At 69.6% G+C, this 56,313-nt stretch carries 55 protein-coding genes and 2 riboswitches (1 of these 57 running past the window's edge); of the genes, 40 read left to right on the forward strand and 15 right to left on the reverse strand.

Features of this window, described 5'->3' with window-relative positions:
- Window positions 1-45: 45 nt before the first annotated feature.
- Complete coding sequence (locus tag AB0I15_RS40545) at window positions 46-192, reverse strand: hypothetical protein (RefSeq protein WP_358108229.1); 147 nt, start codon at window positions 190-192, stop codon at window positions 46-48.
- Window positions 193-239: 47 nt separating this feature from the next.
- Here AB0I15_RS40545 and AB0I15_RS40550 point away from each other — a divergent pair, with 47 nt between their 5' ends.
- On the forward strand, window positions 240-1,103 hold the full coding sequence (locus AB0I15_RS40550; RefSeq protein WP_358108233.1) for an alpha/beta hydrolase: 864 nt from the start codon (window positions 240-242) through the stop codon (window positions 1,101-1,103).
- Between the two features lie 387 nt (window positions 1,104-1,490).
- The gene (locus AB0I15_RS40555) at window positions 1,491-3,047 is read left to right on the forward strand and encodes a sulfatase (protein ID WP_358108236.1); all 1,557 of its coding nucleotides are present in this window, start codon (window positions 1,491-1,493) and stop codon (window positions 3,045-3,047) included.
- Between the two features lie 12 nt (window positions 3,048-3,059).
- Here the strand turns inward: AB0I15_RS40555 and AB0I15_RS40560 are convergent, their stop codons facing one another.
- Complete coding sequence (locus tag AB0I15_RS40560; RefSeq protein WP_358108239.1) at window positions 3,060-3,947, reverse strand: LLM class flavin-dependent oxidoreductase; 888 nt, start codon at window positions 3,945-3,947, stop codon at window positions 3,060-3,062.
- An 83-nt stretch (window positions 3,948-4,030) separates the two neighbouring features.
- Between AB0I15_RS40560 and AB0I15_RS40565 the strand changes: the two genes are divergently transcribed.
- The 10 genes from AB0I15_RS40565 (at window position 4,031) to AB0I15_RS40610 (ending at window position 15,655) form a co-directional block, all read left to right on the forward strand.
- Window positions 4,031-4,996: a phosphotransferase gene (locus AB0I15_RS40565; RefSeq protein WP_358108242.1), complete on the forward strand. Its 966-nt coding sequence runs from the start codon at window positions 4,031-4,033 to the stop codon at window positions 4,994-4,996.
- 30 nt (window positions 4,997-5,026) lie between these two features.
- The gene (locus AB0I15_RS40570; RefSeq protein WP_358108245.1) at window positions 5,027-5,593 is read left to right on the forward strand and encodes a dihydrofolate reductase family protein; all 567 of its coding nucleotides are present in this window, start codon (window positions 5,027-5,029) and stop codon (window positions 5,591-5,593) included.
- Between the two features lie 143 nt (window positions 5,594-5,736).
- Window positions 5,737-6,267, forward strand: a complete 531-nt coding sequence (locus AB0I15_RS40575) for a DUF305 domain-containing protein (protein WP_358108248.1) — start codon at window positions 5,737-5,739, stop codon at window positions 6,265-6,267.
- 124 nt (window positions 6,268-6,391) lie between these two features.
- Window positions 6,392-7,090, forward strand: a complete 699-nt coding sequence (locus AB0I15_RS40580; protein ID WP_358108251.1) for a FadR/GntR family transcriptional regulator — start codon at window positions 6,392-6,394, stop codon at window positions 7,088-7,090.
- A gap of 19 nt (window positions 7,091-7,109) precedes the next feature.
- Window positions 7,110-8,360, forward strand: coding sequence for an ABC transporter substrate-binding protein (locus tag AB0I15_RS40585; protein ID WP_358108254.1), 1,251 nt, complete (start codon window positions 7,110-7,112; stop codon window positions 8,358-8,360).
- Window positions 8,357-9,205: a sugar ABC transporter permease gene (locus AB0I15_RS40590; RefSeq protein ID WP_358108258.1), complete on the forward strand. Its 849-nt coding sequence runs from the start codon at window positions 8,357-8,359 to the stop codon at window positions 9,203-9,205. The genes AB0I15_RS40585 and AB0I15_RS40590 overlap by 4 nt, the downstream gene beginning before the upstream one ends.
- Window positions 9,202-10,011 (forward strand): carbohydrate ABC transporter permease, encoded by an 810-nt coding sequence (locus AB0I15_RS40595; protein WP_358108261.1) that lies wholly within the window; start codon window positions 9,202-9,204, stop codon window positions 10,009-10,011. Before AB0I15_RS40590 ends, AB0I15_RS40595 begins: the two co-directional genes overlap by 4 nt.
- The gene (locus tag AB0I15_RS40600; RefSeq protein WP_358108264.1) at window positions 10,011-12,986 is read left to right on the forward strand and encodes a glycoside hydrolase family 38 C-terminal domain-containing protein; all 2,976 of its coding nucleotides are present in this window, start codon (window positions 10,011-10,013) and stop codon (window positions 12,984-12,986) included. The genes AB0I15_RS40595 and AB0I15_RS40600 overlap by 1 nt, the downstream gene beginning before the upstream one ends.
- The gene (locus AB0I15_RS40605; protein WP_358108267.1) at window positions 12,983-14,209 is read left to right on the forward strand and encodes an enolase C-terminal domain-like protein; all 1,227 of its coding nucleotides are present in this window, start codon (window positions 12,983-12,985) and stop codon (window positions 14,207-14,209) included. Before AB0I15_RS40600 ends, AB0I15_RS40605 begins: the two co-directional genes overlap by 4 nt.
- A gap of 9 nt (window positions 14,210-14,218) precedes the next feature.
- Window positions 14,219-15,655, forward strand: coding sequence for a peptidase S10 (locus AB0I15_RS40610; RefSeq protein ID WP_358108270.1), 1,437 nt, complete (start codon window positions 14,219-14,221; stop codon window positions 15,653-15,655).
- Here AB0I15_RS40610 and AB0I15_RS40615 read toward each other — a convergent pair.
- The 5 genes from AB0I15_RS40615 to AB0I15_RS40635 all read right to left on the reverse strand — a co-directional run bounded on the left by AB0I15_RS40615 (window position 15,614) and on the right by AB0I15_RS40635 (window position 20,109).
- Window positions 15,614-16,462, reverse strand: coding sequence for a hypothetical protein (locus AB0I15_RS40615; RefSeq protein ID WP_358108273.1), 849 nt, complete (start codon window positions 16,460-16,462; stop codon window positions 15,614-15,616). The genes AB0I15_RS40610 and AB0I15_RS40615 overlap by 42 nt on opposite strands.
- A gap of 62 nt (window positions 16,463-16,524) precedes the next feature.
- Window positions 16,525-16,944 (reverse strand): peptidase inhibitor family I36 protein, encoded by a 420-nt coding sequence (locus tag AB0I15_RS40620; RefSeq protein ID WP_358108276.1) that lies wholly within the window; start codon window positions 16,942-16,944, stop codon window positions 16,525-16,527.
- A gap of 221 nt (window positions 16,945-17,165) precedes the next feature.
- Window positions 17,166-17,936, reverse strand: coding sequence for an SDR family oxidoreductase (locus AB0I15_RS40625; protein WP_358108279.1), 771 nt, complete (start codon window positions 17,934-17,936; stop codon window positions 17,166-17,168).
- Window positions 17,933-18,943 carry a DUF4432 family protein gene (locus AB0I15_RS40630; protein WP_358108282.1) on the reverse strand — a complete coding sequence of 337 codons (1,011 nt, stop codon included), beginning with the start codon at window positions 18,941-18,943 and terminating at the stop codon, window positions 17,933-17,935. Before AB0I15_RS40630 ends, AB0I15_RS40625 begins: the two co-directional genes overlap by 4 nt.
- The gene (locus AB0I15_RS40635; protein ID WP_358108284.1) at window positions 18,940-20,109 is read right to left on the reverse strand and encodes a DUF4185 domain-containing protein; all 1,170 of its coding nucleotides are present in this window, start codon (window positions 20,107-20,109) and stop codon (window positions 18,940-18,942) included. The genes AB0I15_RS40630 and AB0I15_RS40635 overlap by 4 nt, the downstream gene beginning before the upstream one ends.
- Before the next feature lie 123 nt (window positions 20,110-20,232).
- Here AB0I15_RS40635 and AB0I15_RS40640 point away from each other — a divergent pair, with 123 nt between their 5' ends.
- The 4 genes from AB0I15_RS40640 (at window position 20,233) to AB0I15_RS40655 (ending at window position 25,390) form a co-directional block, all read left to right on the forward strand.
- Window positions 20,233-21,843, forward strand: a complete 1,611-nt coding sequence (locus AB0I15_RS40640) for an ATP-binding cassette domain-containing protein (protein WP_358108287.1) — start codon at window positions 20,233-20,235, stop codon at window positions 21,841-21,843.
- Window positions 21,844-21,907: 64 nt separating this feature from the next.
- On the forward strand, window positions 21,908-22,708 hold the full coding sequence (locus tag AB0I15_RS40645; protein ID WP_358108290.1) for a hypothetical protein: 801 nt from the start codon (window positions 21,908-21,910) through the stop codon (window positions 22,706-22,708).
- A 106-nt stretch (window positions 22,709-22,814) separates the two neighbouring features.
- A complete protein-coding gene (locus AB0I15_RS40650; protein WP_358108293.1) occupies window positions 22,815-24,212 on the forward strand; it encodes a sigma-70 family RNA polymerase sigma factor in 1,398 nt (465 codons plus the stop codon).
- Window positions 24,213-24,286: 74 nt separating this feature from the next.
- Window positions 24,287-25,390, forward strand: coding sequence for a C40 family peptidase (locus tag AB0I15_RS40655; RefSeq protein WP_358108295.1), 1,104 nt, complete (start codon window positions 24,287-24,289; stop codon window positions 25,388-25,390).
- Window positions 25,391-25,400: 10 nt separating this feature from the next.
- Here the strand turns inward: AB0I15_RS40655 and AB0I15_RS40660 are convergent, their stop codons facing one another.
- The gene (locus AB0I15_RS40660; RefSeq protein ID WP_103957278.1) at window positions 25,401-25,892 is read right to left on the reverse strand and encodes an inorganic diphosphatase; all 492 of its coding nucleotides are present in this window, start codon (window positions 25,890-25,892) and stop codon (window positions 25,401-25,403) included.
- Window positions 25,893-26,225: 333 nt separating this feature from the next.
- Between AB0I15_RS40660 and dacB the strand changes: the two genes are divergently transcribed.
- From dacB to AB0I15_RS40715, 11 genes are all read left to right on the forward strand, one after another.
- Window positions 26,226-27,398, forward strand: a complete 1,173-nt coding sequence (dacB, locus tag AB0I15_RS40665; protein ID WP_358108298.1) for a D-alanyl-D-alanine carboxypeptidase/D-alanyl-D-alanine-endopeptidase — start codon at window positions 26,226-26,228, stop codon at window positions 27,396-27,398.
- Window positions 27,399-27,480: 82 nt separating this feature from the next.
- Entirely contained in the window at window positions 27,481-28,557 is a 1,077-nt protein-coding gene (locus AB0I15_RS40670; RefSeq protein WP_358108301.1) for a zinc-dependent metalloprotease, read from the forward strand.
- 529 nt (window positions 28,558-29,086) lie between these two features.
- Complete coding sequence (gene tilS, locus AB0I15_RS40675) at window positions 29,087-30,091, forward strand: tRNA lysidine(34) synthetase TilS (protein ID WP_358108304.1); 1,005 nt, start codon at window positions 29,087-29,089, stop codon at window positions 30,089-30,091.
- A gap of 10 nt (window positions 30,092-30,101) precedes the next feature.
- Window positions 30,102-30,653, forward strand: a complete 552-nt coding sequence (gene hpt, locus AB0I15_RS40680) for a hypoxanthine phosphoribosyltransferase (RefSeq protein ID WP_358108307.1) — start codon at window positions 30,102-30,104, stop codon at window positions 30,651-30,653.
- Between the two features lie 226 nt (window positions 30,654-30,879).
- On the forward strand, window positions 30,880-32,874 hold the full coding sequence (ftsH, locus tag AB0I15_RS40685) for an ATP-dependent zinc metalloprotease FtsH (RefSeq protein WP_358108310.1): 1,995 nt from the start codon (window positions 30,880-30,882) through the stop codon (window positions 32,872-32,874).
- Window positions 32,871-33,449, forward strand: coding sequence for a GTP cyclohydrolase I FolE (gene folE, locus AB0I15_RS40690; protein ID WP_358108314.1), 579 nt, complete (start codon window positions 32,871-32,873; stop codon window positions 33,447-33,449). Before ftsH ends, folE begins: the two co-directional genes overlap by 4 nt.
- A gap of 109 nt (window positions 33,450-33,558) precedes the next feature.
- Window positions 33,559-34,365 carry a dihydropteroate synthase gene (gene folP, locus AB0I15_RS40695; RefSeq protein ID WP_358108396.1) on the forward strand — a complete coding sequence of 269 codons (807 nt, stop codon included), beginning with the start codon at window positions 33,559-33,561 and terminating at the stop codon, window positions 34,363-34,365.
- Entirely contained in the window at window positions 34,362-34,808 is a 447-nt protein-coding gene (locus AB0I15_RS40700) for a nuclear transport factor 2 family protein (RefSeq protein ID WP_358108317.1), read from the forward strand. Before folP ends, AB0I15_RS40700 begins: the two co-directional genes overlap by 4 nt.
- Window positions 34,798-35,163, forward strand: a complete 366-nt coding sequence (gene folB, locus AB0I15_RS40705) for a dihydroneopterin aldolase (RefSeq protein ID WP_358108320.1) — start codon at window positions 34,798-34,800, stop codon at window positions 35,161-35,163. Before AB0I15_RS40700 ends, folB begins: the two co-directional genes overlap by 11 nt.
- Window positions 35,160-35,663 (forward strand): 2-amino-4-hydroxy-6-hydroxymethyldihydropteridine diphosphokinase, encoded by a 504-nt coding sequence (gene folK, locus AB0I15_RS40710; RefSeq protein ID WP_358108324.1) that lies wholly within the window; start codon window positions 35,160-35,162, stop codon window positions 35,661-35,663. Before folB ends, folK begins: the two co-directional genes overlap by 4 nt.
- A complete protein-coding gene (locus tag AB0I15_RS40715) occupies window positions 35,660-36,115 on the forward strand; it encodes a DUF3180 domain-containing protein (RefSeq protein WP_358108327.1) in 456 nt (151 codons plus the stop codon). The genes folK and AB0I15_RS40715 overlap by 4 nt, the downstream gene beginning before the upstream one ends.
- 4 nt (window positions 36,116-36,119) lie before the next feature.
- Here the strand turns inward: AB0I15_RS40715 and AB0I15_RS40720 are convergent, their stop codons facing one another.
- Window positions 36,120-37,247, reverse strand: a complete 1,128-nt coding sequence (locus AB0I15_RS40720) for an acyltransferase (RefSeq protein WP_358108330.1) — start codon at window positions 37,245-37,247, stop codon at window positions 36,120-36,122.
- On the reverse strand, window positions 37,244-38,389 hold the full coding sequence (locus AB0I15_RS40725; RefSeq protein WP_358108334.1) for an NADH-quinone oxidoreductase subunit D: 1,146 nt from the start codon (window positions 38,387-38,389) through the stop codon (window positions 37,244-37,246). Before AB0I15_RS40725 ends, AB0I15_RS40720 begins: the two co-directional genes overlap by 4 nt.
- 122 nt (window positions 38,390-38,511) lie before the next feature.
- Here AB0I15_RS40725 and AB0I15_RS40730 point away from each other — a divergent pair, with 122 nt between their 5' ends.
- Window positions 38,512-39,144, forward strand: a complete 633-nt coding sequence (locus AB0I15_RS40730; protein WP_358108337.1) for a DoxX family protein — start codon at window positions 38,512-38,514, stop codon at window positions 39,142-39,144.
- Between the two features lie 26 nt (window positions 39,145-39,170).
- Here AB0I15_RS40730 and AB0I15_RS40735 read toward each other — a convergent pair whose 3' ends face one another.
- The gene (locus tag AB0I15_RS40735) at window positions 39,171-40,463 is read right to left on the reverse strand and encodes an aminotransferase class V-fold PLP-dependent enzyme (RefSeq protein WP_358108340.1); all 1,293 of its coding nucleotides are present in this window, start codon (window positions 40,461-40,463) and stop codon (window positions 39,171-39,173) included.
- Between the two features lie 42 nt (window positions 40,464-40,505).
- A riboswitch (SAM riboswitch) is annotated at window positions 40,506-40,621 on the reverse strand.
- A 113-nt stretch (window positions 40,622-40,734) separates the two neighbouring features.
- On the opposite strand from AB0I15_RS40735, the gene AB0I15_RS40740 reads away from it, so the two are divergent.
- Window positions 40,735-41,496: a TerC family protein gene (locus AB0I15_RS40740; protein WP_358108343.1), complete on the forward strand. Its 762-nt coding sequence runs from the start codon at window positions 40,735-40,737 to the stop codon at window positions 41,494-41,496.
- Window positions 41,496-42,689: a cytochrome P450 gene (locus AB0I15_RS40745; RefSeq protein ID WP_358108346.1), complete on the forward strand. Its 1,194-nt coding sequence runs from the start codon at window positions 41,496-41,498 to the stop codon at window positions 42,687-42,689. Before AB0I15_RS40740 ends, AB0I15_RS40745 begins: the two co-directional genes overlap by 1 nt.
- Here AB0I15_RS40745 and AB0I15_RS40750 read toward each other — a convergent pair.
- Window positions 42,673-43,635, reverse strand: a complete 963-nt coding sequence (locus AB0I15_RS40750; RefSeq protein ID WP_358108349.1) for an SAM-dependent methyltransferase — start codon at window positions 43,633-43,635, stop codon at window positions 42,673-42,675. The two genes, AB0I15_RS40745 and AB0I15_RS40750, sit on opposite strands and share 17 nt — an antisense overlap.
- A 188-nt stretch (window positions 43,636-43,823) precedes the next feature.
- Between AB0I15_RS40750 and AB0I15_RS40755 the strand changes: the two genes are divergently transcribed.
- The 6 genes from AB0I15_RS40755 (at window position 43,824) to AB0I15_RS40780 (ending at window position 50,087) form a co-directional block, all read left to right on the forward strand.
- Window positions 43,824-44,057 carry a chaplin gene (locus AB0I15_RS40755; protein ID WP_358108352.1) on the forward strand — a complete coding sequence of 78 codons (234 nt, stop codon included), beginning with the start codon at window positions 43,824-43,826 and terminating at the stop codon, window positions 44,055-44,057.
- A gap of 366 nt (window positions 44,058-44,423) precedes the next feature.
- The gene (locus AB0I15_RS40760; RefSeq protein ID WP_358108355.1) at window positions 44,424-45,314 is read left to right on the forward strand and encodes a DUF2520 domain-containing protein; all 891 of its coding nucleotides are present in this window, start codon (window positions 44,424-44,426) and stop codon (window positions 45,312-45,314) included.
- A gap of 21 nt (window positions 45,315-45,335) precedes the next feature.
- On the forward strand, window positions 45,336-46,172 hold the full coding sequence (gene panC, locus AB0I15_RS40765) for a pantoate--beta-alanine ligase (protein WP_358108358.1): 837 nt from the start codon (window positions 45,336-45,338) through the stop codon (window positions 46,170-46,172).
- Window positions 46,173-46,192: 20 nt separating this feature from the next.
- A complete protein-coding gene (locus AB0I15_RS40770; protein ID WP_358108360.1) occupies window positions 46,193-46,699 on the forward strand; it encodes a DUF6624 domain-containing protein in 507 nt (168 codons plus the stop codon).
- Between the two features lie 76 nt (window positions 46,700-46,775).
- A complete protein-coding gene (locus AB0I15_RS40775) occupies window positions 46,776-49,301 on the forward strand; it encodes an L-aspartate oxidase (protein WP_358108363.1) in 2,526 nt (841 codons plus the stop codon).
- 3 nt (window positions 49,302-49,304) lie between these two features.
- The gene (locus AB0I15_RS40780) at window positions 49,305-50,087 is read left to right on the forward strand and encodes a type III pantothenate kinase (protein ID WP_358108365.1); all 783 of its coding nucleotides are present in this window, start codon (window positions 49,305-49,307) and stop codon (window positions 50,085-50,087) included.
- Between the two features lie 72 nt (window positions 50,088-50,159).
- Here the strand turns inward: AB0I15_RS40780 and AB0I15_RS40785 are convergent, their stop codons facing one another.
- Window positions 50,160-50,639 (reverse strand): hypothetical protein, encoded by a 480-nt coding sequence (locus tag AB0I15_RS40785; RefSeq protein ID WP_358108367.1) that lies wholly within the window; start codon window positions 50,637-50,639, stop codon window positions 50,160-50,162.
- A gap of 146 nt (window positions 50,640-50,785) precedes the next feature.
- Here AB0I15_RS40785 and lysX point away from each other — a divergent pair, with 146 nt between their 5' ends.
- Entirely contained in the window at window positions 50,786-52,267 is a 1,482-nt protein-coding gene (gene lysX, locus AB0I15_RS40790; protein WP_358108369.1) for a bifunctional lysylphosphatidylglycerol synthetase/lysine--tRNA ligase LysX, read from the forward strand.
- 16 nt (window positions 52,268-52,283) lie between these two features.
- On the opposite strand, the gene AB0I15_RS40795 is transcribed toward lysX, so the two are convergent.
- On the reverse strand, window positions 52,284-53,366 hold the full coding sequence (locus tag AB0I15_RS40795) for a cytochrome P450 (RefSeq protein ID WP_358108371.1): 1,083 nt from the start codon (window positions 53,364-53,366) through the stop codon (window positions 52,284-52,286).
- A gap of 307 nt (window positions 53,367-53,673) precedes the next feature.
- Between AB0I15_RS40795 and AB0I15_RS40800 the strand changes: the two genes are divergently transcribed.
- Window positions 53,674-53,886 carry a LuxR C-terminal-related transcriptional regulator gene (locus tag AB0I15_RS40800; protein ID WP_358108373.1) on the forward strand — a complete coding sequence of 71 codons (213 nt, stop codon included), beginning with the start codon at window positions 53,674-53,676 and terminating at the stop codon, window positions 53,884-53,886.
- A gap of 27 nt (window positions 53,887-53,913) precedes the next feature.
- Here the strand turns inward: AB0I15_RS40800 and AB0I15_RS40805 are convergent, their stop codons facing one another.
- Window positions 53,914-54,843: an NlpC/P60 family protein gene (locus AB0I15_RS40805; RefSeq protein ID WP_358108375.1), complete on the reverse strand. Its 930-nt coding sequence runs from the start codon at window positions 54,841-54,843 to the stop codon at window positions 53,914-53,916.
- 119 nt (window positions 54,844-54,962) lie between these two features.
- A riboswitch (cyclic di-AMP (ydaO/yuaA leader) is annotated at window positions 54,963-55,113 on the reverse strand.
- A 275-nt stretch (window positions 55,114-55,388) separates the two neighbouring features.
- On the opposite strand from AB0I15_RS40805, the gene AB0I15_RS40810 reads away from it, so the two are divergent.
- Complete coding sequence (locus tag AB0I15_RS40810) at window positions 55,389-55,958, forward strand: amino-acid N-acetyltransferase (protein ID WP_358108377.1); 570 nt, start codon at window positions 55,389-55,391, stop codon at window positions 55,956-55,958.
- 85 nt (window positions 55,959-56,043) lie between these two features.
- Window positions 56,044-56,313: the start of an RDD family protein gene (locus AB0I15_RS40815; protein WP_358108379.1), read on the forward strand. The gene runs 1,125 nt beyond the window's last position; the window shows 270 of its 1,395 coding nt (coding positions 1-270); it begins with the start codon at window positions 56,044-56,046; its stop codon lies beyond the right edge, outside the window.

The following is a 56,313-nucleotide window of genomic DNA, read 5'->3' on the forward strand; positions in this document are numbered from 1 at the left end:
ACCCAAGGGGATGATGGCCGTGAACTCACACGTCACAGGTATCGCCTAAGCGCTCAGCGCCCGCGCGCCATCCCCGGCGACCGTCTCGTCAACGTCGTTCTGGCTGACGAATCCTTCTGCTTGCGGCATTCCGCTGTCCGGGCGATGACGCGCGCCGATTTGCCGTCTTCGATCAATCGTCGCCGCGTCCATTCGCGGTTTCTTTTCGCATGCCCGATCATGCACGAAGGGATCTCTTCATGAACGTCACCAGCATTCCCGCCTCCCAGGAAGAAGCGGACTCAGTTCGTACGCAGATGGGCAAGGTGTTCTCCGAGCCGCCCGCGCTCGACGGAGACGCCGGCCTCGAACCGGTGTTGCCGGACACCGGGGGCGTCCCCGGCACCTGGGTCACCGCCGGGCACCTCTCCCTCGACGCGGGCGTCACCGTCTACGTGCACGGCGGCGGCTTCTCCTTCAGCAACCCGCCGATGGAACGCATCATGGCCCACCGCCTGTCCCAGGCCACCGGGCGGCCGGTGTTCGCCGTGGACTACCGCCTGGCGCCCGCCCACCCCTACCCGGCCGCGATCGAGGACGTGGTGGCCGTGTACCGGAGTCTGCTCCGGCAAGGGGTGCCGGCCGGGCGGATCCTGTTCGGTGGGGAGTCGGCCGGTGGCACGCTGATTCTGTCGGCGCTGCTGGTGCTCGCCGCGGCCGGCGATCCCATGCCCGCCGGTGCCATGGCGGTCTCGCCGGTCACCGACTTCGCCGCCGACCCGGGTACGGGCGGTGGGCGGGACTCGATCGATCCGTCCATCATGGGGTCGATCGGGACCCAGTACCTCGCCGGAGCGCGTCCTGACCAGGCGCCCCAATCGCCCATCTACGGCGATCTGGGCGGCCTGCCGCCGATCCTGCTTCCGGTGGGTGGTGACGAGGTGCTGCTTGGAGACGTGCGCCGGTTCGCCGAAGCCGCCTCGGCCGCGGGGACTTCGGTGGATCTCGACGTTTATGAGGGGATGCCGCATGCCTTTCACGCGGCGGTGTTGTTCGCCGAGGAGGATCACCTGCCCACGGCTACGACCTTTCTGAGGCGGCTCGGTAAGTGGGTCGCGGGCTGACACGTCGTGCACGAGGTGCCGTCCGCCGACCCGGGTACGGGCGTCGGGCGGCGCCGCTCAGGTCAGGGGGCGGCCAACCCACGGTGCACCCGCGCCTACGGGCCGGCGGATCAGGCCGGTGCGGTCCTGGTGTTGGCGGCTGGCGGTGGTGGTTCCGCTGGGGGTGCCGTCGATGGTTCGGCTGTGGAAGAGGGGTTTTCGGGTGATCGGCCGTGCTATCGCTCGCCTCCTTGGCCGGGAGCCGGAACATGCCAGGAAGTCCGGAGGTGGGACCGGTTGATCGGCCGCCGCGTCGGACATTAGCGTCGTTCAGCGCAACCCTGATCTCTCATCATTGTCAAAGGGGCAGTCATGTCCGTGACCGGCAACATCCGAAGAGGCTTGGCGGTGGCGTTAGCCGTCGTCCTGGCGCTGACCATGACGTCGCAGGCCGGCGCCGGTACGGTGACCGCCCAGCCCAAGCGGCCGAACATCATCTTCTTCCTCGTCGACGACATGTCAGCCGACCTGCTCCCCTATATGGACACGGTCAGCGCCCTGGCCAAGGACGGCACCACCTTCAGCGACTACTACGTCTCCAACTCGCTCTGCTGCCCCTCGCGGGCCTCCATGTTCACCGGCCAGTTCCCGCACAACACCGGCGTGGCCACGAACAAGGGCTCCGACGGCGGCGGCTACCAGGCGTTCCAGCCGCACGAGGGACGTACGTACGCCGTCTCCCTCGACCGGGCCGGCTACCGCACGGGCTACCTGGGCAAGTACATCAACGAATATCCGGTGGGCACCGACTACCAGGTGCCGGTCGGGTGGGACGAGTGGCACGTGGCGGCCGGGGGCGGATACAGCGAGTTCAAGTATCAGCTCACCCGCTACATCAAGGAGGAGGGCACGAAGCCGCTCGACCCCGGCGGCGGCACGTACCTGGTGGACGAGCTCGGGCGGCGGGCCGCGGACTTCATCGGGCGCTCCCGGCAGTACGCTCCCGGTCAGCCGTTCTTCCTTCAGGTCTCTCCGTTCGCGCCGCACGCGCGGGTGGGCGTGAAGCCGGGCGAGAAGGAGCCGCGGTTCCCGCCCGCACGCCGTGACCGGCCGAAGAACCAGTGGCCGGCCGGAGAGTTCCCGCACGGCGACTGCGGCGGGACCGACTGCACCACCATTGACGTGGCCAAGCTGCCCGCCTTCAACGAGGACACGGCCGACAAACCCTCCTGGGTACGCCGGGCGCCGATCGGTCCCGCGCTCGTCAAGGAGCTGCGCAAGGACTTCCGCGACCGGATCCGCATGGTGCAGTCGGTCGACGACATGGTCGAGCGGGTCATGGGCACGCTGACGGAGGAGGAACGGCGTAACACGTACGTGGTGTTCACCAGCGACAACGGCTTCCACCTCGGCCAGCACCGCCTCCTGCGCGGCAAGTCCACCGCCTACGACCACGACGTCCGCGTACCGCTGCTGGTCAAGCGCCCGGCGGCCGGGCGGCACGGTGACCTCGTCTCCGACGCCATCGCGCAGAACGTGGACCTGTTCGCGACGTTCCTCGACATGGCCGGCATCGAGCACCCGGCCCGCGACAAGCGCGACGGGCGCAGCCTGCTGCCGCTCATCGAGGGGCACAAGGTCCCGGACTGGCGGGACGCGGCGCTGATCGAGCACGTCAAGCCGGACCCCGCCGCGCCGGGCGCCCCCGACCCCGACGCCGACGACGTGCAGGCGGGCAACCCGGGGCCGCCCACCTACGCGGCCGTCCGGACGGCGGGCGAGCTGTACGTCGAGTATCAGGGCGATCCGAAGCCCGAGTACTACAACACGGTCAGCGACCCCGGCCAGGAGTCCAACGACCCCGGCAACGCCAGGACGGCGGAGCTGAAGTCGGTGCTCGAACGGCTGGCAGGTTGCGGCCGTCCGGGCGCGGTGGACTGCTGGAGCGCCGCCCGGCTCGACTGAAACCGCTACTGATCAGGGCATCAGGCCGCGGGCCTCGGCCAGCAGATCCACCTGAGCCCGCCAGTCACCCCCCGCGATCCCGATGACCGCGTGCCGGGCCCCGGCCTCCCGGTACGCGGTCAGCCGCTCCGCCGCCTCCTTCGGATGACCGGTGAGCGGGATCTCGAGGACGTCCTCCAGCGGCCGTCCGTAGGCCCCGCTGATGCCGGCGGCGATCTCCGAGCGCGACGGCAGGCCCGGCCCACCGCCCAGCGCGGCGGTGCCGCCGATCGCGATCACGTGCTCGGGCCGGCCCTGCCCGGCGAGCTCGGCCCGGCCGGCGGCCACCTCGGCGGGCGTGATCAGTGAGGGGAACCAGCCGTCGCCCAGCCGGGCGGCCCGCCTGATCGCCGCCGCCGAGGCGTTGCCCACCCACACCGGCGGCATCGCCACGGCCGGCGCCAGTTCCACCTCCCCGGACCCGTTCGGCAACGGGGTCCGCTCGCCCGCCAGGAGCCTGGGCAGCAGCTCCAGCGCGGTGTCCGTACGCCGGCCGCGCTCGCCGTACGGGACCCCGGCCGCCGCCCACTGCGCGGCCCCGCCCCCGGACCCCACCCCGAGCACGAGCCGCTCACCCGACACGTACTGCAACGTCGCCACCTGCTTGGCGGCCCACACGAGCGGCCGGATCGCCGGGACGAACACGCTCACGCCGATCCTGATCCGGCTGGTGGCCGCGGCGGCGACGGCCAGCGCGATCGGCGCGTCCAGCGTCGGCCCGCCGACGGCCAGGTGGTCGCCGTGCCAGATCCCGTCCAGCCCGGCCTCCTCGGCGTGCTCGGCGGCCTGCCCCAGCGTGAGGCCGTCCCGGCGCTGTACGGCGATCCCGGGCAGGATGACGCCGATCTCGAAGGTTCCCATGGCTCCACGGTGCAACCTCAAGGTTGGTTGATGTCAAGAAAACCCGTGGTGCGCGAGAGCCGGAGAGGACCACCATGTCCACGGTGACACGCGAACGGATGGCAACGCGGCGGTTCGCCGGCCGGGAGCAGTTGACCGGCCTGGTACGAGAGGTGTTCGGGGACAGGCGGGACATCGTCCACCTGGAGCGGCTCAGGGGAGGCAGCAAGAAGGGCGTCTACCGGCTCGAGTTCGACCGCGGGGCGAGCGTGGTCGTCTACTCGTGGGCCGACGACGAGAACTTCTGGGACGACCCCTCGCACAACTCCGGTCTGCGCCTCTTCCAAGCCGCCCACGAACAACTCCAGGAGATCGGCGTACGCGTCCCGCGCCTCTACCACGCCGACACGAGCGGCACCCACTACCCGGCCGACGTCGCGGTGATCGAGGACGTGCGGGGCGGGACGCTGGAGGCGCGGCTGGCCGAAGACCCCGAAGGCGGTCGCCGGGTGCTGGACCGGCTGGCGGCGGGCCTGGGGGCGATGGCGGGGTGCCGGTCCCGGAAACTCGGCGAGATAGCGGTGGCCGAAACCGGGCAGAGCGCCGTCGACGTCGTGCTCAGGCACGCGCTGAAGGACCTCGCCGAGGCCGCCTCCCGGGTCGAGCGGATAGCCCAGGTCAGGGAGGAGCTCGGCGAGCGCGTCCACGAGCTGTTCGCCGCGATAACCGAACGGGCGGATCACGCGCTCATCCACGGCGAGCTCGGCCCCGATCACGTGCTCGTGGACGAGCGCGACGAGCCGGTGCTCATCGACATCGAGGGCACGAGGTTCTTCGACGTCGAGTGGGAGCACGTCTTCCTGGGCATCCGCTTCGGCGCCGACTACGAGCACCTGCGCATCGACGGGCTCGACGAGCGGCGGCTGACGTTCTACCGGCTCGCCCACCATCTGTCGCTCGTCGCGGGGCCGCTGCGCCTGCTGGACGGGGACTTCCCCGATCGGGAGTTCATGACGGGGATCGCCAGGCACCATACGGAAGAAGCGCTTGCTTTCGTACGGCGGCGATGAGTTTCACCGGTGACGGAGGTCCCTACAGGTATGCGCAAACTCCTCTACTGCATGATGGTCACCCTCGACGGCTACGTGGAGTCCCCCAGCGGTGACATCGGCTGGTCAGGGCCCGACGACGAGGTGCACGCCTTCATCAACGACATGGCCCGCGACATCGGCGGCGCCCTGTACGGCCGGCACCTCTACGAGAACATGTCGGCCTACTGGCCCACGGCCGACGAACAGCCCGGCGCGTCGGCGATCGAGGTGGACTTCGCCCGGATCTGGCGGGAAACACCGAAATACGTCTTCTCCAAGACGCTCACCGAGGTCGGCTGGAACAGCACGCTCATGACCGGCGACCTCAAGGAGGAGGTCACCAGGCTCAAGGAGCAGGACGGCGGCATCCTCGAAGTGGGCGGGGCCACGCTGGCGCACAGCGTGGTGCGGCTCGGCCTGGTGGACGAGTTCCGGATCTTCATCCATCCGTTCGTGCTCGGCCGCGGCAAGCCGTTCTTCCCCGAGCTCGACTCCTCGTTCCGGACGGAGCTGCTGGAGAGCAGGGCGTTCGACTCGGGCATCGTCTATCTGCGGTACGAGGTCAAGCACGCCTGACGGGCGGCGTGATCCCCCGTATCGTGGAGGCCCGCACGTATTCGGAGGATTCACGACTCATGGATGGGTTTGATCGGGCCCTTGCGCGACCGGCCGGAATCGTCAACTCTTAGGAAGGTTTCCTATTAGTTAGGGAGTGGCCGGTGCGCGCAAGGCATGTGGTGGTGGTCGTGGGCCTCCTGCTGGCCACGGCCTGCGGTCAGGGCGCGAAGCAGGAGCCCCCGGTCAACGCCGAAGACGTGATGTTCGTGCAGATGATGGTGCAGCACCATCGGCAGGGCATCGAGATCGCCAAGGTGGGCACGTCCCAGGCCGCCGACTCCGAGGTCAAGACCCTGTCTGCGGCCATCGAGAGCACGCAGCAGGACGAGGTCGAGATGATGCTGCGCTGGCTGCACTCCTGGGACCAGCCGCTCACCGCCCCCACCGGCGCGCACGACCACCACGGCGGCCTGCCGGAGACCGACGCCAAACGCGTCCAGGAGCTGAAGCGGTCGAAGAACTTCGACTACGACCTGCTCAACCTGCTCATCGCGCACCAGGACGACGCCGTGCAGATGGCCGCCGCCGAGGTGTCGGGCGGGGCCAATCCGGCCGTGCAGCAGTGGGCGGCCCAGGTGCAGACCTCGCGCAGGGCCCAGATCGACATGATGATGGACCTCATCAAAAGGTGAGATCACGCCGCTCCCGCCCGTAGGGGGTTCCAGGGCGTCGCGACCCACGTCATCACTCGTCTCGTGCCGCGAAAACCGGTCTTCTCATAGACGCCAATGGCATTAAGTGATTAGATCACTTGATATGTCCGAGGTAACGCGGCCCACGCTGTCCGACGCTCTGACCGAGCGCATGCTGGAGCTCATCCGTACGGGGGGCCACCGGCCGGGCGACAGGCTGCCCTCGACCAGGGAGCTCTCCCAGCGTTTCGCCGTCACGACCCCGACGCTGCGCGAAGCGCTACGCAGGCTCGAGGCCACCGGGGCCATCGAGATGCGGCACGGCTCCGGCATCTACGTCGGCGCCGACATCGAGCGGCTGGTCCTGCCCAACCCGAACATGCGCGAGATGCACGGCGCCCAGCTCCTCGAACTGCTGGGCGCGCGCATCGTCATCGAGCCCCCGCTGGCCGCCATGGCCGCCGAGCACGCCGGCCGTGAAGAGCTGGCGGCGCTCAAGCGGGTGCTCGACGAGGCGGGCAGGCATCTGCGCGGCGAGGACGCCGAGCTGCACGACGCGAACATGTCCTTCCACCGGGCGACCGCCCGGATGGCGGGCAACAGCGTGCTGCACGAGGTCGTCGACTCGCTGCTCACCGTCCACGGTCCCGAGCAGCGCGAGATCCTGCAGATCTTCGACGACCGGCGCCGCGACTACGACGAGCACCTGGCGATCCTGGAGGCCATCGAAGCACGCGACGCGGCGCAGGCCGAGGAGCGGATGCGGGCCCACCTGGTGGACGTCAAGACGGTAATAGAGCACAGGTTGCAATCCCCCCGATGAGAACCAAGGAGGCCGGCCCATGTTCCGGTCACGTGTTGTCACGCTCGGCGTGGCGGCGCTCGTCCTGACCGCCTGCGGTGGCAATGGCGCCGAAACGCCGCAGAAGAAGACCGAGCTGACGCTTTACAACGACAAAGGCGCCTGGACCAAATATTTCGACGAGATGGGCGCCCTGTCCAAGCAGGGCATCGGCCTGGGCATGAAGCCGACGGGTTATACGGACTCGGCGCAGTATCAGGCGTTCATCAAGGCGTCGTTCCGCACGAACGTCAAGCCCGACCTGTTCACCTGGCAGACCGGGGGGATGCTGGCGGAGATCGTCAAGCAGAAGCAGGTGGCCGAGACCACGGCCATCTGGCAGGAGGCGATCAAGGCCGGTGACCTGTCGCAGGACCTGCTGCCCTACTACACGATCGGCGGCAAGCAGTACTGCGTGCCGATGAACGTCGCGTACTGGGGCATGTTCTACAACAAGAAGGTCTTCGACAAGTACGGGCTCAAGCCGCCGGAGACGTGGGAAGACCTCGTCTCGATCGCCGACACCCTGAAGAAGAACGGCGTCAAGGCCTTCTACCACACCAGCGTGCTGTTCTCCTTCGTCTGGTTCGAGCAGCTCATGGCCGGCATGGACCCCGACCTGTACGACCGCCTGTCCACCGGCAAGGCCAAGTACACCGACCCGGGTGTGGTCCAGGTGATGGAGAAGTGGAAGTCCCTCATCGACGCCGGATATTTCATTAATCCGGGTGACAAGACGGACCCGGGGGACGTGCTGAAGAACGGCAAGGCGGCCATGGTCTCCTTCGGCACCTGGTTCAACACCAGCATGACCACCCGCAGTATGAAGGCGGGCACCGACTACGACTTCTTCGTCATCCCCAACGTCAACGCCGCGCTCCCCAAGACCTCGATGATCTTCGAGAGCGGCCCGCTGTGCTCGCTCACCAAGGCGGCCGACCCCGACGCCAGCATGAAGTACCTCAAGTGGTGGACCACCTCGCAGGCCCAGGAGAAGTGGGCGACGAGCCGGGGCGACGTCAGCGCCAACCCCAAGGTCACGATCGACGACAAGGCCCTCGGCACCGTCACCAAGGACGCGGGCAGCGGCACGTACCGGCTGGTCAACCGCTACTTCGAGGCCACGCCGCCGCCCATCCTGACGGCCGCGCTCGACGGGTTCAGCAAGTTCGTCACCGAGCCGGACACCTACCAGGAGGTCCTGGAGACGATCCAGAAGGCGGCCGACGAGTACTGGAGTACGCATCAGTGACCCCGGCTCCGATACTCGGCCGGTTCCGGCACGGCTACGTGGCGCCCGCGGCCCTGCTGGTGGCCGGGCTGCTCTACGCGCCCTTCGTCTGGACGGCCTACCTCAGCCTCACGCGGTACGACGGCTTGGAGCCGCCGGCCTTCATCGGCCTGGCCAACTTCGCCAAGCTCTTCGACGACACGGCGCTGCTCACCTCCACTCGCAACACGCTCATCTGGGTGATCGGCACCATGGTGCTGCCGGTCGGGCTCGGGCTGCTGGTGGCGGTGCTGTCCTACGACCTCAAGGGCGGCGCGTGGTACCGCGTCCCGTTCATGCTGCCGTACGCGCTGAGCGGGGCCGGTCTGGCCATGGTGTGGAGCCCGATCCTGTCGCATGACGGGATCGCCAACCTGCTGCTCGGCGTGGACACCGCGTTCCTTCAGGAGGCGCCGGAGAACACGCTGGCGATGCTGGCCGTCTGGACGTGGCAGCAGCTCGGCGTGAACACGCTGCTGTTCGTGGTGGGGCTGCAGTCCATCCCCAAGGAGCCGATCGAGGCCGCGCGCCTCGACGGGGCCTCGGGATGGCGGCTGTTCCGGCACGTGATCTGGCCGTTGATGCGGCCGCTGACCGCGGTCGTGGTCGGGCTCGCCCTGGTGGCCAGCCTCAAGACGTTCGACATCGTGTGGGTGCTGACGCAGGGCGGCCCGGGGCGCAACTCCGAGACGCTGGCGGTGACCATGTACAAGGAGACGTTCGTGGCCAGCGACTACGGCTACGGCTCCACGGTCGCGGTGATGCTGACCGTGGTCACGGGGCTGGCCTCCTACCTCTACCTCAAGAGGCAGGTGACGGTCACGTGATCAGGCGCGCCGTGCTCATCGTGCTCGGGCTGATCTGGCTCGGGCCCACGTACCTGCTGCTCGTCAACGCCGCGCGGCCGGCCGACGCCTACGATCCGGGCCGCGCGTGGGTGCCGTCCGGGGACTTCGCGCTGCTGGAGAACTTCGGCCGCGCGCTGGAGAGCGCGAACCTCTCGCAGAGCCTGGCCAGCACCGCGCTGTACAGCATCGTGTCCCCGCTGCTCGGAGTGATCATCGGGGCGCTGGCCGGGTACACGATCGTGGTGCTGCGGCTGCGGCACGGCTTCTGGTGGTTCCTGCTGATCTTCGGCGGCACGATCTTCCCCTCGCAGATGCTGCTCGTGCCGCTGTTCGTGGGCTACAGCGACGCCGGCCTGTACGACAGCCGCCTCGGCATGATCCTCGTCTACACGGCGATCAACGTGCCGCTGGCCGCGTTCGTCCTGCGGAACTTCTACACCGGCGTGGCCTTCTCGGTCTTCGAGGCCGCGCGGATGGACGGCGCCTCCACCTGGCGCATCTTCTGGGGGATCTACCTGCCGATCTCCTTCAGCGCGCTGGCCGCCGTGTTCATCCTCGAGTTCACCTTCATCTGGAACGACCTCATCTTCGGCCTGACCCTGACCCAGACCGAGGAGGTACGGCCCGTGATGACCGCCATCGCGGGCCTGATGACCGACGTGTACGCCGGGACCCCGGTCCCCGTCGGCCTGGCCGCGGGCCTCGTGGTCTCGCTGCCGACCGTCGTGTTGTTCCTCGCCACCCAGCGCCTCTTCGCCAGGGGCCTGTCTCTAGGGAGTGTGTGATGACCAGCCGGTTGCTCCAGCGGAGCCTGGGAAGCCCCGATTACGACGGGATCAGGCAGGCGCTGCGCGACGACACCTCGACGCCTGTCATCCAGGCCCGCGGGCTCGAGGTGCGAGTCGCGGTGCTGCCGCTGTTCACCCACGACGGTCGCCAGGCGGTCAGGGTGTCGAGCACCGTGCCGCTGACGCACGTGCTCGTGGGCGTCGACAGCGCCTCCGGCACCGACGTGACGCTGCTGGTGCCCGAGGTGGACGCGCCGCGCGTGCTGACCCTGGAGTGCCGCGACGACGCCGGGGTGGTCGGCAGCGCGCCGGTCACGGTGACGCCGCAGCGCAAGTGGAGCGTGTTCGTGGTGCACCACTCGCACCTCGACATCGGCTACACCGACCCGCAGGGCACGGTGCTGCGCCACCACCTCGAATACCTCGACGCGGCGGTGCGGCTGGCGGAGGAGACCGCGTCCTGGCCGGACGACGCCAAGTTCCGGTGGACGGTCGAGTCCTCGATGCCGGCGCTGAAGTGGCTGGAGGCCCGGCCCAAGGAGATGGTCGAGTCGTTCGCCGCGCTGGCCAGGGCCGGCCTGATCGAGGTGACCGCGCTGCCGTTCCAGTTGCACACCGAGGCGTGCTCGACCGAGGAGCTGCACCGGCAGCTCCGCTTCACCCACCAGCTCGAGCAGCGCCACGGCTTCGCCACCAAGTCGGCCATGCACACCGACGTGCCGGGGGCGGTCGTCGGGCTCGTGGACGCGCTGAGCATGGCGGGCGTGCGCTACCTGGCCGCCGCCCACAACTGGGCGGGGCGGTCCGTGCCCTACCTGCACGGCGGTGACAAGCTGACCAGGCCGTTCCGGTGGCGGGCGCCGAGCGGCAACGAGATCATCGTGTGGTTCACCGACACGCCGCACGGGATGGCGTACATGGAGGGCAACACGGTCGGGCTGACCGACTCCTTCGAGCTGGCCGACGACCTGCTGCCGCGTTACCTGTCGGCGCTGGCCACGCGGGGTTACCCGTACGGGCCGGGGACGTTCGGCTGGCAGGGGCCTGACGCGCCGAAGGAGCCGTACGAGCTGGACGTGCTGCACCTGCGTGTCCAGGGCGCGCACGCCGACAACGCCGGGCCGTCGATCGTGCCGGCGTCGATCGCGCGCAAGTGGAACGAGCAGTGGGCCTATCCGCGCCTGCGCTCGGCCGTCAACAGCGACTTCTTCGAGCACGTCGAGGAGCGCTACCACGACCGGCTGGCCGTGCACGAGGGCGACTGGACGGACTGGTGGGCCGATGGGCTCGGCTCTGGCGCGCGCCCGCTCGGCTACGTCCGCAGGGCGCAGTCGGCGCTGCGGGTGGCCGAGACGCTGCACACGATCGCCGGCGTGGACGCCACCGCGCAGATCGACGCCGCCTACGACAAGGTCGCGCTGTTCAACGAGCACACCTGGGGCGCGGCCAACCCGTGGGAGGACGCCGAGGAGGCGGGCGACTCCGGCGGGCTGCAGTGGACCCGCAAGTCCTCCGGCGCGTACGACGCCCAGGACGACGCGTCCGACCTGCTGCACGCCGCCGTCCGCAGGTTCGGCGCGGCGCTGTCCGAGACCGGTACCGAGGGCGGCGCGCTGGCCTCCTTCGCCGTCTTCAACCCCGGCACGTGGACGCGGACGGACATCGTGCGCGCGTTCCTGCCGAGAGACGTGGTGGGCGCGGACGTGCCGATCGCGCTGGTGGACTCACGAACAGGGGAGACGCTGCCGCACCACGAGGAGTTCGTGGACCCGGTGGACTGGCCGACCCGGCCGATCGGGCGGCACATCCACGCGGTCGTGCCCGACGTCCCCGGGTTCGGCTACGTGCGGCTGGACGTGGTCCCCGGGCAGAGCCAGGCCCCCGAGCCCGTCGACCTCGACCTGGGCACGGTGATCGAGAACGAGTTCTACCGGGTCGCGTACGACGTCCGCGAGGGCTACATCAGCTCGATCTTCGACAAGCGCGCGGGCCGCGAGCTGGTCAACGGCGAGGCCGCCGCCGGGTTCGGCCAGTACGTCTACGACCAGTACGCCACCGCCCCGCACTTCAACCACCTGTCGGGCCACGTCGGGGCGCACGACCGCACGCTCCTCGGCGACCGCGCCATCGGCCGCCACGCCACCGTCACCAGGACCCAGCGCACGGCCGTGGGCGAGAAGCTGGTCGTGGAGCTGCAGGGCAAGGGCGTGGACTGGATCCGCACCACGATCGAGCTGCACAACGGCGTGCCCAGGGTGGACCTCACCTACCAGCTCGCCAAGCAGGGCACCCCGGCCAAGGAGGCCGTCTTCCTGGCCTTCCCGTTCGCCGCGAGCCAGGCCGTCGCCTGGGAGCTGACCGGCGGCGTGGGCGGCCCCGGCGTGCCGCGCGTGCCGGGCTCGGCCGAGTACATGCTGCCGATCAGGCACTGGATCGCCTTCGAGGACCCCGAGCTGACCATCGCCTGGGCCACGCTGGAGGCGCCGCTGGTGCAGCTCGGCACCATCCACATGCCGTACGCGCCCTTCCCCCCGACCCTTGAGCAGGAGGACGGCACGGTCTACTCGTGGGCGCTCAACAACATCTGGGACACCAACTTCCCCGCGCAGCAGCAGGGCGAGACCACGTTCCGCTACGCCGTCACCTCTGAACCCGGCGCCCAGGGCCGGCGGCTCGGCGCGTCCGTGGCCTCGGGCCTGACCGAGCAGTTCGTCGGCGCGCTGATCACCGACAGCCCGGACGTCACCGAGACGTACGTGTCCGTCGACCATCCCGACGTGCTCGTCACGTCGATCGGCCGGGCGGGCGACGAGCGGGTGGTGCGCCTGCAGTCGCTGGCCGCCGAGCCCGTCGAGGCGACGGTGACCCTGCCGGGGCTGCGGTCGGCGCGCGAGCTGGAGGTCGTGGACGGATCGGTCAAGGTGCGGCTGCCCGCCTGTGGCGTGGCCGTCGTTTGGGGGACGTGCTCGTGAAGATCGTTGACATCAGGGCCACGACGGTCGCGGTCCCGCTGGAGGCGCCGCTGCGGCACAGCAACGGCGCCCACTGGGGGCGGTTCGTCCGCACGATCGTCGAGGTCGAGGCCGACAACGGGCTGATCGGCCTGGGGGAGATGGGAGGAGGGGGCGAGAGCGCGGAAGCGGCGTTCCGGGCGCTGATGCCGTACCTGAAGGGGCACGATCCGTTCCAGCTTGAGGCGCTGCGCTTCAAGATCGCCAACCCGACGGCCTCGCTCTACAACAACCGCACGCAACTGCTGGCCGCGATCGAGTTCGCCTGCGTCGACCTCATCGGCCGGCACCTCGGGGTGCCCGCCAGCGACCTGCTCGGCGGGCGGATCCGCGACGCCGTGCCGTTCGCGTCGTACCTGTTCTTCCGGTACGCGGCCGAAGGCCACCCCGAGATCCGCACCCCTGAGCAGCTCGTCGCGCACACCGCGCGGCTCAAGGCGGAGCACGGGTTCACCGTGCACAAGCTCAAGGGCGGCGTGTTCCCGCCGGACCACGAGCTGGAGTGCTACCGCGCGCTGGCCGAGGCGTTCCCCGGCGACCGGCTCAGGTACGACCCGAACGCCGTCCTGTCGGTGGCCGAGGGGCTGCGCTTCGGCCGGGCCATCGAGGGGCTGAACAACGACTACCTGGAGGACCCCGTCTGGGGGCTCGAAGGGCTCCGGATCGTGCGCGAGCAGGTCAGGGTGCCGCTGGCCACCAACACGGTCGTGGTCAACTTCGAGCAGCTCGCCTCCAACGTGCTGCGCAGGGCGGCCGACGTGGTGCTGCTGGACACGACCTTCTGGGGCGGCATCAGGCCGTGCGTGAAGGCGGCGGGCGTGTGCGAGACGTTCCAGCTCGGGGTGGCCGTGCACTCGTCGGGTGAGCTGGGCATCCAGCTCGCGACCATGCTGCACCTCGGCGCCGTGCTGCCGAACCTCACCTACGCCGCCGACGCCCACTATCACCAGCTCAAGGACGACGTGATCGAGGGCGGCAAGATGGCGTACTCGGAGGGCGCCATCGCCGTCCCCTCCGGTCCCGGGCTGGGGGTGAACCTGGATCGCGAGCGGGTGGCCCGCTACGCCGAGCTCTACCGGGAGCTGGGCGGCTACCCCTACGACCGCGACCCGGGGCGGCCCGGCTGGTACGCCACGGTGCCCAACGAGCGCTTCGCGGACCCCACCGTGGAAATCACACCATAATTGGGCGATATGTCTGAAGAATCGAAGCCGGCCGCGCCTGCCGACAACCTCGTCACCACCTCCCACGCGCTGCCCTCGGGCCAGAGCTACACCGCCACCACCGGGACCATGGTGCTGCGCGAGGAGGTGTTCACGGACGGCACGTTCGACGGCTTCCGCCCGAAGGCCGAGATGTTCCTGACCTCGTACACGCTGGACGGGGCCGACCCGCTGACCAGGCCGGTCACGTTCGCGTTCAACGGGGGGCCCGGCTCGTCCAGCGTGTGGCTGCACCTGGGCGTGCTCGGGCCGCGCCGGGTCGTGATGGGGGACGCGGGAGCGCTCCTGCCTCCCCCGTACGGGCTGGCCGACAACGAGGAGAGCCTGCTCAAGGTGAGCGACCTGGTCTTCATCGACCCGGTCTCCACCGGCTTCTCACGGGCGGCCGAAGGGGAGAAGCCGGAGCCGTACCACGGGTTCACCGGTGACCTGGAGTCCGTCGGCGAGCTCATCAGGCTGTGGACGACGCGGAACGGGCGGTGGATGTCGCCGAAGTTCCTGGCGGGGGAGTCGTACGGCACGGTCAGGGCGGCCGGGCTGGCCGAGCACCTGCAGTCGCGCTACGGGATGTACCTCAACGGCGTGATGCTGATCTCCTCGGTGCTCGACTTCATCACCGGTGACTTCAACGAGGGCAACGACCTGGCCTACGCCCTCTACCTGCCGACCTACGCGGCCATCGCGCACTACCACGGCCTGCACGGCGACCGCCCGCTGGCGGAGGTGCTGCGCGAGGCCGAGGAGTACGCCGCCCGCGAATACCTGTGGGCCCTGGCGCGTGGGAACCGCCTCACCGCCGAGGAGCGCACGGCCGCGGTCACCAGGGTCGCCGCGCTGTCGGGGCTGAGCGAGGACTACGTCGACCGGGTGAACCTGCGCATCGAGCACATCAGGTTCTTCACCGAGGTGCTGCGCCCGCGCCGGCTGACCGTCGGGCGCCTCGACGGCCGCTTCACCGGCTGGGACCCCGACGCCGGGCGCGAGCACTTCTCCTCCGACCCCAGCATGGACGCGATCATGGGGCCGTACAGCGCCGCCCTCAACCACTACCTGCGCTCCGAGCTCGGCTACGCCAACGACCTGCCGTACGAGGTGCTCACCTCGCGGGTGCGGCCGTGGTCGTACAAGGAGTTCGAGGGCGCGCACATCCAGGTGGTGGACAAGCTGGGGACGGCCATGCGGGCCAACCCGCACCTGCGGGTGCACGTGGCCTGCGGTTACCACGACGGCGCGACCCCGTACTACGCGGCCGAGCACGCGCTCGCCCACCTGCCCGTGCCCGCCGAGCTGGCCGGCAACATCGAGTTCAAGTACTACGAGGCCGGCCACATGATGTACGTCCACGAGCCCACCAGGCTGAGCCAGTCAGCGGACCTGGCGGCCTTCGTGCTCGGCCAGCAGGCGTGAGGCCCGGTTCAGGCGCTGCCTGAGGTTGGCGCGGAACGCGGCGAAGCGGTCGGGGTTGTCGCGGATGACGGCCCGCTGCAACTCCACGTCGGCCGCGTACCAGGCGGCGACCAGGCCCGACGACCACTTGCACGCGGTGTCGGCCATCGCCGTCTGCTTCTCCTCCTCGGTCACGGCCGGCTTGTCCAGGTCCCAGCGGCCGTCGGCGATGGCGGCCTCGGGAGCCGGATAGGAGTGCCCGGCCTGGCTCATGCACGACTGCCAGCGCTTGATCGCCGCCGTCACCGACGGGTGCTTGGCGGCCTGCTCCAGCGTGAGCGAGTCCTGCAGCGACAGCCATGGCCAGTCCGCCTTGCGGGCGCCCTTGTCCAGGATGAGTGTCGCGCGGTCCAGGCAGCCGCGTTGGGCGGCGGTGCCGTACAGGCGGTGGCGGGCGGGTTTGGGTAGTTTGCCGGCCCAGGCGCCGGTCGTGTCGGGAGAGGGCGGCCTGGCCAGATGGTAGCCGTGGAGCTTGGCGGCCTCGGTGTCGGCGACGCCGTAGCGGCGGGTGTTGCCGGGGTCCACGGCGGCGATCGTGGCAGGGTCCTCGGCGGGCGGCTTGACGGTGATGCCCTGCTTGCGCATGCACCGCTCGACGAGGTGGTTGTGGGCGTTGCCCAGGACGGCCCGCTGCTTGGGAGTGGTCTTGTAGGCGTCGAACGGCAGCACCAGCTCCGGCACCGAGGTGACGCCCCTGGCGGGCGTCTGTGGCGCGGGCGCGTCGGCGCCGCAGGCCGCGGCGGTCGTGATCAGCAGCAGCGTGCTCACGAGGAGTCCGCGGCAGCCGGTTTCCGGCGGCCAAGCCCGGAAACCGGCACTCCCGTTATTACTCAGCGGCACCAGATGTCGATCGCGCTGGTGCGGTTGTTGCCGATGGCGTTGTTGGACAGGAAGCCATCGTTGGAGTTATGCGTGAATGTGCTGTGCGCGCCCGTGTAACCCGGGTGCTGCCAGAGCGTGGCGCTGCAGCCGATGCGGTTGCGCACCGAACTGGTCTCGTTGTTCATGCTGCGCCAGGAGTTGCTGAAGTCCCAATTCAGCCAGTTGTTGTCGGCGAGGTTGGAGTCGTCCGCGACGAAGTCCCGCCAGTGGTCGACCTGGCCGCGGTTGTAGTCAAAGCCGGCGTACAGGCAGACACGTCCGCCGTAGCAGGTTGAGCGGGGGCTGGCCGCCGCGGCGGCAGCGGGGACGACCACGGTCAACATCGCGGCCGCGGCGACGAATCCGGCGGCCTTTTTGGATAGCCTCACTGAGTCTCTCCTCGATCGGTGAGTCGTTTCGACCTCGTAACTTAGCGTGCCGAATCGAATGCGAGTTGTTATGACTCGCCGATCCCCATTAGGGCTTCGCGCCCGGGAAGGGTCGCGTGCCCCGGCCCGCCGACTCACTCGTATCAGGGTTATGACCTGGCTCTTCGTCGCATTGACAGAAGCCTTGGGGCTAATGGAGGAACCCGTGGCCTGCGCTCGACCTATTCGGGAAGCGCCGCCGGATTTTGCGCGAGCAATCCGCCGTCCACGCGGTGCTCGGCCCCCGTGATGAACGACGAGCGCGGTCCCGCCAGAAATGCCACCATCTCGGCCACCTCTTCCGGACGGCCCACGCGGCCCAGCGGATGGGCCCGGCCCCACTGCGCGACCTGCTCCTCCTGCGACAGTTCGCCCCGCCACAGGTCCGCCGCCCAGCGCAGCATCGGGGTGTCCACCGAGCCGGGGCAGACCACGTTCACCCGGATGCCGTCGGCCGCGTGGTCGAGCGCCATCGCCCGGGTCAGGCCGTTGAGCGCGGCCTTGCTCGCCGTGTACGCCGCCACCTGGGCCTGCGAGGAGAACGCCTGCACCGACGACATGATCACGATCGAGCCGCCGCCGCGCGCCCGCAGCCTGGGGACGGCCGCCTTGCAGGTGAGGTAGACGCCCTTGAGGTTGATGTCGAGCACCTCGTCCCAGACGTCCTCGGGGGTGTCCTCGACGGTGCCGTAACGCTGCACGCCGGCGCAGGTCACCACGATGTCGAGCCCGCCGTACCTGGCCACGGCCAGGTCCACCAGGTCGCGCATCTCGCCGGCTCTGCGTACGTCGGCGATCCTGCCGGTGACGTGCTCGCTGTCCAGTTCGGCGTCCTTGTCGACCCCGCAGAACACCACGGACGCCCCGCCGTCGGCCAGCCGGTCCACCACCGCCCTTCCGATCCCCATCGAACCGCCGGTGACCAGGGCCACCTTGCCACTGAACTCACTCACGCCAACACCTCCGCGCGCACCTGCAACACCTTCGTCTCGTGCGGATCCAGGATGAGGGCCGTGCCGTTGGCCACGGCGGCGGCCAGACCGTCGGTCGGCATGCTGGAGAACGGTTCGAGCCCGACCGTGTAGGCCCGCCCCCACCAGGGATAGCCTGTGGACGCGCCGAGCTCCTGCCACATCCACAGGTACGGCAGCAGCGTCGCATCCCATTCCACCCGCATACCGATATCCCCTGAAATTTCGTACCAACCCTCGGTGAAGCCGGTCAGGTACACGATGTCGCTCGGCGAACCCGGCTCCTGCACCACGCTCAGGTCCGTCTCGCCGCCGCCGTCGGTCGGCACGAGGGGCCATTCCCACGGCCCGCCCGCCCTGACCCGGCGCCCCGCCGGGTTGATCGCGCTCTCGTGCGGGATCACGCGTACGCCCTCCGGCAGCCGGATCCGGGTCCCGGGGCGCAGGAACGGCAGGCCGTACACGATGTGCTGGCCCCACATGGCGTGCAGCGGCAGGCCGGACTCGTTCGTGGCCCGGCCCTCGATCTCCAGCGCCGCCGTGCCCGACCGCAGCCGGAAGACCTTCTCCAGCCGGTACGGCAACCGCCGCGTCCGCACGCTGAGCCGGACCGCGACCTCGTCGGGAGAGTCGGCCACGATCTCGCACTCCCACGGCAGCCCCGACACCTCGCCGTGCTGCGCCAGCCGCGCGCCCCGATATTCGCTGGGCGCGCCGCCGCTGGGGAAGATCTCCTGCCAGCCGCCTTCGTAATGGTCGATGAACTGGGCGACGTCGTCGGCCGCGCCCTGGAGATGATCGTGCGGGTCGCGCAGGCCCTGCGGAGAGAGCCAGACGAAGTCCATGTCGGTGGGCTTGTAGAGGAACTCCACCACGTCGCCGCCCTTGCCCGGCAGGACCGTCACCCGCAGCCGCTCGTTCTCCAGCACGACCGCCCGCAGCCCGCCGATCGTGACGTGCCGCAGACGCGCCGCCCAGTTCCGCCTCACTGGAAGGTCACATCCAGGAACCGAGGCCGGTAGATCGAGACGTCCCGGTAGTGGTCGGTGTTGACGAAGCTGTTCACGTTGTACGACACCACGAGCCCGCCGCCGGCGATCTCGGGATGGGCGTGGGCGTTGTAGGTGAAGATGTTCCCGCTGGTCTCGGGGGTCGTGTAGACGTGCTGCTTGGCGGTGAACGGCCCGAAGGGAGAGCAGGAGGTGTAGGCCACGATGTTCGCGCTCAGCACCTCGTTCGTGTCATGCGTGATCAGGACATATCCGGATCCGACCTTGCTGACGCTGTACTCGTTCGCCACCCCGGGCATCACCCGCGCCGAGTCCGCCTCGTTCGGCGACCAGGTGCCGTCCGCCTTCAGGTACTGCCAGCGGCCCAGCAGGCTCTGGCCGCTGACCCGGGCGATGTGCATGTACTTGGGCGAGCCGAGGTCCTCGACCCCGTAGATGTAGGTGTAGCCGCCGTCCTTGAGGATCCCTGAGGCCCAGGAGATGCCGTGCTGCGAGGGCAGGTCGTGCACGCTGAGCGGCCGGTTGAGCTGGTCGGGCGCGAACCTGGCCACCACGTTCCGGTGCCAGCGCCAGTCCCACGCGCCGGTGCCGAACCGCTCGTACTCCTGGTAGGTGACCTCCACGATGCCGCCGGCCAGCGTCGCGTCGCCGGCCCAGAACCAGTGGTCCTTGTCGCGCTGCGGCATCACCGACGTCGGCTTCTCGGCGGTGCCGTCGTGGATCGTGGACAGACGGCCGTCACGCTCGACGGCGAAGGAGTTGTTCAGGAAGACCGTGGTGCCGCCCTCCTCGACCACCGGGGGCCGCGACCCGTCGGGGTTGACCCGGCCGAGGAAGGTGTCGGAGAACACCCACAGCTCCTTGCCGTTCGGCAGTTTGAGCGAGTAGGTGCCGTCGGCGCCCGTCCAGTCGTCCAGGCGGCTGTTGTCGTTGCCGTAGTTGGTGAACAGCGAGGTCAACCGGGGGTCGATGGTGGTGCTCTTGACCGTCGGCCCGCACGCGGCGGTGGTCCGTCCGGTGATGACCTGCTGTTCCTGCGCTGTCGGGACGGGTCTGGGGGGAGCGGCCCAGGCCGGCTGGGGGACGGCCGTGAAGCCGAGCAATGCTATGGCGAGGGGTGCCAGGGCTGAGCGGAATCGCTTCATCACTCTTCCTTGGGGAGGGGATTCCCTACAGTTCTAGTCATTAGATCACTTACTGTCTAGGGTCTGAGTGAGCGCGCGGAAATCCACATGACCGGGTGACGGGCGGGCGGCTACCCTTCCGGGGTGGGACACGTGGAAGTGGGACATCTGACTTATGTGCTGCCTGACGGGCGGCCGCTGCTCAACGACGTGTCCTTCCGGATCGGCGAAGGCGTCAAGGCCGCGCTCGTCGGGCCCAACGGCGCGGGCAAGACCACGCTCATGCGGGTGATCGCCGGCGACGCGCAGCCCGTCGAGGGCAGCGTGGCCAGCTCGGGCGGGCTGGGCGTGATGCGGCAGTTCATCGGCAGCGTGCGCGACGGGAGCAACGTCCGCGACCTGCTGCTGGGCGTCGCTCCGCCCGCCGTGCGGCAGGCCGCCGGCCGGCTCGACGAGGCCGAGCTGGCGATGATGGAGCGCGACGACGAGAAGACGCAGATGCGCTACGCCCAGGCCATCAGCGACTACACCGACGCGGGCGGCTACGAGATCGAGGTGCTCTGGGACACCTGTACGGTCTCCGCGCTCGGCATCCCCTTCGAACGCGTGAAATATCGCGACGTGTCCACCCTGTCGGGCGGCGAGCAGAAACGGCTGGTCCTCGAGGCGCTGCTGCGCGGCCCCGACCAGACGCTGCTGCTCGACGAGCCCGACAACTACCTCGACGTGCCCGGCAAGGAGTGGCTGGAGCAGCAGCTCCAGGAGACGCCCAAGACCGTGCTGCTGGTCAGCCACGACCGCCAGCTCCTGGCGAACGCCGCGGGCCGGATCATCACCGTCGAGCAGGGCAACATCTGGATCCACGGCGGTGGGTTCACCACCTACGCCGAGGCGCGCAAGGCTCGCAACGAGCGCCTCGACGAGCTGCGCAGGCGCTGGGACGAAGAGCACGCCAAGATCAAGGCCCTGGTCAACATGCTCAAGAACAAGGCCAGATACAACGACGGCATGGCCGCCGCCTACCACGCCGCCCAGACGCGGCTGCGCAAGTTCGAGGAGGCCGGGCCGCCGGAGGTGGCGCCGAGCGACCAGAACATCAAGATGCGCCTGCGCGGCGGCCGCACGGGCAAGCGCGCGGTCATCTGCGAGAGCCTGGAGCTGACCGGCCTGATGCGTCCGTTCGACCTCGAGGTCTGGTACGGCGAACGCGTCGCGGTGCTCGGCTCCAACGGCTCGGGCAAGTCCCACTTCCTGCGCCTGCTGGCCGGGGAGAAGGTGGCCCACGGGGGCGTGGCCAGGCTGGGCGCCCGCGTTGTGCCGGGCCACTTCGCCCAGACGCACGCCCGCCCCGACCTGCTCGGCCGCACGCCGGTCGAGATCGTGATGACCGAGCACGCCAAGCTCAAGAACGAAGCCATGAAGACGCTGGCCCGCTACGAACTGGCCGGGCTGATCGCCGAGCAGCGCTTCGACACGCTCTCGGGCGGGCAGCAGGCGCGGCTGCAGATCCTGCTGCTGGAGCTCTCGGGAGCCACGCTGCTGCTGCTCGACGAGCCGACCGACAACCTCGACCTGGCCAGCGCGGAGGCGCTGCAGGTGGGCCTGGAGGCGTTCGACGGCACCGTGCTGGCGGTCACCCACGACCGCTGGTTCGCCGCCGACTTCGACCGCTACCTGGTCTTCGGCTCCGACGGCACGGTCTACGAGTCGCCGGAGCCGGTCTGGGACGAGACCAGGGTCGTGCGGCCGCGTTAAAGACTTGGTAGGGCTGGCGCGTGTCCCGCGCCAGCCGTGCCCATGTTCGGGTTATCACGGCAAAGTGATCTCGCGTAGCCGAACCGTCAGCCTCCTCGCACTAGGGGCGATCTGCCTCTCCGGGTGTGCGAGTGAGCCACCGCCCGTACAGAAGCTCAAGCCGCTCGCCCTGAAGGAACAGGCCTCGAACATCGTCAAGTCCGCCGACGGATACGCCGTCAACTGGGCGGGCGTGCTCAGCAACGCCAACCCGTGGCACTTCGGCGAGCACGTGGTGGCCACGATCGTCGGGCACGACGCCAAGGGCGCCGAGGTGGTCAGGATGGACCAGCCGCTCGACGCCGTGCCGCCGGGCGGGTCGCTGGCCTTCACCGGCCAGGCCAGCGCCGCGGTGAAGCCGGCGAAGGTGACGATCCAGTACCGCCCCGCCCAGTGGCGGCCCGCGGCGCGGATCGCCTCGGCGTTCCAGCGCTTTCCCATCTCTCGTGTGCAGACATTGCGCCAGAAGGATGGCTCTTACCTCATTACCGGTTATGTCGGAAATCCTTATCAACTATCGGCGAGCAGCCTTGTGGTGAATGCGCTGTTGCGCGACAAAGCGGGCAAACTCCTTGGCGGCGGCAGCACATTCGTGGACGACGTGAAAGCGGGCAGGCCACCGCGATTCATCCTCACGGTGAGCGGACTGCCGGCCGGCGCCAAGGTCGACAGGACCGAGATCACGGCCAGGACCTGGGGTTCCACCGGGCGGCCCTTCGAGGACCTGGCACTCGCCGGCGCCGTGCCGATTCACACGGTCAAGCCCACGACGGAGCCGTTCGTGGTGGACCGGAGCACGGCGATCGTGTCCGAGCATAAGGAATAAATTCCGCCTATTATGCGAACGAAAGAGCGGCCTGTCGCCCGACAAGCGATGCCATCGGCGCGGAAACGGTAGAACTACTAGTTACCGATCCATTACCCTCGGTCACATGAATGACCGCGTCCTGGTCGATGCACTCCGCGCCCGTGATCCAGGTGCTCTCGCCGCGCTCTACGACGCGTACGCGGAGAGCGTCTACCGCTACTGCTGGTCCCTTCTCCTGAGCGCCGACAGCGCCCAGGTGGCGCTGCGCGACACGCTCATCGCCGCCGAGGCGCACGCCGGCGCGCTGGCCGACCCGGACAAGCTGCGTACCTGGCTCTACGCGCTCGCCCGCGCCGAGTGCCTGCGCCGCAGGGCCGCCGAGCCGCCCGGAGCGGCCGACGCCCTGGCGCAGGCGCCGCCGCTCGACGACCCCGCCGACGCCGACCTGCGCGTCATGGCGTGGAACGCCGTGCGCTACCTGCCCGTCGCGAGCCGGGAGATCCTGGAGCTCGTCCACCGGCACGGGCTGCCCGCCGCCGAGCTGGCCCAGGTGCTCGCGCTCCCGGCGCGGCAGGTGGAGCCGGTCCTCGCGGAGGCCCGTGAGCGGCTGGGCGACGCGATCACCGCCGAGGTCCTGGCCAGGAAGGGCACGTACGACTGCCCGGTGCGCGCCCGCATCCTGGCCGGGTTCTCCGGCGAGCTCACCCCGGAGATGCGCGAGCACCTGGTCAGGCACCTCGCGCGCTGCGAGGTCTGCGCGCCGCACCGCACGCGCCAGGTCTCGGCGGCCAAGGTCTTCGAGCTGTTGCCCGAGGCCGCGCTGCCCGACGCGCTGCGCATCAGGGTGATGAGCTGCTTCATCGACCCCGAGCTGCTGCCCTACCGCCGCTATGTCGCCAGGCGCACGGGCGCCCTGGGAGCCGCCGGGTTTCCCGTTCCCACGGGGAAACAGGCTCGACGGTGGCCTCAGGCGCTGGCGGGTGCGCTGGCGGCGGTCGCGGCCGTGGTGGCGATAGCGGTGATCTTCGAGCAGATCGGGCGTGACAACGGCGGCCTGGCCGGGGTGGCGACGGCCGCGTTCCCGCCCACGGGCGAGCCGCCCGGCATCCGCCTGCCCTGGCAGGCCGACCCTCAGGACGTGCCGTTGACCGTGGAGCCCATCCTCGACAGCACGGCCACGCGCCCCATCGGGATGACCGGCGCACCGGCGACCGCGCCGCCGCCGGCCCTGGTCACCCAGACGCCGATCCGGCTCGCGCCCACCGGCGGCCCGCCGCCCTCCCGCCGCCCCGAGCCGGGGCGGCCCCCGGAGGACCCACCGCCGGTGGAGATGACGCCGGCCCCGGACGGCACCCCGTCGAAGGAACCGTCCCCTTCTCCCGCTCCCACCACCCCCTGCCCGACCCCCACGCCCACCCCGGCCCCGACGCCCGCGCAGACCCCGACCCCGACCGCCACGCCCACCGAGCGGGCCACCCCCACCCCCTCTGAGGAGCCTTCGGCCACCCCGTCGGATCCTTAACATTTGACTACGTTACGTGAGTGAATTGCCGGGAACCGTGTGCATAGAGTGACCATCTGTTTTCAGGGGGACCTATGCGCGCATTTCGGGCCGGGCTCCTTGTCTGCTGCCTGCTCCTCGCCCTGTGCCCGCCCGTGGAGGCCGCTCCCGGACCCTCCTCACGCGACGTCAAGAAGGCCCGCCAGGCCGCGCGGGAGCGGTCGAAGGAACTGGGCCGGGCCAATGCCGACCTGGCCACGGCCAAGGCGCGGCTCGACCAGTTCGCGGCCGACGTGGAGCGGCTGGTGGAGGCGTACAACGGGGAGGTCGTACGCCTTCGGCAGGCCGAGCAGGCCCACGCGCAGGCGCTGACCCGCCTGGCGGCGGCCGACGCGGAGGCCGAGCGGGCCCGGCAGGCCGTGGCGCTGCTGGCGGCCGAGAGCTATGGGCGGCCGGCGCTGATGACGCCGATCGTCGGCATGATCATCGACCAGGGCGGCGCGGACGGGTACCTGCACCGGGCGGGCGTGCTGGGGCACATGAGGGGCGAGCGGGCGGCCGTCCTCGGCAGGATGCGTGATGCCCAGGAGGTCGCGTCGATCCTGCGTATCCAGGCCGCCGGGGCGCACGCGGCCCAGCAGGCGGCCTCCGAACGGGCCCGCCTGGCCAAGATCGCCGCCGAGGCGGCGGTGGCCGCGCAGCGGCGCGACACCAAGGAGCTCATGGCCCGCAAGGACCGCCTCCAGCGCCGGGTGGACGCCGCCCGCAGCCGGGCGGAACTGCTGGCCAGGCGGCGGGACGCGGCGCTGGCCGGGCTCGTCACCGGCGGCTCGGCGATGGGCGACGTGGCCGCGAACTGGGCGCTCACCCAGCTCGGCAAGCCGTACGTGTGGGCGGCCGACGGCCCGGAGACCTACGACTGCTCGGGCCTGACGATGCGGGCCTGGGAGAGGGTGGGCGTACGGCTCGACCACTGGACGGGCACGCAGTGGACCGCCGGCCCGCACGTGCCCCTGGACCAGCTACGCCGCGGCGACCTGCTCTTCTTCGCCCACGTCACCACCGACCCCGCGACGATCCACCACGTCGGGATATACGTCGGGCGCGGCCAGATGGTGCACGCGCCGCAGACCGGCGACGTGGTACGGGTCGCCTCGATCTGGCGCGGGGACCTGGTGGGCGCCACCAGGCCCCGCTGAAGAGCGGACCTCAGTGGTGTCCTTCGTCCTTGGCCCGGCGGAACGAGCGCTCGATCTCGGCCTCGGCCTCGATGCGCCCCACCCAGTTCGCGCCCTCGACGGACTTGCCGGGCTCCAGGTCCTTGTAGACCTCGAAGAAATGCTGGATCTCCAGCCGGTCGAACTCCGACACGTGATGGATGTCCTGAATATGGTGCATTCGGGGGTCGGTGGACGGCACACAGAGCACCTTGTCGTCACCGCCCTTCTCGTCGGTCATCCGGAACATCCCCACCGCCCGGCACGTGATGTAGCAGCCGGGGAACGTCGGCTCCTGCAGCAGCACCAGCGCGTCCAACGGGTCGCCGTCCTCACCGAGGGTGTGCTCGATGAAGCCGTAGTCGGCGGGGTACTGCGTGGAGGTGAACAGGAGCCGGTCAAGTCTGATCTTCCCGGTCTCGTGGTCCACTTCGTACTTGTTCCGTTGCCCCTTGGGAATCTCAACGACAACGTCGAACTCCACCGCGGTTCCTCCGCTCAGGCCCCCGGGCACCCCCGGTTGGGCGTTAATGTCTCGTAGGCGAACACAGGAGAGAGGGCAGGCGACGTGGCGCGGCACGACCGGATGGTGATGCTGACCACCCTCGCCGTGCTCCAGGCCCTGACGATCGTCACCGGTGTTTACGCGATGACCACCGGCTTCAGCCTGGGTGCGCTGACGAGCGGGTCTTCACCGACCGAGCCGACTGCGTCTTCGGCGGAAGGCACTCCCCCCGTCCCCGTGGTCACCTCGGGACCTGTGCTGGCCCAGCTGTCGGCGAAGTCAGGAGACGGACCTCTCCCGACTAAGGGTACTTTGACGCGGCAGCTCACCAGCGCCCTGGGTGACAAAGCACTGGGCGGCCGGGTGGGAGCCGTTGTTCTCGACACGGTGACCGGGGAGCAGATCTTCGCCTCGAACCCTGACATGGCGGTCACTCCGGCCTCGACCACGAAGATCGCCACCTGCGCCGCCGCCCTGGCCTCCCTCGGCCCCGACACCCGCCTGTCCACGCGGGTCGTCCAGGGCGCCAAGCCGGGCACCGTGGTCCTCGTCGGAGGCGGTGACCCCCTTCTGGCCGGTCCTTCGGCCAGGCCGGCGTACCCGAAGCAGGCGAGCCTGGCCACCCTCGCGGCGCGCACCGCCGCCACCCTCAAGGCACAGAACGTCCGCAAGGTCACCCTGTCCTACGACACCTCCCTGTTCACCGGCTCTCCCAAGGCGCCCGGCTGGAAGCCGAACTACATCCCCGACGGCGAGGTGGCCCCCACCTACGCTCTGACCATGGACGAGGGCCGCCAGGACCCCCGCTACCGCAGCCCCCGCGTCACCAACCCGCCCCAATACGCCGCCACCGCCTTCGCCAGGCTGCTGGCCAGGCAGGGCATCGCGGTCGGGAAGTCCGTCCGCCCGGCCAAGGCCGCGGCCGGCGCCCCCGAGCTGGGCAAGGTCGACTCGGCCCCGCTCTACTCCCTCGTCGAGCACACCCTCACGGCCAGCGACAACGACCTCGCCGAGGCCCTGATGCGGCACGTGGCCATCAAGGAGGGCCAGGAGGCGTCGTTCACGGGCGGCGCCAGGGCCGTGGTCGCCGTGCTGCAGCGCCTCGGGGTCGCCCAGAACGTCGCGCTCTCCGACGGCAGCGGCCTGTCCATCCGCAATCGCATCAGCCCGAACGCCCTGGCCAAGATCCTCGCCATGTCCGGCTCTCCCAGCCACCCCGACCTGCACGCCCTCGCCTCGGGCATGCCGATCGCCGGCTTCTCCGGCACCCTGGGCAACGGCCGCCGCTTCACCGGGAGCGACAGCAAAGACCAGATGGGCCTCGTACGCGCGAAGACCGGCACGCTCAACAACATCAACACGCTGGCCGGGATGGCGACGACGAAGGACGGGCGGCTGGTCACGTTCGCGTTCATGGCGGACCGGGTGCCCGTCAACGCCGAACCCGTGCTCGACCGCCTCGCGGCCACCGTCGCACGCTCCTGAGACGGCACTCCTCCGCGCGCTCGGTCAGAACCACCCGGCGGCTCCTTCGCAGCCTCCACCAGAACCACGTACGGTGGACGGTATGCAGGTGATCGACTGGGATCTGGCCGTCACGACCGGCACGCGCCTGGTGCGCCCCGGTCCTCAGGTGAGCCGGGAGGAGGCCAGGCAGGCCGTCACCGAGCTCCGTACTCTGTCCCGCGAGGCCGAAGGCCACGTGCGCGACTTCACCAAGATCCACACTGAGACCGCGCCTCAGCCGGCGACCATCGTCGACCGCCCCGGCTGGATCAAGGCGAACGTCGAGGGCTTCCGCGTGGTGCTCGAGCCACTGACCGAGCGCATGGGCAACAGCTCCAGCCCGCCCCCGGCCATCGTCACGGCCGTGGGCTCCCGCATCACGGGCGTCGAGGTCGGGGCCGTGCTGGCCTTCCTCGCCTCCCGCGTACTGGGGCAATACGAGCTGTTCCTGCCCCCCGACCCCACCGGTCAGGAGGCCGCCGGCCGCCTGACGCTCGTCGCCCCCAACATCGTCCACGCCGAGCGTGAGATGGGCGTCGACCCGCACGACTTCCGCCTGTGGGTCTGCCTCCACGAGGAGACGCACCGGGTGCAGTTCACGGGTGTGACGTGGTTGCGCGAATATGTCCGCTCGCAGATGACCGAGTTCCTGCTCGCCTCCGACCTCGACCTTCCCACCCTCCTCGAACGCCTCCGCACCGCCGCCGACACGGTGGCCGACGTGGTGCGCGGCGGCGAGGGCAACCTCATCGACGCCATCCAGTCGCCCGCCCAGAAGGAGATCCTCGACCGCCTGACGGCCGTGATGACCCTCGTCGAAGGCCATGGCGACTACGTGATGGACGCCGTGGGCCCGTCGGTGGTGCCGTCGGTGGCCGACATCCGCGCCAAGTTCGCCCAGCGCCGCGAGGGCGGCTCGCGTGTCGACCGCACGGTCCGGCGCCTGCTGGGGATCGAGGTCAAGATGAAGCAGTACGCCGAGGGCTCGGCCTTCGTCCGCAAGGTCGTGGACCGGGTGGGCATGGACGGCTTCAACAAGGTCTGGACCTCCCCGCAGACCCTCCCGACCATCTCGGAGATCGCCGACCCGGACAGCTGGATCAGCCGCGTCATCGGCACTCCCGCCCTTCCCGCCTGACCTCCCACCCCGCCTCCGCGCCCGCCCACCCAGGGCGCCGGCGCGCAGGCCGGCAGGGGGCCACGTCCGGCGGGCCAGGACCTGCCACAACACGCCGGCCCGCCACCCCGGCGCTACGAGCCCCGCCCCGCCACCACCAGCTCCCCACGCACCACGCCCCCTGGAACACGGCCTCCGGGGACGCCGACCTTCGACGCACGGCACACGGCCCGGAACGTCTTCGACGCGCCCTGCCCGCTGGAACGTCGACCTGCGACGCCCCATGCCCATCGGAACGTCGCCTGGAGACGCCGGCCTTCGACGCGCTGCGCCCGCTAGGACGTCGCCCAAGGACGTCAGCATGTGACACGCCGCATCGGCGAACACCGCCCATCGCCCACATCGGCCACCCTTGCCGCCGTCGTGCCGCGCTGTCGCTCGTGGCGCTCAAGCGGCGTTCGTGCTCGCCACCCGTGTGCGGTGCCCATGTGCGGTGTTCAGTGGCTGGGTTTGGGGCGGAGGGGTCGGTGCGGTGGTGTGAGCCGGGAGAATGGCAGCCGTGGGCCCACATCCAGCCGTAGCCGACGTTCGCCGGGCGGTGCGCGAGGCGCTGACCGGGTTGCCGGAAGGCGCGCTGGTCCTATCCGCCTGCAGCGGCGGCGCCGACTCCCTGGCCCTGGCCGCCGCCCTGGCCTTCGTGGCCCCCCGAGCCGGTCTCAGAGCCGGCCTGCTCACCGTGGACCACCGGCTCCAGCCCGGATCAGCCGAGCGTGCCAGGACGGTAGCGGACCTGGCGGCCGGTGAGCTCCACCTCGACCCGGTCGAAGTCCTCACCGTCACGGTCGGCACCGAGGGCGGCCCCGAGGCGGCGGCCAGGGACGCCCGGTACGCCGCCCTCGCCGAGGCCGCCGACCGGCTGGGAGCGGCGGCCGTGCTGCTCGGTCACACCAGGGACGACCAGGCCGAGACCGTCCTGCTCGGCCTGGCCAGGGGCAGCGGCGTGCGTTCGCTGTCCGGCATGGCCGCCCACATGGGGCGCTACCGGCGGCCCCTGCTCCACCTCCCCAGATCCACCACCGTGGCCGCCTGCCGGGCACAGGGCCTCACCCCCTGGGACGACCCCCACAACGAGGACGCCCGCTACACCCGGGTCCGCGTACGCCGGAAGGTCCTGCCCGTGCTGGAGGCCGAGCTGGGCCCGGGGGTGGCCGAGGCGCTCGCCAGGACCGCGAGAATGGCGCGTGAGGACGCGGACGCGCTTGATGAGTGGGCCGAATCGGCGTACCAGAATTGCGCTCTAAGCGATATCGGCGGTGCGATAAAGCTCGCCGTGACCGACCTGGAGAAGCTACCGGACGCCGTCAGGCGAAGGGTGTTGCGGCGCACCGCGATCGCCGCGGGAGCACCCTCCGGTGCCCTTTCCGCCACCCATGTGCTGGCCGTGGACCGGCTGGTCACGCACTGGCGCGGGCAGAAAGCCGTGGATCTGCCCGGGGGTCTGTCGGCCGTCCGGCGATATGGCACCCTGATACTCGCCATCAGTCCCATCGCGTAAGGAACCACAGGTGGACGCTGCCGACATCGGCAATGACCTGGAAAAGGTCCTCATTTCCGAGGACGAGCTCCAGGCCAAGATCAAAGAGCTTGCCGGCCGGATCGACGAGGACTACGCGGGCAATGACGTCCTGCTCGTGGGCGTGCTGAAGGGCGCCGTCATGGTGATGGCCGACCTGGCCAGGGCGTTGCACGTGTCGGTGCAGATGGACTGGATGGCCGTGTCGTCGTACGGCGCGGGCACCAAGTCCTCGGGCGTCGTACGCGTGCTGAAAGACCTCGACACCGACATCCTGAACCGCCACGTGCTGATCGTCGAGGACATCATCGACTCCGGCCTCACGCTGCACTGGCTGCTGGAAAACCTGAAGTCGCGCAATCCGGCCTCGCTGGAGATCTGCACCGCGCTGCGCAAGCCCGATGCGGTGAAGGTGCCGATCGACGTCAAATACGTCGGCTTCGACATTCCCAACGAGTTCGTCGTCGGTTATGGGCTCGACTACGCGGAGCGATACCGGAACCTGCCGTTCATCGGCACTCTGGCTCCGCACGTTTATAAGTAGCGGCCGGGAACATCGCGCAACGTGACGTACGTTGATAGGGCAAGACCGGTGTAGCGGGCGGGTCCCTCCGTGCGCTGTGCCGGTGTACCTTCAGACTCCGGGAGGGTGACCTCGCGTCCCCTTCGGGTAGTCAGAAGTCGCGGTGTCGGATGCCGCGGCCCCGGGTCAGCCCGGGGTTCCAGGCCATGGTCAGGAAGGGACGGGCCCGCAAGGGGTTCCGCATCGGATGGATCTCAAGCGATTTACACGTGGGCCACTGCTGTGGATCCTGGGCATCGTCGTGCTGCTCCTGCTCGTCACCCAGCTATGGAGTGGCGGCGGAAATTTCAAGTCGGCCGACACGTCCTTGGTCCTTCAGCAGATTCGCGCCGGAAACGTCAGCAACGCCAAGATTGTCGACAAGGACAACCGGATCGAGGTGACACTGGTCAACCCGGTCGCGGTCAAGCCAGGTGACACCCCGGCGAAGCTGATCCAGTCCGACTGGGTCACCGGCTACGGCGCCAAGCTGACCGACGAGCTTCAGGCTCAGGTCGACGCCAAGAAGACCAAGAGCTTCACCACCGAGGTGCCGCAGGAAAACTTCCTGATCAGCCTCCTGGTGAGCTTCCTGCCGATCGTCATCATCGTGCTGATCTTCCTGTTCATCATGAACCAGATGCAGGGCGGCGGCTCGCGGGTGATGAACTTCGGCAAGTCGAAGGCCAAGCTCATCACGAAGGACACCCCCAAGACCACGTTCGCCGACGTCGCGGGTGCCGACGAGGCCATCGAGGAGCTCCAGGAGATCAAGGAGTTCCTGCAGGCCCCGGCCAAGTTCCAGGCGATCGGCGCCAAGATCCCCAAGGGCGTGCTCCTCTACGGCCCGCCCGGCACCGGTAAGACGCTGCTGGCCCGCGCGGTCGCCGGCGAGGCGGGCGTCCCGTTCTACTCGATCTCCGGTTCCGACTTCGTCGAGATGTTCGTCGGTGTCGGCGCCTCGCGTGTGCGCGACCTGTTCGAGCAGGCGAAGGCCAACGCCCCGGCGATCATCTTCATCGACGAGATCGACGCCGTCGGCCGCCACCGCGGCGCCGGCCTGGGCGGCGGTCACGACGAGCGCGAGCAGACCCTCAACCAGCTCCTCGTCGAGATGGACGGCTTCGACGTCAAGGGCGGCGTGATCCTCATCGCCGCGACCAACCGGCCCGACATCCTCGACCCGGCGCTGCTGCGTCCCGGCCGGTTCGACCGTCAGGTCACCGTCGACCGTCCCGACCTCGAGGGCCGCAAGGGCATCCTCAAGGTCCACGGCCGCGGCAAGCCGTTCTCGCCCGACGTCGACCTCGACGTCATCGCGCGCCGCACCCCCGGGTTCACCGGCGCCGACCTGGCCAACGTGATCAACGAGGCGGCCCTGCTCACCGCGCGGGCCGACCAGAAGCTGATCACGATGGACACCCTCGAGGAGGCGATCGACCGTGTCATGGCAGGGCCCGAGCGCAAGACGCGGGTCATGTCCGACAAGGAGAAGAAGATGATCGCCTACCACGAAGGCGGTCACGCGCTGGTGGCGCACGCGCTGCCCAACTCCGACCCGGTCCACAAGATCACTATCCTGTCTCGCGGCCGCGCCCTCGGTTACACGATGACGCTGCCGATGGAGGACAAGTTCCTGGCCACCAGGTCGGAGATGATGGACCAGCTCGCGATGCTGCTCGGCGGCCGCGCCGCGGAGGAGCTCGTCTTCCACGAGCCCACCACGGGCGCCTCCAACGACATCGAGAAGGCCACGGCCGTGGCCCGTCGCATGGTGACCGAATACGGCATGAGCGAGCAGCTCGGCGCCCGTAAGTTCGGCTCCGGCCAGGCGGAGGTCTTCCTCGGCCGCGAGATGGGCCACGAGCGCGACTACTCCGAGAAGATCGCCTCGACGATCGACGAGGAGGTCCGCCGGATGATCGAGACGGCGCACGACCAGGCCTGGGACATTTTGGTCCAATACCGCGACGTGCTCGACAACCTGGTGCTCGAGCTCATGGAGAAGGAGACCCTCTCGCGCCAGCAGGTGCTGGAGATCTTCGCCGCGGTGGTCGTCAAGGAGCACCGTCCGTCCTACGCGGGTTACGGCAAGCGGCTCCCCTCCGATCGCCCGCCGATCCTGACCCCGAAGGAGCAGTCGGCCAACGGCTCGCTCACCTCGGGCCATCAGGACGCCCTGCCATCCGGGGACAGTGCGTGACCCAGCACGACGTAGACCTGGGCCGGATCGAGAAGGCCGTTCGCGAGATCCTCTACGCCATCGGCGAGGATCCCGACCGTGACGGCCTTCTCGAGACGCCCGCCCGGGTCGCCCGCGCGATGGCCGAGCAGTACTCGGGGCTCGGCCAGACGCCGGAGCAGGTCCTCACCAAGGTGTTCGACGTCGATCACGACGAGATGGTGCTCATCCGTGACATCGAGGTCTACTCGACCTGTGAGCACCACCTGGTGCCCTTCCACGGCCTGGCGCACGTGGGCTACATCCCCAACGAGAAGGGTCAGGTCACGGGCCTGTCGAAGCTGGCCCGCCTGGTGGACGTGTTCGCCCGCCGGCCCCAGGTCCAGGAGCGCATGACCTCGCAGATCGCCGACGCGCTCATGCGGGTGCTGGAGCCCCGCGGGGCCATCGTGGTCATGGAGTGCGAGCACCTGTGCATGACCATGCGCGGCGTACGCAAGCCGGGCGCCAAGACCGTCACCTCGGCGGTCCGCGGCGACTTCCGCACCAGCGACAAGACCCGCTCCGAGGCGATGGCGCTGATCCTGGGCCGCTGACGACCGAACGGGGTACCCGCGATGTCACCACCTGTGGGGAAGCGCCTAGGCTTGGCCCATGACTAGCGTGCCCATCAACGTGCCGGGAGGTGCGGATCGGTGCCTCGTCATGGGTGTGGTCAATGTGACGCCCGATTCCTTCTCCGACGGCGGCCTCTGGTTCGACGAGGCGGCGGCCATCCGGCACGGCCTTGAGCTGGTCCAGGAGGGTGCCGACATCGTCGACGTGGGCGGTGAGTCGACCCGGCCGGGCGCGGCCAGGGTGTCGCTGGAGGAAGAGCTGGCCCGGGTCGTCCCGGTGATCAGGGCGCTCGACGGCGAAGGAGTGATGGTCAGCGTCGACACGATGCGGGCCGAGGTCGCCAAGGCGGCGGTCGAGGCGGGCGCGCGGCTCGTCAACGACGTGAGCGGCGGCCTGGCCGACCCCGAGATGCCGCGCGTGGTGGCCGCGACCGGCGTTCCCTACGTCGTGATGCACTGGCGCGGCCACAGCCATGACATGGACACCCGCGCCGTCTACGCCGACGTGGTGACCGAAGTTCGCGAGGAGCTGAGCAAGCGGGTCGATCTGGTGCTGGCCGAGGGCGTCACGGAAGAGCAGATCGTGCTCGATCCGGGGCTCGGCTTCGCCAAGAACGCCGAGCACAACTGGGCGCTGCTGGCCGGCATCCCGAGCCTGGCCGAGCTGGGCTACCCGCTGATCATCGGGGCGTCGCGCAAACGTTTCCTGGGGCGGCTGCTGGCCGACCCCGACGGCACACCCCGGCCGTTCAGCCGCAGCGACGACGCCACGCTCGCTGTGACCGCGCTGGCCGCCCACGCGGGCGCGTGGTGCGTACGCGTGCACGAAGTAGGTCCCAATGCCGATGCCGTGCGCGTGGCCGCCGCATGGAAGAGAGCCGGAGCCAACACATGAGCGTCGACACCGCCGCGATCGAGACGGTCAATCAGGAGTTCTACGCCGCGATCGAGAGCGCCGATCTCGACAAGATGACCGAGATCTGGGCCGAAGACTCCCCTGACGATCAGGTGAGCTGCGTGCACCCGGGCTGGACCCTGCTGACGGGCCGGTCGGAGGTGCTGCGGTCGTGGGCGCTGATCATGGCGAACACCACCTACATCCAGTTCGTGCTGACCGACGTCAACACCACCGTGCTCGGTGATGTGGCCGTCCTCACCTGCGTCGAGAACATCCTGACCGCGGGGGAGGAAGGAGAGGCCAGCTTCGCCGCCGGCAAGGTGGTGGCCAGCAACGTCTACATCCGCACCTCGCAGGGCTGGCGGCTGTGGATGCACCACGGCTCGCCGGTGCTCCAGGGAGACGACGACGAGGAGGAGGAAGGCGAGCTTGAGCGCTGATCGCATCACTCTCAAGGGCCTGCGGGCCAGGGGGAGACACGGCGTGCTCGCTGCCGAGCGGGAGCTCGGGCAGGTGTTCGTCGTGGACGCGACGCTGTTCCTCGACACCGCGCCGGCCGCGGCCGGCGACGATCTCACCAAGACCGTCCACTACGGAGAGCTGGCCGAGGCGCTGGTCAGGGTGGTCGAGGGCGAGCCTGTCGAGCTGATCGAGACGCTCGCCCAGCGGCTGGCCGACGTTTGCCTGGCCGGAGACCTGGTGCACAAGGTCGAGGTGAGTGTGCACAAGCCGGCGGCGCCGATCCCGCTGCCGTTCGACGATGTGGTCGTGACAATCGAGCGGAGCCGCGCATGAAGGTCGTGCTCGCTTTCGGCAGCAATCTCGGGCGCCGATTCCAGACGTTGCAGGGCGCCGTCGACAGTCTGTTCGACGCCCCGGGGCTGGAGTTCGTCAGGGCGTCCCCGGTCTACGAGACCGACCCCGTCGGGGGGCCGGCCGGGCAGGAGCCCTACCTCAACGCGGTCGTGGTCGCCGAGACCATCCTGGATCCGCGCCAGCTCCTGGAGCGGGCGCAGAGCATCGAGAACGCCTTCGGGCGCGAACGCGGGGAGCGCTGGGGCCCGCGTACGCTCGACATCGATCTCATCGTGGTGGGCGACGCCGTCTGCGACGACCCCGATCTCACCGTCCCGCACCCACGGGCGCACGAGCGCGCGTTCGTGCTCGTGCCCTGGTTCGAGGCCGACCCCGAGGGCGCGGTGCCCGGGCGCGGCCGGGTGTCGGAGCTGCTCGAGGGGCTCGACAGGCAAGGGGTACGCCTCCGTGAGGACCTGAAGCTGCAGAGGCCCGATTGAAGCCCACCCACATAGGCCACCTGGTCGGCATCGTCGTCGTCGTCGCGCTGCTCACCTGGGCGGCGATCAGGCCGTTCTACTCCGACCTGCCCCTCATGCCGTGGACCGCGATCCCGACGGTGCTGCTGCTGGCGCTCGGCGAGGGCTACAGCGCCTGGGTGACCAAGGCCAGGATCGCCAGGAAGCCCGACACCAAGCCGGTCGAGCCGCTCGCGGTGGCCCGGCTGGCGGCGCTGGCGAAGGCGTCGGCGTACGCGGGGGCGGTGTTCGGCGGGGTGTTCGCCGGGTTCGCGCTCCACACGGTGCAGATCCTCGACCGGGAGACGCCGCGCGGGGAGTTCTTCGTCGCGATGGGCTCCTTCGTGGCCTGCGCCCTCCTGGTCGCCGCGGCCCTCTATCTGGAGCACGCCTGCCGCATCCCGAAGGACCCGGAGGAGCAGAAACCCCGCTGACGGCTCACCGCGGTCGATCGGACTGCGCGCCGGCCTTGTTCGTGTCGGGCGATCGCTCCGCCGGGCCGCGGCGGCGGCCGAAGAGGTAGATGACCGGGGTCGTGCAGATGAGCGGGCCGAGGATGGCGATCGGGCGTTCCACCCACCATTTCGCGTCGGGCGGGATCTGGTCGCCGAGCGTGCCGAACAGCCACCACGAGACGCCCAGCGAGATGGCCATCCCCGTCGTGTGGAACAGGAACAGCGGCAGCGCGTACCGGTTGATGAAGGCGTTGACCCGCTGCCAGCGCGGGCGTTCGAGCACCCGCTCCATCGACGGCCGCAGCACCTCCACCAGCCCGATCTGGAACAGCAGCAGGGCCACGATCACGAACGTGGGCGGCGCCATGTTGGACCACTTGTCGCCCGGCACGCCCACCATCGAGCCCGGGTAGATACCCGAGTAGACCAGCCCGAACAGCGCGAACAGGCCCGTCCACAGCAGAGCGACGTCATAGCGCCTGGGCAGGACGACGACCCGGTCGTAGAAGAAGCCGGCCTGGTGGGCCAGGCCCCAGATGATGAGCATGTTGAGCCAGCCGGCCCATTCGACGCCGTAGCGGAAGCGGATCACGTCGACCACCAGGGCCGCGCCGCCGAGCCAGATCAGCGTGAGCACGTCGTAGCGGCGGTGCAGCCAGAGGGCCACCGGCAGCAGCGCGATCAGCACCAGGTAGACGCCGAGGAACCACAGCGGGCTGAGCACCAGCACCACCACCCGCCACATCCAGTCCACCTGGAACGTGTACGTCACCACCGCCCCGATGACGACCCACACCCCGGACAGGAACAGCGCCGGTAAGGCGAGCGCCCGGATGCGCCGCCAGACGAAAGCGCCGATGCCCACGCCCCGTGTCTTCGCCCGATGCCAGGACAGCAGGTGAACGTGCCCGCCGACGTAGAAGAACAGCGGCAGTACCTGCAGCAGCCAGGTGAGGATCCACAGCCCGGAGGTGAAGCCCAGCGGGCTGGTGGGCTCGGGGCCGTGCGGCTTCCACTGCAGGATCGTGAAGGCCCAGTGCCAGACCACCACGACGATCAGGCTCAGCGCGCGGAGCCAGTCGACGTATTTGTCGCGTTCTTGGGCGTTCACTTGTCGATGTCGCCCACGACGAAGAACATCGAGCCCAGGATGGCGACCATGTCCGCCACCAGGTGGCCGGGCAGCATCTCGCGCAGCACCTGGATGTTGCTGTAGGAGGCGGAGCGCAGCTTGAGCCGCCACGGCGTCTTGTCTCCCCTGGAGACCAGGTAGTAGCCGTTGATGCCGAGCGGGTTCTCCGTCCACGCGTACGTGTGCCCCTCCGGCACCTTGAGCACCTTCGGCAGCCGCTGGTTGATGGGCCCGGCGGGCAGCGAGCGCAGCCGCTCGGCGCAGGCTTCGGCCAGGTCGAGCGAGACCTTGAGCTGCTCGAGCAGGACCTCGAACCGGGCGTGGCAGTCGCCGGCGCTCCGGGTGACGACCTTCACCGGCAGCTCAGGATAGGCCAGGTACGGCTCGTCGCGCCGCAGGTCGAAGTCCACCCCGGAGGCGCGGGAGATGGGGCCGCTGACGCCGTACTGCATGATCTGCTCGCGTGAGAGCACGCCGACGCCCCGCGTGCGGGCGATGAAGATCTCGTTGTGCAGGATGAGGTTCTCGATGTCGGGCACCCGGCGGCGGGTCTCGGCGACGGCCTCCGACACCCGGTCGAGCCACCCCAGCGGCAGGTCCTCCTTGAGCCCCCCGACCCGGTTGAACATGTAGTGCATGCGCCCGCCGGAGATCTCCTCCATGACGGCCTGGATGCGCTCACGTTCGTTGAAGGAGTAGAACAGCGGCGTCATCGCGCCCAGTTCGAGCGGGTAGGAGCCGAGGAACATCAGGTGGTTGAGCGCCCGGTTGAGCTCGGCCAGCAGCGTGCGTGCCCACACCGCCCGGACCGGCGGCTCCATGCCGAGCAGGCGTTCGGCGGCCAGCACCACGCCCAGCTCGTTCGCGAAGCCCGACAGCCAGTCGTGCCGGTTGGCCAGCATGATGATCTGACGGTAGTCGCGCACCTCGAAGAGCTTCTCCGCGCCCCGGTGCATGTAGCCGATGATCGGCTCGGCGGTGGCGATGCGCTCGCCGTCGAGCGTCAGCCGAAGTCTGAGCACCCCGTGCGTGGACGGGTGCTGCGGGCCGATGTTGAGGATCATGTCCTCGGTCGCCAGCTCTTTCGCGCCCGCACCGATTCCGACCACACGTTCCGTCATACGGCAATGCTGTCACTGTCGCCGGTGGTGATCCAGCACGGGGGATGGTCAAGAGATGGTATGAAAGCGCATCCCGAAGCCGGACATGGGGAGGAATACCTGGAACGGGGGGAGAAAGCACCATGAAGAGAGTTGTATTTGACGTCGCGGCCTTGATCGCCAGGATCGTGACCGGCGTGATCTTCTTGGCTCACGGCTGGCAGAAGTGGCAGGGCGGCCTTGGGGCGACCACGCAGGGCTTCAGGGAGATGGGGATCCCGTTGCCCGAACTGGCCGCCGGGTTCGCGACCGTCGTCGAGACCGTCGGCGGCATCTTCTTGATCCTCGGCCTGCTGGTCCGGCCGGTGGGACTGTTGCTGCTGGTCAACATGCTCGGCGCGATCGCGTACGTGCACGGGGGCAACGGCGTCCTGTCGGCGAACAACGGCTGGGAACTGCCGGGCGCGCTCGGGGCGCTCAGCCTGATGTTCCTGGCGCTGGGCGGCGGACGGATCGGGCTGGACGGCATCTTCGGCACGATGTTCCGCAGGCGCGCGGAACGCCGCGAGGCGGAGGACGACATGATCATCCCTTCGCACCGCAGGCCGGGCGGTCCTACCACGCCGACGGCGTCGACGACGCCCGCCGAGCGGCCGGAGGTGCCCAGGCAGCCCGCCGCGCCCGCTTCGGGCAGGGTCAACGACGAGGACATGAGGGACATCGACGCCCTGGTCTCCGACGAGCCGCCGCAGCACCGCAAGCCGCCGAACCGCTGAGGCAGGCACGCGAGCCGGGGTAGCGGTCAGGACCGGCGGCGCACCAGGTCCCGCAGCGCCTCGACGAGCCGGTCCACGTGCTCCTGCGTGCTGCCGATGCCGATCGAGGCCCGTACCGCGGAGGCGGTGTCGTCCTCGCAACCGCCGTCGGCCGTGCCCAGCAGGTGCCGGACGAACGGATGCGCGCAGAACTTGCCGTCGCGCACCCCGATGCCGTACTCGCTGGACAGCGCCTCGGCCACCTCGCGCGCCGAGTATCCGGCCACGGTGAACGACACGATACCGACCCGCGGGTGGTCGTCCCCCCACAGTGACAGCTCCCGCACGCCCTCGACCGAGGCCAGCCCCGACCTGAGCCGGGCGATCAGCCGCTCCTCCTCGTTCACCAGAGCGTTCCAGCCGGTGGCGGTGAGCGCGTCGCAGGCGGCGGCCAGGGCGATGGCGCCCAGCACGTTGGGGGTGCCCGCCTCGTGGCGCGGCTCGGGGTCGTCGTGCCACTCGGCGCTCTCGCCGACCGAGCGCACCGCGCCCCCGCCCTTCAGGTACGGCTCCCCCTCGGCCAGCCAGTCCCGCCGCCCGATCAGCACGCCGGCCCCGAAGGGCGCGTACAGCTTGTGCCCCGAGAAGGCCACGTAGTCCAGGTCGAGCGCGGTCAGGTTGAGAGGCCGGTGCGGTACGAGCTGCGCCGCGTCCACCAGGATCCGGGCCCCGTGCCGGTGCGCGATGTGGGCCAGCGCGGCGATCGGCCACAGCTCGCCGGTGACGTTCGAGGCGGCGGTCACCACCAGCAGCTTCGGCCCCTCGATCCCGGCCAGCGCCTCGTCGGCGGCGCGCACGGCCTCGCCGGGGAAGGCGGGCGGAGCCAGTCGCACGGAGGAGGGCCAGGGGAGCAGGGAGGCGTGGTGCTCGGTGTCGAAGACCACCGTGGTCGTGCCCGGGGGCAGGCAGCCGGCCAGCAGGTTCGTGGCGTCGGTGGTGTTGCGGGTGAAGATGACGGCGTCGTCGGGGCGGGCGCCCACGAAGGCCCGTACCGTGTGGCGGGCCTGCTCGTACCTGGCGGTGGTGAGCTGGGAGGCGTAGCCGGCGCCGCGGTGGACGCTGGAGTAGGCCGGGAGCGCGGCCGCGACGGCGGCGCTGACCGGCTCCAGACAGGGGGCGCTGGCGGCGTAGTCGAGGTTGGCGTAGCCCACCAGCCGGCCGCCCTTGACCGGGACCTCGAGGTCGGTGCCGAGCACGGTGGGAATGGGCCGGGTGCCCGGGGTGACGGCGGAGGTCGTCTCGGCGGCCGGGGCGGAGTTGAAGATCGTCAGCGTGGACATGGCGAAGCTCCTCGGGGTCATCGGACCCCAGGACAGCCACGGAGCCCGCGCTTGCCCGCCACACCTCGTGACGGACCAGGTCTTCACCCGGGGCACCCCGCCGCGGACGCGAGGGTTGCCGGCCAGCTAGCCGGGGCTTGTCGCTGGCACTCATGACCTACGTCCCGAACTATAACCGACACGAGGGTAAAAAACGCAAGCCGCGAACTTATACGACTCCTGACTCGTTGCTACCGGAAACCCGTCAGCCATGAGTTATGGAGGTGCGCAGATGTTGGACTGGGTGGCCGACCCGCAGATCTGGATCGGCTTCTTCACCCTGGTCGCCCTGGAGATCGTGCTGGGGATCGACAACATCATTTTCATCTCCATCCTCGCGGGCAAACTGCCCCCCGAACAGCGGGACCGGGCGCGCGTCCTCGGTCTGGCCGCCGCGCTCATCAGCCGGTTGCTCCTGCTGCTCGGCCTGTCGTGGGTGGTTCAGCTCACCGAGCCGCTGTTCTCGGTCGTCGGTCACGAGATATCGGGACGCGACCTGATCCTGCTGCTCGGCGGCCTGTTCCTGCTGGGCAAGAGCGTCACCGAGATCCACCACAGCATGGAGGTCGCGCCGGGCGGCGACGGCAAGAAGGCCGCCGCGGTCTCCTTCACCTCCGTGATCGTGCAGATCATGGTGCTCGACGTCGTCTTCTCGCTGGACTCGGTCATCACCGCCGTCGGCATGGTGGACGAGCTGGGCGTGATGATCGCGGCCGTCGTGGTGGCGGTGCTGGTGATGCTGTTCGCCTCCGGCCCGATCAGCAGGTTCGTGGACAGCCACCCGAGCATCAAGATGCTGGCCCTGTCGTTCCTGGTGCTGATCGGCGTGGTGCTCGTCGCCGAGGGCCTCGACCAGCACATCCCCAAGGGCTACATCTACTTCGCGATGGCGTTCTCGGTCGTCGTGGAGCTGCTCAACATCCGGATGCGCGGCAGGCACTCCAAGAAGAAAGAGGTCACTGAGCAGGAGGATCCCACTCCTAAGATGCAATAGTGGGCTTTGATCCTTGGAATCCGGAGTTCGTGGCGTACCCGTACCGGGTCTATGACGAGCTGAGGCGTACGGCGCCCGTCTGCTTCTTCGAGCCGACGGGCCAGTGGCTGATCTCGCGGCACGCCGACGTGAACACGCTGCTCAGAGACCGCCGCCTGGGGCGGTCCTACCTGCACGTGGCCACGCACGAGGAGTTCGGCCGGTCGGCCGAGCCGGAGTTCCAGGAGCTGTTCTGGCGCGTGATCAGGGCGGGCATGCTCGACGTGGAGCCGCCGGTGCACACCAGGCTGCGCCGGCTGGTCTCCAGGGCGTTCACGCCGCGCATGGTGGAGTCGCTGCGCCCCCGCGTACGCGCCATCGCCGAGGGCCTGGTGGCCGCGTTCGTGGAGAAGGGCGGCGGCGACCTCATCGCCGAGGTCGCCGAGCCGCTCCCGGTGACCGTGATCGCGGAGATGCTCGGCATCCCCGACCAGGACCGCCACCTGCTGCGCCCCTGGTCGGCCGACATCTGCGGCATGTACGAGCTCAACCCGTCCCCCGAGGCCCAGCACACCGCGGTACGCGCGGCCGAGGAGTTCGCCGCCTACCTCAGGACCCTGGCCGCCGAACGCCGCGGCGCCCCCGGCGACGACCTGATCAGCGCGCTCGCCCAGATCGACGAGCTGACCGAGGACGAGCTGGTCGGCACCTGCGTCCTGCTGCTCAACGCCGGCCACGAGGCCACCGTCAACGTGACGGGCAACGGCTGGTGGTCGCTGTTCAGGAACCCCGCCGAGCTGGCCCGGCTGCGCGACGACCGCTCCCTGCTGCCCACCGCGGTCGAGGAGCTGATGCGCTGGGACACGCCGCTGCAGATGTTCGAGCGCTGGGTGCTGGAGGACATCGAGGTGCACGGCGTACGCATTCCGCGCGGCTCGGAGGTGGCGCTGCTGTTCGGCTCGGCCAACCGGGACCCGGCGGTGTTCGACGACCCCGACCGGCTCGACGTCGGCCGCGCCGACAACCCGCACATCTCCTTCGGCGCCGGCATCCACTTCTGCCTGGGCGCGCCCCTGGCCCGCATCGAGCTGATGGAGTCGTTCGGCGCCCTCCTGGACCGGGCGGCCGAACTGGAGCTGCGGCGGGAGCCCGTCTGGAAGCCCGGCTACATCATCAGGGGCCTGCACTCCCTGGAGCTCAACGTCGCTGGCTGAGCCAGCCGAAGCCACCGAGCCCCGACGGATCGATCAGCTCGCCCTCCTCGGAGGCCCGCGCCAGCGCCCTGAGGTAACCGCGCGGATCGACCCGGGCCAGGTCGATCGGCGGGCGGGCGCCGGTGATCCCCAGCTCCCGCAGCGCGTCGCGCTGTGTGGACAAACCTGTGGATGACGCTCCGGCCCGCCGCCCGGCGTCCGCGCACGCGTCGAGCGCCACGTGGGCCGTGATGTCGCAGGTCCCGTCGGGTACGGGCGTCACGACGGCCCCGTCGCGGTAACCGGTCAGCGTGCCGTGCAGCGGCCGGTTATCCACAGGATGTGCATAATCCACGGCGATGGCCCGGCCTGCGGTGAGACGTACCAGGACCGAGGCCCAGGCCTGGTCGCGGGGTCTGCCGATCTCGGCCCGCGAGCCCACCCGCGACAGTGGCCACCACCGCTCCAGCCAGGCGCGATCCGCCGGCCGCAGCGGCCCGCCGAGACGCTCCTCGCCCGTGTGCACGTTGACCATGATCAGGCGTGGCCCCTCGGGCGTCTGCTCGACCACGTCGAGAGGCACGTTGTCGAGCCACTCGTTGGCGATGGCCAGCCCGGTGATGTCGGTGGGCAGGCTTCTGGACCAGGTGATCCGCTCGGGCAGCCCCTCCGGTCTGGAGGACAGCTCGACGGCCGTGACGCGGAGCCGGTCGCGCAGCGCGGGCTTGGCCAGGGACAGCACGTGGGAGAGCAGCGCTCCGTCGCCCGCGCCGATGTCCACCAGGTCGAGCACGTCGGGCGCGCCGAGATCGGCGTCCACCTCCGCCAGGAGCGCCAGCACCGCCTCCGCGAAGGCCGCCGAGGCGCTGACCGAGGTGCGGAAGTGGCCGGACGGGCGTTCGCGGAGGTAGAAACCCTCCTCGCCGTACAGCGCGCGCTCCGTGGCGGCGCGCCAGGTGAGCCACATGACCTGGACTATCTCATGACTGCACGTCGATACGCATCGTCATCCAATGACTACTCAATGTCGCGAAGTTGCGATAACGTTTACCCATTGTCATCGAGTGACTTCGCTCCGCCATCCCCTAAGTGGCGGAGCCGGTCGTTCCGAACAAGCACCTGCGGCTTCAGGCCGCGCAACTGAGAGGAGCCCTCGTGCTGAAGAAGGTCATGGTGGTCGCCGGAGCCGTCGCCATGGTGTCGCTGGCCGCCCCGGCCCACGCCGACATCACCAGCGGCAACGGCGGTGTGGCTTCCGGCAACCAGGTCAAGATCCCGATCAACCTGCCGATCAACGTCTGCGGCAACACCGTCGCCCTTGTCAACGTCCTCGGCGGCGTCGCCGGCTGCAAGGGTGGCGCCAACGTCTACGCGCCCACCCACCACTGAGCATGTGGTGAGCCCGGGCCGGCGCAGGCCGGCCCGGGCTCGGTCTTCCGGTCGGCAGTCGGCGAACCGCCGGCCGGCGCACCTCCAAGAGGTCGCGCAATCCATGCGGGCGTCGGGTTCCCTTCCGGGACTCGGCGCCCGCTGCCATGCGATGAACCCCTCTCCTCATCTCTCCCGACAGGGGGTGCACCGTTTGTATGCCCTTGTCGCTTTTGTCGTTAACTCAACGCGCGGCAAAACACCAGTCACAAACTCAGTCCCCCCTGCCCGTTACCCTGGTCCGCAGTGCCATTACGAACGAGACGGCCACGCCGCCCCACCATCGCGGCGGGCTTCTCATTCGCAGGTCGACAGGGGTGTGACGTGATGGACGCAGGGGATCGCCCGGCACGGCTGACTGTCGGCGTGCTCGGGGCGGGCAAGGTCGGCTCAGCCCTCGGTGCCGCGCTGGCGCAGGCCGGACATCGGGTCGTGGCCGCGAGCGGGGTGTCGGACAACTCACAACGATGGGCCTCTGAGCGGCTCGGACTCAAGCCGTCCAGGCCCGACGAGGTGGTGGCGGCAGCCCAGCTCATTCTGCTCACCGTGACCGACGACGCGCTGCCCGACCTCGTCAACGGCCTGGCCAGCACGGGGGCCGACCTTCAGGGCAAGATGCTGGTGCACACCAGCGGCGCCTACGGCCTGTCCGTGCTCGACCCGGCCGCCAGGGCCGGCGCGCTGCCGCTCGCGCTGCACCCGGTGATGACGTTCACGGGCCGAGACGACGACCTCAACAAGCTCACCGGCATCTCCTACGGCGTGACCGCGCCGGAGATGCTGCGGCCCGTCGCCGAGGCGCTCGTGATCGAGATGGGCGGCGAGCCGGTCTGGATCGCCGACGCCGACCGCCCCCTCTACCACGCGGCGCTGGCCGGGGCGGCCAACCACATGGTCACCCTCATCGCGGAGTCCTCCGACCTGCTGCATCGCATCGGCGTCGAGCATCCGGGCCGGATGCTGGGCCCGCTGCTCGGGGCCGCGCTCGACAACGTGCTGCGGCTGGGCATCGCCGGGCTCACCGGCCCCGTGGTGCGGGGTGACGCGGGCACCGTGCGCAAGCACGTCGACGCGCTCATCCTGGCCGCGCCCGAGGCGGCCGACGCCTACATCGCGCTGGCCCGGCTCACGGCCGACCGGGCGCTGGCCGCCGGATTGCTCAAACCGGAGGAGGCGGAGCGGCTCCTCGATGCGCTGGGGGGCAATATATGGACCTGACCGACGCACTGGGAGGGCACCATGGAGCTGATCGTCGCCAAGAGCCGGGAAGACCTGGTCAAGGCACGCCGTGACGGAACGGTGGCGCTGGTGCCGACCATGGGGGCGCTTCATGAGGGCCACCGGTCGCTGATCAGGCAGGCCCGCGTTCGTGCCGACCAGGTCGTGGTGAGCATCTTCGTCAATCCCCTGCAATTCGGGCCTAGCGAGGATTTTTCGCGCTATCCACGTACATTCGACGCCGACCTCGACGTGTGCCGGGCCGAGGGTGCCGACGTGGTCTTCCATCCCGACGCCGACGACCTCTACTCCGCCGACCGCCAGGTGGGGGTCTCGGCCGGTGAGATGGGCCGGGTCGTCGAGGGCGCGTTCCGGCCCGGTCACTTCGACGGCGTGCTGACGGTCGTGCTCAAGCTGTTCAACCTGGTCCAGCCCGACCTGGCGGTCTTCGGCCAGAAGGACGCCCAGCAGCTCGCCCTGATCCGCCGCATGGTCGCCGACCTCGACTTGCCGATCGAGATCCTGGGCGCGCCGACCGTACGCGAGCCCGACGGCCTGGCCCTGTCCAGCCGCAACCGCTACCTGTCGGAGGACGACCGGCGGGTGGCGCTCGCGCTCTCGCGGGCCCTGCGGGCGGGCGCGGCCCGGCTCACCCCGGCGGAGATCCGCGCGGCGGCGCGGGAGGTGCTCGACGAGGCCGGCCCCGGGATCGACGTGGACTATCTGGCCCTGGTCGATCCGGCCACGTTCGCCGAGGTGAGCGAGTCGTTCGCGGGCATGGCCGTGCTCGCGGTGGCCGCGCACGTCGGCGCCACGCGGCTGATCGACAACGTCACCCTCACCTTGAATCCCGCCTGAGGCGAATTACCGTCGAAGGCATGACGGACGAGGAGTTACGGGACGAGCTGCTCCGGCGCATGGAGATGGACCAGGCGATGCGCGACCCGGCCAAGGGCTTTCCGGGCGACAGGCGGCTCGCGCGGCTCCAGCGGCTCGACGAGGGCAACACGGCCTGGCTCTACTCCGTCGTGGCCACGCGTGGCTGGCCGCTGATCTCGCAGGTGGGGGAGCGGGCGGCGCGGGCGGCCTGGCTGCTGGCGCAGCACGCGACCTCGCTCAGGGTGCAGCGGCTGTTCCGCCAGGTGATGGCCGACGCCGTGGAGTCGGACGAGGCGTCGTCGCGCGACCTGGCGTACCTGGAGGACCGCGTACGCGTGCGCTCCGGCCGCCCCCAGTTGTACGGGACCCAGTTCCACCACGGCGCGGGCGGCCTCGAACCCATGCCCATCGAGGAGCCCGAACTGCTCGACGAGCGGCGGCGGGCCGTGGGCCTGGAGCCGTTCGCCGAGTACGAGGCGTTCATCAGGAAGACCGACACCCTCTGAACCCCCCGGGGCATGCTCACGCTTCTCCAGGCGTTATCGTCATAGTGACGAAATCGCCTCAGTGAGGAGACCCCCAATGAGTGGACCGGCGATTCCCCTGCGTCTGACCGCTCCCGCCCCGGGCTGGACCGTCGAGGCCGACGTGGTCGTGGTGGGCTCGGGCATCGCGGGCCTGACCGTGGCCCTGCGATACGCCGAGCTGGAGCCGGCGGCCAGGGTCCTGGTCGTCACCAAGGACGTTCTGTCATCGGGGTCGACCCGGTGGGCCCAGGGCGGCATCGCGGCCGTGCTCGATCCGCGTGACACCCCTGAGGAGCACCTGAACGACACCTTGCTCGCGGGGGTCGGGCTCTGTGACGTGCGGGCCGTGCGGACGCTGGTGACCGAGGGGCCCGGCGCGCTGCGGCGGCTCATGGCCCGTGGCGCCCGCTTCGACCGGACCCCCGACGGGGAGCTCCAGCTCACCCGCGAGGGCGGGCACCGGCGGCGCCGGATCGTGCACGCGGGCGGCGACGCCACGGGGGCCGAGGTGCAGCGGGCGCTCGTCGCGGCGGTCCGCGCCGGCTCGATCGAGGTGATCGAGCACGCGCTGGTGCTCGACCTGCTCAAGGACGCCGAGGGCCGGGCCAGGGGCGTCACGCTGCACGTCATGGACGAGGGCGCGCGTGACGGGGTGGGCGCGGTGCACGCCAGGGCGGTGGTGCTGGCCACCGGCGGTATGGGCCAGGTCTACGCCGCCACCACCAACCCCGCGGTCTCCACCGGCGACGGCGTGGCCCTCGCGCTGCGGGCCGGGGCCGTGGTGCGCGACCTCGAGTTCGTCCAGTTCCACCCCACCGTGCTCTGGCTCGGCACGGGCTCGACGGGCCAGCAGCCGCTGATCTCCGAGGCGGTCAGGGGCGAGGGCGCCTTCCTGATCGACCACGAGGGCGGCAGGTTCATGGCCGGGGTGCACGAGCTGGCCGACCTGGCGCCGCGCGACGTGGTGGCCAAGGCCATCATGCGCACGATCCGCGAGACGGGCCGCGACCACGTGTTCCTCGACGGCCGCCACTTCGGCCGGGAGAAATGGGAGACCCGCTTCCCCACGATCTACGCCGTCTGCCGCGAGCACGGCATCGACCCGGCCACCGAGCCGATCCCCGTCTCCCCGGCCGCGCACTACGCCAGCGGCGGCGTCCGTACGGACCTGAGCGGCCGCACCTCGATCGACGGCCTGTACGCCTGCGGCGAGGTCGCCTGCACCGGCGTCCACGGCGCGAACCGGCTGGCCTCCAACTCCCTGCTCGAAGGGCTCGTCTTCGCCGAGCGCATCGCCGCGGACATCCACGCGGCACGCCCCGAGCCCGGCCACCCGATCGCCGGCCAGGCCGCGCCGGGGCTGGTGGACCCGAGGGTCCGGCCCAGGATCCAGGGCCACATGAGCACCGGGGCCGGCGTGCTGCGCAGTCGCGAGTCGGTGGCCACCACCGCCAAGGCGCTGCGCGACGCCCGCTGGACGCCCGTCGCGGTGCCGGCCTGCACCGAGTCCTGGGAGGCCACGAACCTGCTCACCGTCGCCACCGTCCTCACCGGCGCGGCGGCGGCCAGGCTCGAGACCCGCGGCTCACACTGGCGCGAGGACTACGACAGCCGCGACGACAACGACTGGCTGGGGCACCTGGACGTGACCCTGACCGAGGAGGGCCTCCGCATGACCTACACACCGCACCGGGACACGATGCCGGCGCGTCTGGCGCAGGAGCTGACCGCCGCCGGGCTGGACCCGGCCGAGGTGGACACGCTGATCGGCCGGGCGCTCGAGGAGGATCTGCAGGAGGCGGGCGACGTGACGAGCCTGGCCACCATCCCGGCCGGGCAGCGGGCGGCGGCCGACGTGGTGGCGCGCAGGGACGGCGTCGTGGCCGGGCTGGCGGCGGCGGAGGCGGTGTTCGTCCGGCTGGGCGCGGGGCGTACCGAGCGGCGGGCCAAGGACGGCGAGCGCGTGCGGGCGGGCGACGTGCTGATGACCGTCGAGGGCCCGGTGCGCGCCCTGCTGACGGCCGAGCGCACGGCGCTCAACCTGCTCACGCACCTGTCCGGGGTGGCCACGCTGACCGGCAGGTGGGTGGAGGAGATCAGCGGCACGGGCGCGCGCGTGCGCGACAGCCGCAAGACGCTGCCGGGGCTGCGGGCCCTCGAGAAGTACGCCGTGCGCTGCGGCGGCGGCGTCAACCACCGGATGTCGCTGTCGGACGCGGCCCTGATCAAGGACAACCACGTGGTGGCGGCCGGAGGCGTGGCCGAGGCGTTCAGGGCGGTCAGGGAGCGGTACCCGGACCTGCCGATCGAGGTGGAGATCGACCGGCTCGACCAGTTGGAGGCCGTGCTGGATGAAGGGGCCGAGGAGATCCTGCTGGACAACTTCACGGTCGAGGACACGGCGCAAGCCGTACATGTCGTGAAAAATCGGGCGAAAAACAGGGTTGCGCTTGAAGCCAGCGGGGGATTGACCTTGGAATCGGCTCGTGATGTGGCGGAAACTGGCGTTGACTACCTTGCGGTGGGAGCGCTAACGCACTCAGCGCCGGCCCTTGACATCGCACTGGATTTGCGGGGGTAATTAATGCTGCTCACGATCGACGTCGGCAACACGCACACGGTGCTGGGGCTCTTCGAGGGCGAGGACGTCATCGAGCATTGGCGGCTGGCCACCGACGCCCGCCGCACCGCCGACGAGATCGCGGTCGTCCTGCAAGGGCTGCTGGCCCAGTCGCCGCTCCTCAAGGGGGCCGACATTGACGGCATCGCCATCTGTTCCACCGTGCCGAGCGTGCTCAACGAGATGCGTGAGATGTGCCGCCGTTACTACGGCGACGTGACCGCGGTGATCGTGGAGCCGGGCATCCGCACCGGGGTGCCCGTTCGCATGGACAACCCCAAGGAGGTCGGCAGCGACCGCATCGTGAACTCGCTGGCCGCCATCGACCAGTACGGCGGCCCCTGCATCGTCGTCGACTTCGGCACCGCGACCTCGTTCGACGCGGTCTCGGCCAAGGGCGAATACGTCGGCGCGGTCACCGCCCCCGGCATCGAGATCTCCGTCGACGCACTGGCCGCGGCCGGGGCGCAACTGCACAAGGTCGAGCTCGTCAGGCCGCGTTCGGTGATCGCCAAGAACACGGTCGAGGCCCTGCAGGCCGGCATCATCTACGGCTTCGCGGGCCAGGTGGACGGCATCGTCGAGCGTATGGCGGCGGAGCTGGCCGACGACCCCGACGAGGTGACCGTGGTGGCCACCGGCGGGCATGCGGCGCTGGTCGTGGGCGAGTCGCGGTCGATCGACGTACACGAGCCGTGGTTGACACTCATCGGGCTGCGGCTGATCTACCACCGCAACACCGCATGACGGAACAAGCGGCCCCCCACTCGGGTAAGGGGGCCGCTTGCGTATGTGGAGCCATTCGCATATGTGGAGCCGTCACTCGCTCTCGGCGGTGTAGAGGTATTCCCAGTGGCCGCACTTCGTGGGGTAGCTGCTGTGCGGGCCGATCTGGCAGACCTTCGCGCGCAGGCTGAAGACGTCGTGCTCCTGGAAGAAGAACTGCTTGTAACCGGGGTAGCCGCAGTACTTCTTGGCGTAGACCGGGGACCAGTCGTGGTCGAAGTCGCTGGCCTGGAACTTCACGAACGCGCACTTGCCGCCCTGCCGGTAGGTGCGGTTGTCCAGGTCGTACAGGCGGCCTCTGACCGTGACCTCGTTCGACTCCCCGTCGTGGTCCCAGTTGACGCCGACCCAGCCCTGCGCCTTGGCGAGGTGGTGCTGGGAGAAGACCGGCCCCCAGGAGTCGGAGTAGTCGTCGTAGTCGGGTGAGGTGGCGCCGGCGGCCGTCGGCAGCGCCAGGGCCAGGGCGGTGGTCGCGGCGACGGCGAGGAAACCGGTCGCGATCTTCTTGAACATCTTCTCTCCTAGAGCTCCCACTGGGCCGGTTCCCTACCGGCTCCCCCCTGAGCTCGTGAGACATTGGTAGGCGAGGGCTCTTGCAGCGGCCCTGCAGAGGGCCGACCAGTCCTTGCAGTTGGCCATATCCCCTACCCTTTGTTCTTGTGAGCGACGAACTTCCCGAGCAGATGCGCATCCGGAGGGAGAAGCTCGATCGCCTTCGCAGCGAAGGCGTCGACCCTTACCCGGTGAATTTCCCACGCACGGCGACCAACGCCGAGGTCAGGGAGAAATACCAGGGCCTGGAGCCCGACACCGCCACCGGCGACACGGTCTCGGTCGCGGGGCGCGTCATGCTCAACCGCGTGGGCGGCAAGCTCTGCTTCGCCACCCTCCGCGACGGCGGGGCCGACCTGCAGGTCATGATCTCGCTCGACAAGGTGGGCGAGGAGTCCCTGGCCGCGTGGAAGCGCGACGTCGACCTGGGTGACCACGTCGGCGTGACGGGCGAGGTCATCACCTCGCGCCGCGGGGAGCTGTCGATCCTGGCCGGCAACTGGCAGATCACCTCCAAGTGCCTGCGCCCGCTGCCGGAGAAGCACGTCGGCCTCACCGACCCCGAGGCGCGGGTGCGCCAGCGCTACGTCGACCTCATCGTCAACGACGAGGCACGGAAGATGGCCCGTGTCCGCAGCGCCACGGTGCGCGCGGCGCGCGACTTCTGGCACGAAGAGGGCTATCTCGAGGTCGAGACGCCGATGCTGCAGCCGATCCACGGTGGCGCCACGGCCCGGCCGTTCAAGACCCACATCAACGCCTACGACATGGAGCTCTACCTCCGCATCGCCATCGAGCTCTACCTCAAGCGGCTCGTGGTGGGCGGGATCGAGAAGGTCTTCGAGATCAACCGCAACTTCCGCAACGAGGGCGCGGACTCCACGCACAACCCCGAGTTCACCATGCTCGAGGCCTACGGCACCTACCTCGACTACAACGACATGGCCGACCTGACCCAGCGGATGTACCAGAAGGCCGTCCTGGCCGCCCTGGGCACCTCCGTGGTGGTGCACGACGGCGTCGAGGTCGACCTGGGCGTCGCCCGGTGGCCGCGGCTCCCGCTCTACGGCCTGGTCTCCGAGGCGGTCGGCGAGGAGATCACCACCGCCACCGGCCTGGAGGAGCTGCGCAAGATCGCCGATCGGCGCGAGATCCACTGGGACCCGAAGTGGGGCGCCGGCAAGCTCGTGCAGGAGCTGTTCGAGGCGCTCGTGGAGCACACGCTCGTGCAGCCCACGTTCGTCATGGACTATCCGCTGGAGACCTCGCCGCTGACCCGTCAGCACCGCGACAACCCACTGCTCACCGAGAAGTGGGACCTGATCGGCTTCGGCACCGAGCTGGGCACCGCCTACTCCGAGCTGATCGACCCGATCGAGCAGCGCCGTCGCCTGGTCGAGCAGTCCCTGCTGGCCGCGGGTGGCGACGTGGAGGCCATGCAGCTCGACGAGGACTTCCTGCAGGCCCTGGAATACGCCATGCCGCCGACGGGCGGCGTGGGGGTGGGCATCGACCGGATGATCATGGCCTTCACCGGCAGGAACATCCGCGAGACCATCCTGTTCCCGCTGGTCAAGCCCACCCACTGAGCGCCGCGGGGGCGTCTCACGGCATGAGCCGCCCCCGCCGGCCCGGCAGTCTCGCCAGCCCGCGCAGCACCACATTCGCCTTGTACGGCGGCTCCGCCTCGGTCAGTTCCAGCTCCGGCGCCGCCCTGGCCAGCGCGGAGAGCGCGATCTCGCCCTCCATCCTGGCCAGCGTCGCCCCCAGGCAGAAGTGGATGCCCAGCCCGAACGCCACGTGCCGCCCGGGATCCCGCGCCACGTCGAACCGGTCCGGATCGGGGAACACGGCGGGGTCGCGATTGGCCGCGCCTATCAGGGCGACCACCGGGGTGTCCTTCGGCACCGGCACACCGCCGAGCGTCGTGTCCTCCAGCGCGACCCTGGAGGTGAGCTGGACCGGCGGGTCGTACCTGAGCACCTCCTCGACCACCTGTTTGGGCCGATCGGCCGCGTGGCGCAGCAGGCCGCGCCCGGCCAGGTGCAGCACCCCGTTGCCGATGAGGTTGACGGTCGTCTCGTGGCCGGCCACGAGCAGCAGCACACAGGTGGCCAGTAACTCGGCCTCCGTCAACCCCTCGACGCCCGCCAGGGCGCTCAGGAGGTCCTCTCCGGGCCGCTCCCGCCGTAATGTGAGCAGCCCTCGGAAGTAGTCGCGAAACTCCCTTCCGGCCCGGCCGCTTTCCGATACGAGGTCGTCTGTAAGCATCGGGTCAAGTCCGCGAGCCAGGGTCTCACTCCAGCCGCGGAAACGTTCATGGTCCTCCGGGGGCACCCCGAGCATCTCGCTGATCACCATGACCGGCAGCGGGTATGCCAAACCGGACACGAGGTCGGCCTCATCCGACAGCCCGTCGATCAGCCCGGCGGTGATCGCCTCGACGCGGGGGCGGAGCCGTTCGAGCATGCGCGGGGTGAACGCCCTGCTGACCAGCCCCCGCAGCCTGGTGTGGTCGGGCGGGTCCATCCAGAGGAACGATTCGACGGGCTGACCTGGCTCTCTGTTGCTCAGGGGGCTGGAGCCGCGGCCGAACCGGGGGTCGCGCAGGAGCGTCGTACAGAGGTCGTGGGTGGTGGCGACGAGTAACCCCGCACGCGTGGGGAAGATCGCGCCACGCGCGCTCATCTCGCGATAACCGGCATAAGGATCACGCAGAAATTCCGGATTGAACGGATCAAAACCCAGCACATCCACTGGGCTCTTTGACAATGGATCCGCCGTTCCGGAAGGCTCCATGAGATCGCTCATCCGAGGCCGACCTGTCCCGACATATGGCGAGTACGTCATATATAACGGATCATGTCAATAGACCTCGTCAAGCACGGAGATTATCGTGCTTGACGACCTTTCCAAGATGCGTTTACGGTCTGCGAGGAGCAACTTTGGCCCGGTCGAGAGGCCCAAGTTCTGCTGTTGGGGGGGAGGGCTCCCGATGGATGTGCTCACTGAAGGCGTTGAGCTGAGCCATGCGGATTTGGCGTTACTGGCGGAGCTGGCCAAAGGAGTTACGGTCGATCGGGTGGGCAGACGTCTGGATATCAGCGGACGCACAGTACGCCGAAGATTACGGTGCATCTGCGACCGTATCGGCGTTGCCACGGCGATCGAGGCCGTGGCGTGGGCTGCCCGCCGCCAGTTGATCTAACGGCGTCCGGTTACGGGGAAAGCGTTCTCAGTCGGCGATGCGCACCGCGCCGGCGAACGGCCGCCGGGCGATCGAGGCGATCCGTACGACGTCACCCGTCTGCGGGGCGTGCACCATCATGCCGCCGCCGAGGTAGATGCCGACGTGATGCAGGTCGCTGTAGAAGAACACCAGGTCGCCCGGCCGTAGCTCGGAGCGGTCGATGTGCCTGCCCGCGGTCCACTGGCTGCCGGTGTAGTGGGGCAGTGAGATGCCCACCTGCTGGTAGGCGGCCATGACCAGACCGGAGCAGTCGTAGGAGCTGGGACCTTCCGCGCCCCAGACGTACGGCTTGAGCTGCTGCGTGAGCGCCCACCGCGCCGCCTGGGCCGCCTTGCCGCCGCCGGCGATCGGCAGATTGACGCGCGTCGCCCGGGTGCCGGGACGGCCGGCCTCGCCCAGGGCTCGCCTGAACAGGTTGCTCTCGACCTTGGTGACCAGCTTGGTGATCTTGTCGCGCTTGGTGTCGAGCTCGGTGACGAGCTTCTGGACCTCCGCGATGCGCGACTTGGCGCCCGACCTGGCGCGCTCGGCGGTCTCCCTGGCCTTGGTGACCTGGCTGAGCTCCTGGCCCTGCTGCTGCTCGAGCACGTACGTGGTCGCGGCGCGGTCGAGGAAGGTGTCGGGGTCCTCGGCGGAGGTGAAGGCCAGCACCCTGCCCAGGCCGCCGGTCATGTAGGCGTTCTGGGCCAGCATGGCGACCTTGGCGTGCTTGGCCGCGAGGTCGGCCTCGCTGGTCGACAGCGTCTTCTCCGCAGCCTCGGCCGCCTTCTTGGCGGTCTTGAGCTTCTCCCGCTGGTCGTTGTACTGCTCGGCCAGCGTCTCGATGTCGACGTGCAGCTTCTCGACCTGCTTGGCCATGTCCTGGAGGGAGGGCTTGGGGTCCGCGGACGCCGAACCGACGGGAACGGCGATCATTAACGCGGCGACTGTGAGACTCGCCACACCCAAGCGGTATGGCCGCCGAACTCGTTCATGAGGGCGGGCGTGTTCGCCCGCCGACTTCCCCTCACGACCGAGCGTGCCCTTCACCAACCAGCTCCTCTCATCGACGCCTACCGGGTTAGCTGACGGGTTCGGGCCGGAGCAGCCCTACCGAATGATCTCGGATTCACCCCATTGACGGCGTTGGAGGTCGCCGTCGGCGGTTCCCCGGCTCTCCTTGCGGAGATTGGGCGTGTTCCCCCCGCGACACGCGGGGAACATCGTCGCTGGACACTAATGCACTCCGGGTTCGTGCTCAACCACAACTGCCGAGTCTGTAGAGGTTTCACAACTGAAGGGTCACAAGGTGATCTCGTGCACACCCGTGCAGAACAGACTTTATGTCCCTCTTTGCCCTTGCATCTGCCGAACGCAGGTTCTCGTCGGCCGCGCGCCCATCTGACCAAGAGATGCCACAGGATGGGCCGAGACATGGGCGTTAGGGCCGAACCGTAATGACATCTGTACTCTGGAGAGCCATGGAGCAGGTGGCCGAACTGACAGTGCCCGAGACCGCGGTCGTGGTCCGGCGTGCCCGCACGCCCGACGTGCGCACGGTCAGACGCCTGGTGGACACCTATGCGGGCGCGGGCCCGCGGCTCCTGGAGAAGGCCACCGTGACCCTGTACGAGGACGTACAGGAGTTCTGGGTGGCCGAGCGGGGCGGGCAGGTCGTCGGCTGCGGCGCGCTTCACGTGCTCTGGGAGGATCTCGCGGAGGTCCGCACCGTGGCCGTGGATCCCGATAGCCGTGGCATGGGCGTCGGCCACCGGATCGTCTCGGCGCTGATACAGCACGCGAAGGATCTGGGTCTGCGACGTGTATTCTGTCTAACTTTTGAGGTCGACTTCTTCGCCAGGCACGGCTTTCGCCAGATTCAGGGCACGCCGGTCTCGCCTGAGGTGTACGCCGAACTCCTGGCCTCGTACGACGAGGGTGTGGCGGAGTTCCTCGACCTCGAACACGTCAAGCCGAACACCCTGGGCAACACCCGCATGCTGCTCCATCTGACATCGGGTGACGCGGACCTTGACCAGTTGGAAAGGTGATTGTTGATACCTATGTCGATACGTTGGGCAGCACAGGCATGTGTCCTGACACGTGCCACATGCGCACTCGAAGCGAGGTGACACGGTGAGCACCGGACAGCCGCCGTACCCACAGGACGAATCCGGCGAGAATTCTGCGCCCGCCAATCCCTGGCAGCAGAACACGGGCCGCCACCCCGGCGAGCCCGACCCCGACGCGACTGTGATCGGCTACCGGGCGGACGATGCCTACGGGCAACAGCCCCAGTACGGACAGCAGGGCTATGGCCAGCAGCAGCAGGGCTATGGCCAGCAACAGGGTTACGGCCAGCAGCCCCAGTACGGGCAGCAGCAGGGCTACGGACAGCAGCAGCAG

Source organism: Nonomuraea sp. NPDC050643 (assembly GCF_040654715.1).
Taxonomy (GTDB): Bacteria; Actinomycetota; Actinomycetes; order Streptosporangiales; family Streptosporangiaceae; genus Nonomuraea.

Excerpts from the sequence above, each read along its gene's own strand:
- AB0I15_RS40795 (WP_358108371.1), bottom strand. The coding sequence starts at position 53,366 with ATGAGCGCGCGTGGCGCGATCTTCCCCACGCGTGCGGGGTTACTCGTC.
- AB0I15_RS40775 (WP_358108363.1), top strand. The coding sequence starts at position 46,776 with ATGAGTGGACCGGCGATTCCCCTGCGTCTGACCGCTCCCGCCCCGGGC.
- AB0I15_RS40560 (WP_358108239.1), bottom strand. The coding sequence starts at position 3,947 with ATGGGAACCTTCGAGATCGGCGTCATCCTGCCCGGGATCGCCGTACAG.
- AB0I15_RS40730 (WP_358108337.1), top strand. The coding sequence starts at position 38,512 with ATGAAGAGAGTTGTATTTGACGTCGCGGCCTTGATCGCCAGGATCGTG.
- AB0I15_RS40580 (WP_358108251.1), top strand. The coding sequence starts at position 6,392 with ATGTCCGAGGTAACGCGGCCCACGCTGTCCGACGCTCTGACCGAGCGC.
- tilS (WP_358108304.1), top strand. The coding sequence starts at position 29,087 with ATGGCAGCCGTGGGCCCACATCCAGCCGTAGCCGACGTTCGCCGGGCG.
- ftsH (WP_358108310.1), top strand. The coding sequence starts at position 30,880 with ATGGATCTCAAGCGATTTACACGTGGGCCACTGCTGTGGATCCTGGGC.
- AB0I15_RS40650 (WP_358108293.1), top strand. The coding sequence starts at position 22,815 with ATGAATGACCGCGTCCTGGTCGATGCACTCCGCGCCCGTGATCCAGGT.
- AB0I15_RS40750 (WP_358108349.1), bottom strand. The coding sequence starts at position 43,635 with ATGTGGCTCACCTGGCGCGCCGCCACGGAGCGCGCGCTGTACGGCGAG.
- AB0I15_RS40785 (WP_358108367.1), bottom strand. The coding sequence starts at position 50,639 with ATGTTCAAGAAGATCGCGACCGGTTTCCTCGCCGTCGCCGCGACCACC.
- AB0I15_RS40550 (WP_358108233.1), top strand. The coding sequence starts at position 240 with ATGAACGTCACCAGCATTCCCGCCTCCCAGGAAGAAGCGGACTCAGTT.
- AB0I15_RS40610 (WP_358108270.1), top strand. The coding sequence starts at position 14,219 with ATGTCTGAAGAATCGAAGCCGGCCGCGCCTGCCGACAACCTCGTCACC.
- AB0I15_RS40670 (WP_358108301.1), top strand. The coding sequence starts at position 27,481 with ATGCAGGTGATCGACTGGGATCTGGCCGTCACGACCGGCACGCGCCTG.
- AB0I15_RS40585 (WP_358108254.1), top strand. The coding sequence starts at position 7,110 with ATGTTCCGGTCACGTGTTGTCACGCTCGGCGTGGCGGCGCTCGTCCTG.
- AB0I15_RS40655 (WP_358108295.1), top strand. The coding sequence starts at position 24,287 with ATGCGCGCATTTCGGGCCGGGCTCCTTGTCTGCTGCCTGCTCCTCGCC.
- AB0I15_RS40780 (WP_358108365.1), top strand. The coding sequence starts at position 49,305 with ATGCTGCTCACGATCGACGTCGGCAACACGCACACGGTGCTGGGGCTC.
- AB0I15_RS40800 (WP_358108373.1), top strand. The coding sequence starts at position 53,674 with ATGGATGTGCTCACTGAAGGCGTTGAGCTGAGCCATGCGGATTTGGCG.
- AB0I15_RS40700 (WP_358108317.1), top strand. The coding sequence starts at position 34,362 with ATGAGCGTCGACACCGCCGCGATCGAGACGGTCAATCAGGAGTTCTAC.
- panC (WP_358108358.1), top strand. The coding sequence starts at position 45,336 with ATGGAGCTGATCGTCGCCAAGAGCCGGGAAGACCTGGTCAAGGCACGC.
- AB0I15_RS40740 (WP_358108343.1), top strand. The coding sequence starts at position 40,735 with ATGTTGGACTGGGTGGCCGACCCGCAGATCTGGATCGGCTTCTTCACC.
- AB0I15_RS40570 (WP_358108245.1), top strand. The coding sequence starts at position 5,027 with ATGCGCAAACTCCTCTACTGCATGATGGTCACCCTCGACGGCTACGTG.
- AB0I15_RS40600 (WP_358108264.1), top strand. The coding sequence starts at position 10,011 with ATGACCAGCCGGTTGCTCCAGCGGAGCCTGGGAAGCCCCGATTACGAC.
- AB0I15_RS40810 (WP_358108377.1), top strand. The coding sequence starts at position 55,389 with ATGGAGCAGGTGGCCGAACTGACAGTGCCCGAGACCGCGGTCGTGGTC.
- folK (WP_358108324.1), top strand. The coding sequence starts at position 35,160 with ATGAAGGTCGTGCTCGCTTTCGGCAGCAATCTCGGGCGCCGATTCCAG.
- AB0I15_RS40735 (WP_358108340.1), bottom strand. The coding sequence starts at position 40,463 with ATGTCCACGCTGACGATCTTCAACTCCGCCCCGGCCGCCGAGACGACC.
- AB0I15_RS40805 (WP_358108375.1), bottom strand. The coding sequence starts at position 54,843 with ATGATCGCCGTTCCCGTCGGTTCGGCGTCCGCGGACCCCAAGCCCTCC.
- AB0I15_RS40725 (WP_358108334.1), bottom strand. The coding sequence starts at position 38,389 with ATGACGGAACGTGTGGTCGGAATCGGTGCGGGCGCGAAAGAGCTGGCG.
- AB0I15_RS40770 (WP_358108360.1), top strand. The coding sequence starts at position 46,193 with ATGACGGACGAGGAGTTACGGGACGAGCTGCTCCGGCGCATGGAGATG.
- AB0I15_RS40635 (WP_358108284.1), bottom strand. The coding sequence starts at position 20,109 with ATGAAGCGATTCCGCTCAGCCCTGGCACCCCTCGCCATAGCATTGCTC.
- AB0I15_RS40545 (WP_358108229.1), bottom strand. The coding sequence starts at position 192 with ATGGACGCGGCGACGATTGATCGAAGACGGCAAATCGGCGCGCGTCAT.
- folP (WP_358108396.1), top strand. The coding sequence starts at position 33,559 with ATGGGTGTGGTCAATGTGACGCCCGATTCCTTCTCCGACGGCGGCCTC.
- AB0I15_RS40760 (WP_358108355.1), top strand. The coding sequence starts at position 44,424 with ATGGACGCAGGGGATCGCCCGGCACGGCTGACTGTCGGCGTGCTCGGG.